The following is a 57,671-nucleotide window of genomic DNA, read 5'->3' on the forward strand; positions in this document are numbered from 1 at the left end:
ATCATTTGATCACATGACAAGATGCGCATCTACCTTAATTTGATGATTTTTATCTAAATCATCAGGGGATTCCTCAGTACCAAGCCCGAACAGAACTCAAGGTATACATTTTTGATAGAAATCCCGCTGCCGGACTTTTACCTTTGCCATTGGCTATGGACTCTGGCACGGCTAACGTATAGGTATTTACGTGACTATTTTCACCAAAGCGATCTAAACGCCCTAAACGCTGTAAGCAATCTTCAGCACTGGTGATTTCAGCCACCATATGATCACAACTGATATTAAGCGATGCTTGTACAATCGGCCCACTGCGTAGCACTTCATATTTACGCGTGCCTTTGCGCTTGTATGCCTCGTACACTTCACCAAACCATTTACGCTTATCACTTTTGATAAATTTTGAATGTAGTAATACTGCATTCTCGTTATGCTGATTTGCAATAAAACTGTTTTGTGCCGTTAGCGCCATGTTACTGATCACAAAAGTACAATCACTTTGCTGAGCAAACAGCGGGTTTATCTCGCTTAAATTTGTATCATCAAAGATTTTAAAATCAATCTGATACTGGCTTGGGTTGAACGAGGGCATGACTTTAATATCATCCGGGTGAATGCCGAGTAAATCTTCTACAAAAACATAATGTGGTGTTGCGGACACTAATAAGGTCTTAGCTTGAGCTTGTTGCATTTTTTTTGCGGCAATTAGTTCTGCAAATAGCAAATTAAACGCTGGTATGCTGACATATTCATGAAATTCATCAAACACCACGTGAACATTTAAAAAATCAATAAGCGTATTCGCTTTAGTGTGGCTTATTACTGAGCCAAGAATTTGATCTATGGTTGTGATAACAATATCGCCGGAAAAGTTTTTATCATCAGCAATAGGGTTATCCCATTGATTATGAAATTTAAATTCACCGGTATTTATTTCAATGATGCTATTAGGTAGGTACTGCTCAGAGGTCAACTCATAAAACAATCCTTGGCAGACTTGTACGCGTGGGCAAACCCAAATAATCCGTTTAGCACCCTGCAATTTTGCCCACTCTAAAGCGATTTTAGTTTTACCACTGCCTGCCGCCCCCGCAAGCACTGCAATATCTTCGGCTGAGGTAAGCTGCTTGGCGATATCGCGTTGCTTTTTACTGCGATCACTCGTTGGGAAAAAGGAGTTTAAGCAAGTATCAATATCAGAACTCAGTGTCGTTTCCACTTCAAATAGCTCGGCTACTATTTGATCTAACTGGCGCTCAAATATGGCAGTGTGTAACTCTGCTGCACTTAATGCCGATATTGCCCTATCCGAAGTGATCAAGCATGCGCGTGCAATGTTGTTTAGTGCATTGAATTTAACATTGGCGCTATTAGCCGATACTGTCTCTTCAAATTCATATTCTTTGTAGCTGGGTACATGTAAGGACGCGGGTATTTTATACTCCAGCTCGGTTATCTCCTCTTGCAAACATGACTTTTCTAATAATGAACTGTCTATAGATCGATATTTTTTATCAATACCTATAACCTGTTTAAGCAGTATTTGAGCTTGACCTACAATAGCAGATAGATCTGTCTCTTTTTGATTTGTCACCAGTTTTTTGCTGATGTCTTTATAGGTGTCAAAACTACTTTTTTCTTTACGAAATGGCTTAGCATGATGCCAATAAATTACATGTCTAAGTGTTTCTTTATTGGGTGTATTTATAATTTTTAGTTCTGGACTATCGAGTAATTGATAGAGTAATAGCGACACTTCATTATGCCTTGGATGTTTATCAAAGCTAAATTTTGCATCATCAATGTGTTGACCATCTTCGGCGATGAAATCCCTCTTTTTGGGATTGGACACCCACTCTTGAAACTTAGGGTCAATTTTCCCCAAATCATGTAAACAACCTGCAATAAAATTTGTAATAGAAAGCTGTGTATTGTCTGGAAATAACTGACGGTGTAGTTGTTCAGCAACATAGCCTACAGCAAATAAATGCTCACTCAGTGGTTGTAATTGGGTATTGGCATACAACACACCTTGCTTGGGTTTGTCTGTTACAACATCCATAATCACCTCTTTATCTGTACTATTCACAGGCACAATACCCTGCGCATTAAATTTCTTTTTATTCCCTACCACCCATAACAATTGGCTGCGTGATCGACTGCGAATCCAGTGACAGCTCACCGCCGTACTTCGGCTGGCCGTCTGTTTCAGCATCTTTTTCACCGTTTGTAAGCCGTCTTCGGTGATTAAGGTTTGCCAGGTGTTATTACCAATCCGATCTGCAAACGCATCTAACACTCGGCGGGTTTTCTTTAAGGCATTTTTCTCGCACTCAGAGACAAGCGTAACCATCATCGCGTGACGTCCTCTGGCTCGTTCGGTTCATTTAATGCAATCTGCTTAATGGTGTTAAACATAAACTCCATCGATTTATGTTCGATAAAGGCCTGTAGCACCTGTTGGCGAAATTCTTGCTCGCTGGCATTTTCTTTGGCGCAGACAAACGCCCACGGTAGCACCACGGCATCTTTAATGAGATCCGCCACGTCAAACACCAACGCGCCACGGCGGGTTTTGCCATGCATCACAGCAAAACCATGCGGGATGCCAAGTACCCACAAACAACTGGCCGCTAAGCCATAAGCCAAGTAGTTACCATGATTAAGAAAATCATTGGCTAAGGTGGTAGAATCGTGTTGACGGGTAAAATTCGCTAATCCGGTATTATTGGCGGCGTATTTGTAAAGCACTTTGGTGAGTTGCGCTTCGGTGAGCAGTAATTCAGCCGTTTTGCTGGCATTATCGGTGCGCTCATGGAAGGTGGCTAGCGCTTGTTGAATCACCTCATCATGAAAGACAAAGCCTTGGTTTTTTAATTCGCGGTCTTTCGCCCACACTGTTTGCAAGTAATCAATACGGGCGTTCTGAAATTGTTTGGCGACAGCTAAGCGCTTATCATCATCAAACCAAAAACTGAGCCAACCTTGCAGATATTCCGTCGGGCGATATTCGCTTTGTGGGGTGAACCATTCTACTTCCGTTGCCATATGCAATGGTGTACCACCACCGCCACAAAAACCTACCAATACACCGGCTTGAGAAAGCATTCTCATCGCCGCTTGCGTAATGGATGTGCCATTACCGAGTAATAACACCGTCGTATTGGCGATAGGAATGTTGTAGTACAGGTTTTCTTTCTTAGATTCCGTGAGATACAACACTCGACCGTCTTTTTGCATTACGCGGCAATATTCCAAGTAGTACATATTGGCACGCTTAGAGTGCAAAATGGTCTTCATATCTGAGGGGGAAAAGTCTTCCATTGCCGTATCCTTGGGTCACTATGTGGCTTAGCATTGCTTAACCATAACCTTCAAACAACACTGTAAAAATCCTCAGGTTAACTGAGTTTACCTCTTGTCAACGTGGTTGAAGCTAACCATTAAATAACCACTGTTTAATGTCATTTCGGTTAACTAGCACCAATTGTTGAGCCTCTGGCGAGCCATCAAGATATTTCGTGTTGATCTGTAGTTCCTTTAACAAGTAATCAGCTAGCGCGGCACGAGTGCTGAGCCGTAACTGCCCGTGTTGCATTTGAAAATCGTGACTGAGTACCGCTTGTTGCTCGGCGGTTAGCCGTGGATCAGGCGCGAGCACTAAAGTGATATAGCTTTGCCATGCCTCATCTCGTTCTGCGCCGTAAGCGGCTTTGCCTTCGATAACAGCTTCGCCACGAAATCGACTAAGCACTAAATCTCGATACCCTTGCGACTTTTCGCAGTAGCCGCGAACGTGCCAACGCCCACCTGCTTTGACAAAACAGTGTGGGCTGAAAATTCTTCCATCGGTTTCTGGATGAGTCAGTGACACATAGCCAACATCAACTCGTTGTTGCTGACGAATGGCGTGGGTTAAGGTGGCAATAATTTGAGGGGATACCACCCGAATAGGTGGGGTTAATGCATACGCGTGCGTGGTTTGCTTATTGCTGGAAAGGTTAAAATCGCTAGTTTGTAACCATGTGAGATAGCTATCTAAGCTGCCGTCGAAATAATGCCGTTTGGCATCACCAACCCACCGATAACTACCATTGGTTTGTTTGGTTAGCTGCTCAGGATAGAAGCACTGATAGGCGGCGATATCTTTGTAAACTTGCTGCCGTGTTATCTCAAACTGCCTAACAAGATCGCTGTTGCGAACATAACCTTGCCAGAGCGCGAGCATTTCAATGAAAGCAAACCGCTCATTTTGGGTGACTTGCGCCATTAACTGTCCGTGTTAGTGGAAATATAGCTGTAGTTGTAGCAGAGGAACGGTGACGATACTACGTGGTATATCGCTTTTTACGCATAAACTCTCATCGGTGTTTTAAACTGTGCGCAACGGCAACATGGCGGCTCGCAAGCGTCAATCGAGCCAACAAAAAGATAGGTGGCCGCATTATCTCGCGATGGTATTGTTCACTCAAACTTTTTGTTACGGTCATGGCGATAACTTTTAGTGGTATAGGTTGGTGTCATTATGCTTACCACTGATATCGATTCGCGTAGCTCGGTGAGCAGTGCGATTCATTCCCGCTAACGGCCCGCAGTCAAATTAACTCAATTCGCTGAACAGAATAACCTTAGCGTGCAATATTCAGTATTTTACATCAATAACTTTTTTATCCAATTCGTTACCTTTAATCTCATTTATTAAACTATTAGCAACATCAAACATAAATATCACACTATCAAAAAGAGGGATTATTAAAAATAATGAAACAGTGAGTAACCGTTAAATAAGTAGCAAAATATCAACCCTAATTTATTAATGCCAGACGCACTCCTCTCTACTTGCATTTATGAATTACACCCACATATAACGGGTAACATCAGTTTATTTGTACACGGACAACAATATAAGGATCGTTATTAAAGAATATATTTAAGGAGACTTAACATGTTGAACTATGGTTCATTACTCCGCGTCTTTTCCTTGGCGGCGGTACTGATATCTTCACTAGGTATCATCAATACCGCGCAAGCAGATTACGATACAGGCTTTGCCGTAAACTATGTCCACGGTGAAGGCGATCTCGACGGCGTTAAACTCGCCTACCAAGTGAACTTGGACTCGTTACATTCCATCAGCAAAGACCTTGATTTAACGTTAGAAACTAGCGTTAACTTTTGGCAATATGACGGCCATAACGATACCGATGTACTGGTGGCAGCATCTCCCATCTTGCGCTATCCGCTGTTTTATACCCATTTAGCCGATGTCTACTTGGAAGGTGGTATTGGTGTTTCGTTTATGAAAGACACTGTATTTGCGGGTAAAGACGTAGGTATTCACTTTCAATTTGAAGACCGTTTAGGTTTTGCGTTTAAATTTGGCGAGTCACGTAAAAATGTTATTTCACTGACATACTTACATTATTCCAATGCCGGATTAAGTGACCATAACCCAGGCATAGATTTATTAAACGTAGGTTATAGCTATCGTTTCTAATAACGATTTTATATAACCAATTCCACTAGGGGCTGTTATCTCGTATCATCTATATGATGAGCGATTGGCTATTGCTGCCACATCAGCAGTAGCGGCCTACCAATAAAAACCCCACGTCACGCGTGGGGGTTTTATTATATCGATGAACTTAATCATTCAGCAGGTGTTTAATACACCTCAACGGCGATAAGTCCTTATTGCCACTAACTGGCCGATTCTAATTGTTGGTTCACTTGTCGGCCTTGAATACGACTCACCAGCCACATGACAAATCCACCACCAAACAATAAGGCAGCAACATAGCCAGTATCATTAGCGGCGTAGCCGTTGATAAAGATATAACTGCCGGCGACAGGGCCAATAGCGTTAGCTGAGTTAAAGGCGCATTGCAGCAGCGCACCAATCACCGCATGGCCACCATTGGCTACGCGCATCAACATGGCTTGGATAATCGTGGTTAATCCTAAACTCGCGCCAAGCAGGAACACCACAACAAACAGGAACCAAACGTTGGTCGCCGCTTGCACATAAATAATGGCTAACGCGATGCAGTAGAGCAGCACAATCCCGGTCACCTTGGCGACAACGCGGTCACGCACATGCCCTAACATCCAGTTACCTACTGTCGAACCAACCCCAAAAATTACCATCGCAATCGAGATGTAATAATCAGGCACTTTAGTTACGGCCAGCATGGTATCTGCCAGATAGGTATATAAGCAGAACACACCGCCAAAACCGATAACGCCGATACCAACGATTGGCCAAATCAGCGGATTTTTGAGTACGGCGAGGTCTTTTTTTAAACCTTCACCTTCCGCTGGTAGCGACGGCAATACACGCCATAACAGCAAACACGCGATAAACGCTCCGGCTGATACCAATACCAACGCCCAACGCCAGCTAATGTTTTGCGCTAGTAAGGTAGCCAATGGCACACCAATAATGGTGGCAATGGTTAAGCCAGAAAACACCCGCGACATATAGAGTGTGCTGCGACCTTCGGGGGCGAGGCGTGCGCCAAACAGCAAAGCGGTACCAAAATACGCCCCATGTGGTAGGCCACTTAAAAAGCGGAACAGTACCATCTGCTCAAACGATGCGGCCAACGCACTCAGGCCGTTAAAAGCAAAAATCATTCCGGCGAACAGCACTAATGCGGAGCGACGGTTCATTTTTGGCGTCAGCATCATCAGTAATGGTGCGCCCACCACAACCCCAGCGGCGTAAGCACTGATCACATGGCCGACTTGGCCCGTAGAAACACTAAAAGTCTCGGCAATGAGTGGCAACATTGGCATGACTGAAAATTCGGTCAGCCCAAGTAAAAATGTGCCTATCGCTAGGGCAAACAGCGTAAGACCAATCGGTCGTTGGCTGATCACTTGCGTCGCGGTGGTACTCATGAACTCTCCTGCGGTTACAACCTAAAAATAACTCAGCCCACCGCTAAAAGAGGTAAGCGATCAAACCAATAGTGATGGAGCTGAAAACTGCGAATATAGCGGCGTAAAACTATGCAAAGCTGCCCATTCTACGCCATTATTTTTAATACTAAAGTCTTACCTGAGTTTTTTACTCAGGTGTTACATCACGCCGTCACACATGGCAGCACGGATGCTCAAAATTGAGGTGATCACCATATTTTTTACGCTAAGCGGCCTATAATGTGTCACGAGTCAACAGGTTAAGTACGTTAACCAAGATTGCGCAATAGATCTTAGCGACTACACAGCAAGTGATTGGTTAACTCGCATGATTACCGTTCCTCAGCAGAGTCAGGCACTCTCTCGCTAAGCACAGGCGAATGCTGCATCGTCGACGTTCTACGCCCCCCTTGTGGCGGCAGAACTTTGTTGCATGCAGCTTGCTTAGTTGGCTATGCGTCATAGGCTGCACCTCATGAATAACGCATTTGATTGGCACCAAAATCAAACGTGGAAGGTCAACACTGCCTTGGAGAGAACACGCCGTTGTTGTTTCTTAGGGAAGGTGCGAATAAGTCCCGTGCGTGCCCTGCGTGAGCATACAACTTTCAGATGCAAGGCGCAGTTTGCCGCGAATGGTGAGCCCTTTGCAAAAACTGCAACGTAGCTGGTGAAGCTGTAGAGCACGCCCTACGGGGATTTGTAAGCTCATGCATTTCTTCGTTAGCCAACTTTGCCATGCCCCAGCATGCCCGCAGTTAGCTGCCTTGAACTGCTATGGTTTACAAATCCAGAGCGTCGCGAAGATTTGTTCCCACCTTCCTTAGCTAAATGTACTAAATTTTAATTCGAAGTTAGTCAAAAAATTCATTAAGGGTAAGAGGATAACCGCTTCACCAGTAAGGGGATTATGGTTTAAACTACTCTAGTTTTGTTAACCTGATCACATTAACCAACGTTAACGTGCACAGAGACACATCTAGCTTCGCATCAAGGATAACGAAGCGACTTTTCGAAAAGGGGCATGGAGCTCGCTCCATCGTCTATAAAAATAACTTAATAAATTCATGAGGCAATGTGATATGAAACGCGGTTTATACAGCGTGCTCATCGCAGCTGTCGTCGTATTGGTAGGTTTTGGTATTTACGCCTACCACCCGACGATTGCTCCGATAACGCCACCAGCCAAGGATCAGTTTTCAGCAGACATGATTGCAAAAGGTGAGGTTTTAGCAGCGGCAGGTTACTGCAGTACTTGTCATACTGCGCCAGGGGGCAAACCTTTCGCTGGCAACTATGAAATGCATTCTGATTTCGGCACCATCTATTCCAGCAACATCACGCCGGACCAAGCCACTGGTATCGGTAACTGGTCTGAAGAAGCCTTTATCCGTGCTATGCGCACTGGTGTCAGCCGCGACGGTAGTCATCTATTACCGGCATTTCCGTTCGAACATTTCAACAAGATGACGGATGACGATATCAAAGCGATTTACGCTTACATCATGTCCTCTGTTGAGCCTGTCCAGCAAACCAAGAAAGAGAACGGTATTCCGTTCCCACTGAACCTGCGCTTCTTGCAAGCGGGTTGGAAACTGCTGTTTGCCGACACCAGCGATTTTACCCCTAACAGTGATAAATCAGCCGAGTGGAACCGCGGTGCTTATCTCGCTGAAGGTATCGCCCACTGCGGTGCATGTCATACACCACGCAACGCCTTAGGTGGTGAAAAGCGTGGTCAAATGTATAGCGGTGCCGCCATTGATGGCTGGATTGCGCCATCACTGACAGCATCAAGCACCTCGCCACTGAAATGGCGTGAACAAGATTTCTTTGAATATCTGACCACAGGTAACTCACCATTCCATGGCAGCGCTGGTGGCCCAATGGCTCCCGTAGTACATGACGGTGTGGCGACGTTATCTAAAGACGATATCAAAGCTATCGCCACTTACTTTGCCGATAAAGCAGGTAACGTGAACGAAGACCCAGCCCAAAGCCCTGCGCTGGCTACAGCGGTTGCGGCCCAACTATTGCCCGATCTGCGCACTCACGAAGGGGCGCGTCTGTACGCCGCGTCTTGCCAATCTTGCCACTACAGCAAGCAGCAACTGGTCAAAGGCCGCCCATTATTGGCCTTAGGTTCAGCGGTGCATTTGGATGATCCTACCAACCTCATAAACGTGATTTTGGATGGTTTCCGTGCCAATCAAGGTATCAAAGGCGTGGTGATGCCTGCCTTCCGTGATGCCCTGAGCGATGAAGACATCACCGCCATTGCCGCGTACCTGCGCCAAGCTGCAGGAGAACAACCTTGGCCAAACCTAGAACAGCGTGTGGGTGAGATCCGTAGTCAACCCCGTTTTGAGCAATAATCACGGGAGAAGTGAGTAACATGGCTAAATTTATTTTGAACGGCAAGCCAGTGGCTGTCGATGTAGACGGTGATACGCCACTGTTGTGGGTTATCCGTGACGAACTGAACATGACCGGCACCAAATTTGGTTGCGGTATTGGCACTTGTGGTGCGTGTACTGTGCATGTGGGTGGCCGTGCTACCCGTTCATGTACTACGCCGCTGTCAGCGGTAGAAGGGGCCGAGATCACCACCATTGAGGGCTTGTCTGAACAAGGCACCCACCCAGTGCAAGTGGCTTGGCAAAAACATCAAGTGCCGCAATGTGGTTACTGCCAATCAGGCCAAATCATGCAAGCGGCGGCGCTGCTGAAAGATATGCCAAATCCAAGCGATGAGGATATTGATGCAGTAATGAGCGGTAACTTGTGTCGCTGTATGACCTACGTGCGTATTCGTGAAGCGGTGCGCGAAGCGGCCAATACCATGAGCATGCAGGGAGGCAAAGATGAGCAGACTGCCTAATAAGGACAACGGCACCGGCATGACGCGTCGTGGCTTTTTGGTTGCGATGACGGCGGCTGGCGTGAGCTTTGGTTTTCCACGCGTTGCCATGGCAGCGATGAACCCAGCGACTGACAACGGCCAACCATTGCCAAATGCCGATGCCCTGTATGAACCGACCCTGTGGTACTCCATCGACAGCGCCGGCAAGGTCAAAGTCAACATTATCCGCGCGGAGATGGGCCAACATGTAGGCACCTCCATCGCGCGTATTTTGGCGGACGAATTGGAAGCTGATTGGGATGATGTCGAAATCATCCACGTCGACAGCGACAAGAAATGGGGTCTGATGGTCACCGGTGGTAGCTGGTCAGTATCGCAAAGCTGGCCGGTATATCGTCAAGCCGGTGCCGCTGGCCGTACCGCGTTGATTGAAGCCGCAGCTAAGCTGTGGGGCGTACCACAACGTTTGTGCCAAGCCAGCAAAGGCCAGATCATTTGCGGTAAAAAGTCGATCAGCTACGGCGAATTGATCGCCCAAGGCGTAAACCGTCAGTTTACCGAAGCAGAATTAAAAGCCCTGCCGTTGAAACCTAACCAAGACATGAAGCTGGTAGGTCAACAAGTACGCGGATTAGACATCAACAACAAAACCACCGGTCAAACCGTGTTTGGGATTGATGCCAACATTGAAGGCATGGTGTACGCCGCCCCTATCCTGCCGCCAACCCGTTACGGTTCCAAAGTATTATCGGTAGACGATAGCGCTGCTAAAGCGGTGAAAGGCTATCAACAAGCATTGACGCTGGAAGACCCAAGCAACACAGTACCGGGTTGGGTGGTGGTGTTGGCCAGCAGCTACTATGCCGCTAAAAAAGCCTCTGAGTTGGTAAAAGTGGAATGGCAAGTTGGCCCTGCGGCCAAAGTGTCTGAAGCCGACATCATCAGCCATGGTCGGGCCCTGCTGCAAGACGCTAGTAAAGGCGCGATTTTGGATACAGGCGACACCAACACTGAGCCAGTATTTGCTAAAGCGTCTTCCACTATCGAACACGAATACATCACCGATACCGTGCTGCACGCGCAGATGGAACCGTTGAATGCCACCGTGTTCAAAAACCAAGATGGCGTATGGGAAATTCATTCAGGCTGCCAATGGCAATCACTGACACTGCCAGTGGCTGCGGCTGCGTTGCAAGTACCGGAAGAGCAAGTAGTGATTCGCGCTTACATGCTCGGTGGCGGTTTTGGTCGCCGTCTGAATGGCGATTACACCATCCCTGCGGCGCTGGCGTCTAAAGCGCTCGGCGGCAAGCCGGTGAAGTTAGTGTTCACTCGCGAACAAGATCTACAGTTCGACAGCCCCCGCTCTGCATCACTGCAACAACTGCGAATGGCGTTCGATGGTGACAAGCACGTACTGGCGATGGAACACCACGCGACTGCTGGCTGGCCAACCGAAGTGATGATTCCGGTATTTATGCCGAAAGGCACTAACGGCGAGCCTTACGATCCGTTCTCCATCGCAGGGGCTGATCACTGGTACAACGTGGGTGCGCAAAAAGTACGTGCGGTATCTAACGATTTAGCCAACGACACTTTCCGTCCGGGCTGGTTACGTTCAGTAAGCCCAGGTTGGGTTGGCTGGGCAGTCGAAAGCTTTATGGATGAAGCGGCGCACCACGCGGGCGTTGATCCGTTAGCATTCCGTCTGGAGCATTTAACTGCTGAAGGCCGCAACGCAGGTTCTGGCCCTATCGCCTCAGGCGGTGCGAGCCGTCAAGCCGCGGTATTGAAAAAAGCGGCAGAGATGATTGGCTACGGTAAAGAGCTGCCAAAAGACAGTGGTATCGGCATCGCCTCCACCTTTGGCCAAGAACGTGATATGCCAACTTGGGTTGCGGTAGCTGTACAAGTGAAGGTTGAACGCGACACTGGCTTAGTGCATGTTGAAAAACTGCATGTTGCGGTGGATGCAGGCATTATCGTTGATCCAAATGGTGCAGAAGCCCAATGCCAAGGCGCCGCGTTGTGGGGACTATCTATGGCGCTGTATGAAGGTACGCAACTGGTGAACGGTAAGTTCAAAGACAGTAACTTTGATACCTACACGCCGCTGCGCATTGGTCAAACGCCAGAAGTCAAAGTCGAGTTTGTTAAAAACGACTATGCACCGGCAGGCTTGGGCGAACCGGCGGTAACGCCTGTTGCACCAGCGATTGCTAACGCTATCTATAATGCTGTTGGTGTGCGTTTGCGTAAAATCCCAATGACCCCGGCCGACGTTAAAACGGCTTTAAAAGCCTAGTGTTGTGGCTCGGTGTATCAACATCGAGCCACATCTAACGATGCGTGCTGGTAACAGCACGCAACTTAATTCAGGAGCTGTCTAATGTCCTATCTTTCACAACCACTCGATGCACGTGTATTGCAACAAGCCATCAACTGGGCGGAAACCGCCCCTGTTTGGCTATGTACGGTATTGCACACTTGGGGTTCATCTCCTCGTTCACCGGGCAGTTTATTGGTTGCGACGCAAGATGGACGCCAAGAGGGCTCGTTATCCGGCGGCTGTGTTGAAGAACACTTCATCAGACAGATTGCGGAAGGCCGCTGGCAACAAGCATCGCAAGTAGTGCGCTATGGTGATGGCGAACTCGCGCCAGAAGTCACCCTGCCATGCGGCGGTATTTTGGAGATTTTGGTGGAATATCTGCCTACGGGCGCGGCCACTGTGGATTATCTCCAGCAACAACTCAACGCAGTGCAAGGCTATCAAGCGATTCGTAAACAGCTCACCTTGCCAAACGCTTGCGAGCAAATTGTCGAAGATGACTTTGCTGGCACCACTGCAGCTATTACCTATCAAACTCCCAATATTGATATCCGTATTGCGGCCGCACCTCGGCTATTAGTGGCAGGTTACTCACCGGTAGCCCATTACTGCATGGCGTTTGGTCATTCACTCGGTTTTGAAGTGGTACTGCTAGAACCGCGAGCAAATGTTCTGCAAAATATCGAACAACTCCCTGCGGGCGTACGTTTAATTGAAACCTTTCCCGCCAAGTATTTAGAGCAGCAAAGTTGCCATGCCAATACCGCCATTGTGTCACTGACGCATGATCCGCGACTGGATGATTTGACCATGATGGAGGCGGTACACACACCAGCGTTTTATATCGGTGCGATGGGGTCTATCCGTAACAGCGCCAAGCGGCGCGAACGTTTAGAGCGGATTGGTGAGCTGACCGAGGCACAACTGTCACGCATTCATGCGCCAATTGGCTTAGCGATTGGCAGTAAAACACCAGCAGAAATTGGCCTCGCGATCATGGCCGATATTGTGCGGATTAAGAATTTGGGCCACATGAGTGCAAAACCCGTGGTACAAGGTACGCTGAATCAACTCGCACCGTTGGGTGAACAAGATGGCGCCAGTTGCGCCATCTAAGCGATTAGCTATCAGCAGGCAGATCTGCGTCTTTAATCACGCCTTGATGGCCTGCCAGTTTGACTAACTTAGCAGCATCCAATAACTGGCGAGCGCCATGGTCGCCAGTGAGCTGGCTCAGCGCTGCACCATAGCTTTTACCAAATCCCACCGGATGCCCAGGAGTTTCGGCAAACATCATGCGCGCTTGCGCATCGTCTGTGGTTAACGCCGCCGCAACTTGCTGATAATCATCACTACGCAGCCAGCCCATATCGGCTGGCGCAATCAACCATCCATCCCAGTGAGCACTATCGCGTACACCTGCGGCGATAGTTTCGCCAGAACCTGCGCTTTCGACTAAGGTAATTGCCGCCCCAAACTGCTCGGCCATGGCGATCACTGCCGCTTCCGTCGGGCGCGTGACCACACGCACAGGTAAGCCAGAAGCCACCGCTTGCGATAACGAGAACGCTAACAGTGGCACTTGATCACCATTAGCGTTGGGGTACATTGCCAGCAACTTATTCCCCGTGCCGCTAGCCGCCGCAAAACGGGTGCCTTTGCCTGCCGCTAACAATAAAATCCCCATACTGTGCGTCGATGTCGTCACATCCGCTCCTAAGTTCACTGTAAAAAATGCCAACGCCTATTATGCAAGCCACGCCAGCAAATGCCAGGGAAGCGTTTCGTCATTCATTCCTTAGCCGTTGAATAACTGGCGTTATGGGTGAATACACGCTTTAGCTGTGCCCACAAAAAAGCCACCTGCATAACAGGTGGCTTTGGTTATATGCTGTTTAACGCTGCAGCGTCTTACATCGACGTCACTCTAGGGGACTTTAAAGCCCCAACGTGGGTGACAGCTTACACAAGCATTTTCAGATGTTTGGTGCACATGGTGGCAGCTCAAACAGTTGCTTTCAGTACCAAAGTGACGGTTGTTATGCACGTTGGTTGGTTGCATATCTTTGGTTTTCTTAGCCAATTTTTCAGTGTTGTGGCATTGCACACACTTCATCATAGTCACGGCTTCACGCGGTTGCGCATTACCGTGGCAGCTGGCGCACTTAATGCCTTTTTCAAAGTGTGTTTGATCCAGCAGTTGATTACCTTTGGCCATTGCTGAGCCTGCAATAATACTCATTGCTAGGGAAAGCATGATTACAGTTAATTTTTTCATTGTATTCGTCCATTCTCTCATTGGGTTAAGAATACCGAGCAGCGGCATTCACTCTTGATGACCTTAGGCTTTCTGGCTGGCAACATATTTGCCTACCAAGTAGCCAAAGGTGTAGCAACGTCCTAGAGACAAACCGAATACAGTCAATGGATAGTCAACACCACCGTAGAAGCCACCACCAAGGTTACCGACAATGAACAAGCCTGGAATTTCTTTACCGTCTGCATCCAATACTTGATGGTTTTCGTTCACTAAAATACCTGAACAGATAGTAGAGATACGCATGCGACGGTGAATACCATAGAAAGGTGGTTTCAACACGGGTACCATGCGGCTTGAAGTTTTACCGAAATCTTCGTCTTTACCTTTTTTGCACAGCTCGTTGTAACGCTTAACGGTAGCGACAAAGTTTTTAGGATCGCATTCCAGTTTTTTCGCCAGCTCTTCCAAAGTGTCTGCTTTGTAGGTATTAGCGATAGATGGGAATACGCCTTTTTTCTCGCCTGGTTCTTCAGGCATGTAGTTTTTCAACTCTTCAGGGCTATACAGGTGCCCCGGCCAATCTTTGGCTTGAGTCATATAGTCTGCATCGAATACTTGAGAGTAATGACCCGCATTGTGAGCATCTTTCAAGTAGTTGTTCATCAATGACATTTCAACAGTTTCGTTGACGAAACGTTTACCGTCACGGTTAACGACCAAGAATGGCATATCACACATTGATGCAGGACCTGCGTCAAAATCGTGCAGCATTTTGGTGTGGCCAACAGGTTCAATCACGCCGCCTGCCCAGTACGCCATAGCAAAACCATCACCTGTACGCTCTTGCTGTTTACGTTCGAAGTTTTTCAGATCAGGGATGAAGAAATCGCACATGGCTTTGTTGTTTTGGTAATCACCTGAAGACAGGATCACCCCTTTTTTAGCCATGAATTTGTGATATTTGCCATCACGAGTTTGGGCAATCACACCAACAACTTTGCCTGATTTTTCTTGGATCAACTGTCTAGCTGGCGTGTTGTAGAAGAACTTAACCCCGGCTTTTTCGGCAGTTTTTGCCATCGCGCGCATACCATCACCAGTGGTGTATGGTTTAGGGCCGCAGAAAGAGGTAACAAAGTTCAAGCGGTCGCCTTTGTCAGCAATACCGTGAATACCATGTTGTGGGCCGGTGCCTTGGTCTTCAACTTGGCCGCCACCTTGTTTGATGCGGTTAATCGTCCACGATACGGCTTCACCAGAGTTGTAAGCCCATTTACGGATCAAACCAGGATGAGAACGGTGTTGGTTATCAGCCATCAAACGGTTAACTAATGCTTCAACCGCTGATTTATCGCTGGTTTTCAGGTCGATACCTGAACCCGTATTACCTTGAGACACTGCAAATGCTTGTTTTTGCAAACAAGCAACTGAAGCACCAGCTTCACGAGCAGACAAAGCGGCAGGCACACCTGATGCACCAGCACCAACCACAATCACATCAAAGGTTTGAGTTGATGCAATATCTGCATCAGCAATTTCAATCGGTTTTGGCAAAAAGCTAACTGTAGCACCGCCGACTTCGCCAAACTGTTCACCCACTACAACTGGTGCAGTGCTGGCAGCGGCAGAGCCCGCGCCCAGCCCAGCGACTGCTAACCCGCCAGTACCGATAGCTGCGCGAGTTAAAAAGCTACGACGAGAGATGCCGTTTTGCAGCACACTCGCGGTGTATTGATCGAGCTCTTGCGATTTCGATGAATTATCTTTACTCATTTTATTTTTACTCCATTGCTCATTCTTTTACTCCCTAGCCCCAGCCGCTAACGGTAAAAGTGCCATTAACACCGCTGACTTTGGTAATTGCGCTAATTAAATTAGGTGTGACCATAAGTGCAGGTGAGATTACGCGATGGTCATTTTTAACAACTGACCAAGAACGGATTTAAATATATGACATATGACGTTTTACCAAAAGAATGGTTATTTATGTCTTTGCAGTGCTTCTCAAAACCTATTTGATTTGCGAGCGAGTGTTCAAAAAAGAGGTTTTTATTTTCCTAACGCGGGAAAAAACACTGTTAGGTCACAGATCTAATCGATATTTTACATTTAGGGAAGAATGATGATTTAGCAAAATTAAATTAAGCTAACGCTAAATAATAAGACAGTAATTCCGTAACACATAAAAATAACTAATTAATAAATTATTTAATATAGAAATAATGACAAGACAACAGTAACTTTGGCGAAAATTTTTTTTGATGGAAAACTTTATATTACCTGCCGTAAAATATTAATCCCCACACTTATCTTTACCACATTAATACTAAAATGCTCAATCTCGTGCTACTCACCATAGCTACAGCAGGAATTTACCCCCTGCTTTATTTGTATAAAAAATATGCACTCATCGAGAAAGTCACCAACAGTAAAATTGCTGACAATGTCTTTACTATTTGGTTGGCTGTTTATGTTGGATTAAGTGGCGCATTTAGTAGCTCAGGGGATCTTGATATCGGGTATTATTGCAGCAATTTTAACCATCACCGATAGCGCATTGTATATTATTTGGGCACCTAAGGCGAAAAGAGCACTACAAGAGTACGCTCTTAATGAACATAGAATTGACCTAAGAATGAACCCTTTCTACACCTTCATTTTTCTCTGTATTATATCAACTACTGTATCAATGAGTTGCCAGAAGCCAAGCGTAAACTGAAGATCCTTGCCAGTCATATTGCTACAGGAGAAGCCTCGGTTTAATCTCGACTAATAGTCATCGTTAGCAGATAGTATGTTGCTATTCAGCTATCTGCTTACTCGATATCCTGCCTTTAAACTGCAATAGATAACCTAATAGATATCTACATATATAAAAAATATTATTAAGTGAGAACCATCGTTCACTTGTTTATTAAGCACGCTGCTACTGGCCAAGAAATTATCAATCATCGGATTAATAAATTCATCAAATCTTTATCAAACTCTCTCAAAAACAATGTTAGGTATAAAAAACCTCTGCAAGATAATATAAATAACCACACCAATTAACGACGAACAATAAATAGCGTAAACCACACCGCATAATATTTACCGCAAAAGTCATATCACCGTAATACATCATTACGCCCACTAAAAAACCCAACACGCCGCTTATCGGCGAATTGGCCCTATTAGCTCTATCATTTAATGAATTGTGCTAAGGAAGGCGCTAATAAGTGTTCACATGCTGTATCGGTAAGCTATAGCAGCGCCAGGCTGCTAACGAGCATGTGGTGCATGCAACAGTGGCTAACGCAGAACGCGGTGGCGACATGTTCACGAATACTCAGGTAACAACGATGTTGCGATGGTTTATCCATTCAGTAACTAGGCTGTTTTTTCGACAATAGCAAGAGTACCCTGATAGGGTCACTTATGCAGCAGACGCTGCTTCGCATCAACCGCAAGGAGCATAAAGCATGGCTAAGATATTGATTATTGCTGGCGATTTTGTCGAAGACTACGAACTGATGGTGCCATTTCAAGCATTGCAGATGGTTGGCCACAAAGTGGATGTAGTTTGCCCTGACAAAAGCGCAGGCGACACCGTAAAAACTGCCATTCACGATTTTGAAGGCGACCAAACCTACACCGAGAAGCCCGGCCATCTATTCAGCCTCAATGCCGATTTTACCCACGTTAGTGCCGATAAGTATGACGCGCTGCTGATCCCCGGTGGCCGCGCGCCTGAGTATTTGCGCCTAAACCAGCAAGTGATCGCGCTGGTACAGGCATTTGCCCAACAACAGAAACCGATTGCCGCCGTCTGTCATGGCGCACAGCTGTTGGCTGCCGCCAAGGTGATTGAAGGCAAAACCATTTCAGCATATCCAGCATGCGCACCCGAGGTCGCGTTAGCGGGCGCAAATTACGCCGACATTCCAGTCACTGATGCGGTTACTGATGGTTTGTTTGTTACTGCACCAGCATGGCCGGCACATCCAAACTGGCTCGCACAGTTCAATAAACTGCTCGACTGATCTCAGTGTTGTTGTTTGCCAAAGCCATCGTTAACGGTGGCTTTGATTTTTGATGGCCTCAACATTTGTGCATTAGGAAAAACGTCAGCGCTTCACAAATTGCTAATGGTTGATTACATATGAGTAACAGTGCAGAGTAGGTTGTAATTAAATATACAGCAAAAACAAAGGACTACTCATGCGACTATCTTCGCCCCTACTACTCCTGACCAGTGTATTACTGAGCACAACGGTCACCGCCGATCCGCGAAGCGACTGCGTACAAGATCTACAATCCATTCCTGATTTTCTGCTAAAAAATGATACGGGTGCCACGGCGCATCTAGCGCAAAAGGGGCAAGCCTATTTCGATGCGGCGTTGTCTACAGCCTTAGCCGACGCCAATAAGATCGATGACTTAACGCAGTGCCAAGCGGTCATTCAAAGTTACCTCCGCGCATGGCGCCATGGCCATCTCGCGATAGTTGCGGTAAAGCAACCCACTGAGCAGCAAACAGCAGCAACCACTGACAAGCCCAAAGAGCCTCAAGCCAATCCCAATGAGCCAGTGTTTAAACAACTTTGCGAACACACAGCATTATTACGCATTGCAAGTTTCGGCCCCCGCTACAAACAGCCGCTGGAGATGCTGCTAAAACAGCATCATGACCAACTGGCCAACAGCGACTATTGGATTATCGATATCAGAGAAAATGGTGGCGGCGCTGATAGCACCTATGCACCGTTGCTACCTTGGATAATGGCGGATGGATGGCAAGAAATCGGTACTGAGTGGTTGGTCACGCCAAGCAATATCCAAGCACAACAAGCCATTTGCGAACGGTACATGCCAGGCGATCAATCTTGTGTGCAACAGATGGAGCCGATCATCAAAGCTATGCAATCGGCACCTGTAGGCAGCTACGTACAGGGTGAAGATGCAGCCATCAGTTTTCAAACTGTCGATAAACTTGAGCCTAAACGCCCACAAAAAATTGTGGTATTGACGGGGAGAAAATGTGGCAGCTCATGTGAACAGTTTCTGTTGACGGTACGCCAAAGTTTCAATGTGAAGTTAGTCGGCCAGCGGAGTTATGGCTCGCTGGATTACTCCAACTTACGACCACACCTGCTGCCCTCGCAACAGTTCGAAGTCTATTATGCCACCTCACGTAGCTTGCGTTTACCTGAGATGCCGGTGGATATTCAAGGTGTCATCCCTGACATCTATTTAGCGCAGCCAAAGGATGCGCAACAAGCACAAGCGCAACTTGAGCACGTACTTGGTTAGAAGGCGGAACGCTGTAGGTAAGCGCGGTTGTAAACCTGGCAAGGTTCCTTGAACTGCTATTGCTTACAAATCCAGAGTGTCGCGATCGAAGCTTATCTAGTTCAACGCGGCCTCACTGACCACTTGATCGCGCCCTTGTGCCTTAGCTTGATACAGTGCTTTATCAGCGCGTTGGAGGATGGTGGCGGCATTATCGCTCGCACGGTAGGTTGCCACTCCAGCGCTGACAGTCACTGAAGGTAACTCAGGGGCATGGGTTTGCGCGATCGCCACACGTACTTTCTCAGCAATGGTAGTGGTTCTGGCAAGATCCTGCATCGGGCAGATAATGACAAATTCCTCACCACCGATACGAAATACCGTATCAATATCGCGAGTATCATTTTGCAGTACACTCGCCACCAGCTTGAGTAATTTATCGCCGACACCATGGCCATGCTGGTCATTCACCTTTTTAAAGAAATCGATGTCTAACAAGATCAACCCAAACGGGTAACCCCGCTCCGCCAAACCAAGGCTTTGCTGGATCTGCTCATCCCATTTATGGCGGTTAAACACGCCGGTAAGCTTGTCACGCGTGGCAAGTTGTAACAGCTTTTGCTCCACTTGCTCCCGCGAAGCGATCTCGCGGCTCAGTTGCCGCATCAACACGCCAACATCATGCTCCAACTCGGCTAACTCATCGCGATTATTGGGTAAATTACTGCGCAGCGGCGCGTTATTTTCGACCGTAAGAGAATCACCAAAGCGTTTGATTTTCGATTGAATACGGTTCACACGACGCACAATGATCTGGGTGATATAGATGGTCAACATTAACCCTATGACCAAGGCACCCACACCAAGTATGACATTGATAATAAAGAAATCTTGCTCTTGTTTTTCGGTAAAATTAGCGTCTTTACTGGTCATCTGACTGATGCGTTGCAACAAGGCTTTTTGCACAGTTTCCAACTGAGCCGCTAGCGCCTCAGTTTGCGTTAGCGCAGATTCCTCCACCTCAGCATACTGGTAGATTTGGCTTAAATGCTGCTCAAACGCCTCACTCAGTTGCTGATAGCGCAATAACTGCTGTTCAACCTGTTGATGCTCAGCCACATTAAACGCAACGTGATGCTGCTGTAAGCTATCTGCTAACAACTGCACCGCACGGTCTTGTAGGGCCTTCAATTTGCGCTTTTGAAATACTAGCTGTTGATGGGGCTTTAACGTTTGGTGCTGCTGTTGCTGCAGTTGATACTCTTCGAGCTGCAGATGCTGCTCCAGTTCGATAAATTCAAGCTGTGTGACCAGTTTACTGAGCGGAATATCCACATACGCGACTTCCCGCATATCTTGATTGAGCTGCTGGAGTTTAAACACCGAATAGACAATCACACACAGCAAGAATGACAGCAATACCAGAAACAGGCTGCTCACTTTTTGCCGAATTGAAGCGTGTTGAAAATCGATAAAACCCATGAAGTCACCCGCCAAAAATCAAACAAAGGAGCCTATTGTAGTGGTTGCCGCCACATCGGCAACCACCGCTGACCCGTTATTCGTCCTCTTGGGCGTCGATTAATGACTCGAAGTCGTCGAACGACGGCATGGGCGTGCCGACAGATTTCAGATGTGTTGCCAATTTCCGCGCAAATTCTGACGGAAAGACTAGCCGTTCTGCCGTGGGGCGTTTGTCATCGGTACGCGTGTGCAACTGTACCTGTTGCAGCCAGCCATCGGGTTGCCATTGATAATATACAGGCTCTTCAAATCCGCCCGTTTCCATTTCAAAATCTTGCTGCAGTGCGAGTAACTGCTCGCCCAAAGTAGTGGACTGTAAGCGCCAAGTAAAATGACGACCATCGTTAAGGGTAAACTCGCCGCGGGAGCCATGATAGCCATCGGGATAAAATTCACGGAATAGGCTATTAACGATAATGCTGTTGTCGAGTTTTTCGATACTGCTGCGGTCACCACGGATGGGATATTTAATGGTGTCGGTGTCGCGACACATCACATCCCGCGTTTGCACGGTCTTAACCTTATAAACATGCGCAGGCCATTTAACCTGCTGGAATTTTAGTCCTTGTGGGTATTGCTGTAACTGCTGCTGCCATGCCGCGCTTTGGGTATCAAACGGGGTAACGGTTAACACAATGGGGACATTGGTACCGGTATAATGGGTATGGATTTTGTTGTGTTCGATACGGATATCTCTATCCATTCTATCGTCTTGATCGATCCACTTTTTAGTTTGCTCATTCCAACATTGCGTTGGAATTGTCTCGCCTTCTGGCATGTCATCAATCGACCAACTGTTCCCCATGGAATAGCCAGTTAACTGATTACTTTCATCACCGTAACGCAAGCCAAAAAAGCCGAAGCTATCTTGTTGCAAGATATCGATATAGTAGCCTTTACCGTTATCCTCTAACAGCCCTTCTTTCACAGTGCGCCAATCGGCTGGGGTCATTTTCAGCTCTTCGGCTATCACGCACTGACTCAGAGCCAAACCACACAACACCGCCACGATTCCCTGTGGGTAACCTCGCATAAACACTCCTTATTTATGTGTTTTACGGTAGCTAACCTCGCGCTTTATACCAAAGCCAAGCTCAGCCACCGATAAATTATCTTAACAACGCAAATTGATTCTGCCGCGGATCATCGCTCAAACATTTTTGTGCAATGGTTGGCAGCAAGCGTTGTGCTAGTTTGTCACTATCTAGTGCTTTGAGCCAAGTGTCGTAGGTCGCAATACGGGCATCTGGCTGCTGTTTGACGATATTGCGGTAAGCTTTCAGCATGCTGGTTATGCCCGCAAGTTGCAGCTTAAGTTGGTCATCTTTACTGCCCGGATACTGGAGTTGGTAGGCCGCATTGCCAAAAAATGATTGGACTAACAGTTCCTTAGCGTATGGTAACGCTTCATCACTGGGGATAGGTCCAAGCACATCGCACACAGTGATCATCACCGCATCGCTTTCGGTAGTCCATTCATAAAGTTGCTGCCGTAAACTGTCGGCTTCCGGCGCGAGCGGCCGTTGTTCCAGTTGCTGCGTCATGGCGATAACATCTTCATCAGCCAACTCCCAAGCGTTGGCATTCGCAGACATTGATGCCAGCACTGCCCAACTCAGCAGCACCATCATATTTTTCAGTAAACGGTTCAAAATCATCTCCTCATCTCCACGACTAAGATCACCACGCGGCGGCCAATAACGCCCACATATGTGCCCACGCGTTACTGGCCATTCACCGCGATTACGCACCAGCGGTTAAGTAGTGATGTGATGGCCAAATGAGCTACATCATAACGCCAATATTGGCTGTTTCCGCTAAGTTAAACCGATTTAATGAAGCCGCCGCACAAACAGTCTGTTTAAGCATGAGCCACATGGCAACGGACTTGTCGCGCCACCATAGTGGCTCCCCTCGCTATTTCCCCAGCAAGCTGTGCGGTTAGCAACAAAACCACACATCACATTTGATAATAATTCTCATTAACGTATATTTTAGGGTAACGCTAACGACGAGCAAGGGTGCCACATGACCAAGAATATCAATCTCGCTATCAGTGAAGAGACACTGGCTAAGTTGATCTTAGCAGGCGAATTATGTGCGGCAGATATCAAATGCTTGGACAAGGAATCGAAACAAGCGGTGTGGCGTTTATGCCTATGGTGCTGCGCTAAACGTGCCAGCTGCCAGCATTGTCAGACACCATGTGATTTACGAGATGAGACGTTATTTACTATCGATATGCCCAATACCAAGCGTGACATCTCTTAATTTGTATCGCCGTGAGCCAGTAACTTTTGCTGTAACGCCATAAACTGAGTGGCATTACCACCAGCAGGCCACCCACTAAAGCCTCGCCACTGCTCAGCAATATGAAAATAAAAGCTAGGAGTTCCCCAGCGCTTAATTTGCGGCCACTCGTTGCTTTTATAGGCAATTGCGAGTGGCAACCAAGGATATTGCCATTGCATCTGGCGCACGCTTTCTAGGTCGTTACTCATACTCGGCGGTAACAAAAATAACGCATTGCTCGCTAGCCACCGCTTTAGTTGAGGTTGCTCATCTGCCCAAGCTAAAAAATTTTGTGAGAAATGGCACTTAGGCGCCGCGATAATAATCATGCGATGCTCAGCGGTATCTCCCGAGAGCACAAGCTGATCTGCAGATAAACGCAGTAGACCTCTTCCCTGATAAGCGGCCACGGCATACTCAGGCAAAGGCATTAGCTTAAACTCTTGACGAATTGCCTGTGCTTGGGGCAATGCGCGAGCCACAAGGTAACGTTCATAAAGATTTTGTGCGAGGTGTGCGACATATAATCCACGCCGCTGCTGCTCTCGTAACACCAACAGCATCGCGGCGATATGCCGTTCATCTAATGTGAAAAAGCTGATGGTATTGAGATCTAAGAACAACTTATGCAGTGCCACATTATCTATTTGAGTCAACTCAGTTACCAACTGTGCCAATTGGCATTGCTCAAACACCTCTGCGTATTGCGAAGAGTGGTCAGCAGTAGCGTCCACGCTCTGCGGCATATGCCTTATCTGTTGCAATGCGCGGTATACCCCGTCTTCATTGTTGCTCGCTTGGCAAAATGGTTGGGCACTGAGCGACCCGCTTAACAACAACGAAAGCGCAAAACCCCATGCTCGCATCATTTTTCTGCTCCATAGGTCAGTAGGTAAATATCCAACGGTGTTTGAACCCGAGCGAGCTGACTACAGAACTGCGTATATTCACCCGCGCCGAGCAGTAATAGCACCTGATAGATCTCGGTGGGCGTAAGCTCCCGCGTTAGCAACTCCATATCAAAGTCGCTCAGTTGCTGCTGCCGAAACTGAACACTGGCAATAAACTGCTGTTTTTGTGATGGAGGGAAAGCATCTAATGGCGAATCTTGTTGAGCCAATTGCATCAATTTGGCCACACTATCGATCTTCGGAAAAGAGGTTAATGTCTGTTGTGCTAGTTGCTGTTGCTGCTCTCGCGCCTGAACAAGCTCTGCAGGTAACAACTTAGGCTCGGCAGCATGTGCCGTCATAGACATCACAGCGCCAATAAGTAACATCCTGTAATAGTGCATAACCTCTCCTTGTTATGGCTGTAACCTACGAGCATAACGGCCTGAGTCTCATCAGTAAAATAAATGAATTGCTCGCTTATTATGCACCTTATCATTAACATTAAACCCAGCAACTATACTATTGATAAGTTGTCGCCGAGTGCTTAACCACACTTTGGCGTAGCCGACGACTGTCGATGACATTAACTTAGCCAAAACACCCACATACCATGGATCAGCACCTGAAGCAGTTACAACGACTTGAGCAAGAAGTTGCGCGCTTACAGCGTGAAAATGCACGCCTCAATGAAAAACTCACCGCCGCGTTGGATGGCACAGGCTTGTGCCTGTGGGAACAACATGTGCCAAGCGGCCAGCTGACCATTTTTAATATGGAATGGGGCAAGATGCTTGGCTTTCAGCCACAAGAGCTGGCCGCTACCGTCAACACGTGGAAAAGCAAAATACACCCAGAGGATTATGATTATGTGGTGGGTGCGCTGGAAGATCATTTAGCCGGTAAAACCGAGTGCTACCAAGTGGTGCATCGTATGCTACATAAGAGCGGGCGCCATAATTGGGTCACCGATCGCGGTCGCGTGGTGGAGTATGACAGTCAAGGTCGGCCGCTGCGGATGATGGGCACACATATCGATATCACCCAAGAAAAACGCTATGAGCAACAGCTAGCACAACTGGCGAGCAGCGATCCGCTCACGGGCACATTGAACCGACATAAATTTGAGTTTGAATTTGAGCAACTCAACCAGCAGCACAAACCACTACAGTCGGCCTTGGTATTTATTGATATCGACAACTTTAAGCTAGTCAATGATCAGTTCGGTCATCAATGCGGTGATAAGGTGTTGATTAAAGTAGCGGACTGGTTATCAGAACTAGCACCACCCGCGACACACATTGGCAGAATGGGCGGCGATGAGTTTGTGATGTTGGTGAGCCATATCAACAAGCGCCAGTTGAACGACTTTACCAGCGCGTTACTAGCGCGAACGGAACAGCTCATTCAGTTAGAAGGCGCTGCCCTGCAGTTGGGGTTGAGTATCGGCGTTTGCCAATTTGTCACCCCTTGTGATGACTTTAGTGCGCTATATCAGCTAGCGGATAACGCCATGTACCAAGTGAAAAAACAGGGTAAAAATGGCGTAGCCTTTGTACAAGCCAATATCACGATGCGGCCGCCCCGCCGCTGAGCTAACTAGCGCAGATTAGCGCCATCATAGACACAGCGGCCAGCCACATAAGTGGCGGCGACATTGCGGTCGTCACCCAACATCATCAGCGCAAACAGTCGCTCCTCCAGCGCATTAGCCTTATCCATTCGCAGCTTTTGCACCGCGGTTGCCGCCCAATCGAGCACCACCAAATCGGCCTCACTGCCCACGGCCAGCGTCCCAATTTTATCACTGAGGCTAAGTGCCTTGGCGCCACCAAGCGTCGCCAAATAAAAGCCATCTAATGCGGATAATTTCTGTCCTTGCAGTTGCATCACTTTATACGCATCACACAAGGTTTGCAGCGGCGAAAAACTGGTGCCGGCGCCCACATCGGTGCCTAAGCCAACTCGGACGTTTTCACGGCTGGCACGTTGGAGTGGAAATAAGCCACTGCCGAGAAACATGTTTGAGGTAGGACAGAAGGCAATAACCGAGTCAGTCTCGCTGAACACTTGCCACTCTTCATCGGTCAAATGAATCGCATGGGAGAAAATCGATTTTGGCCCAGTTAAACCAAAATGCTGATAGATATCAAAGTAACCGCGACATTCAGGGAACAGCGACTTGGCCCACTCAATCTCATTTTTGTTTTCAGAGACATGAGTTTGTACATAGGTGTCAGGATATTCAGCACGCAACTCACCCGCGAGTTTAAGCTGTGCCGCACTCGAGGTCGGCGCAAAACGAGGGGTAATGGCGTACTGCAAACGGCCGCAGTTATGCCACTTTTCAATCAACGCTTTGCTATCACGGTAACCCGATTCTGGGGTGTCGAGCAGGTAATCTGGCGCATGACGATCCATCATCACTTTGCCGGCGATCAGGCGCATATCATGCGTGGCAGCCTGTTCAAAAATCGCATCCACTGATTGTGGATGTACAGTCCCAAACACTAATGCTGAGGTGGTGCCGTTTTTCAGCAGTTCATTGATCACAAACTGTGCAATCTTAGTGGCATAAGCTTTATCGGCAAACTGCTGCTCAGTGGGGAACGTGTAGGTCTCCAACCACTCCAACAGCTGTTCACCATAGGCGGCGATCATTTCGGTCTGGGCGTAATGGATATGGGTATCGATAAACCCAGGCATGATCAGCTGACCAGAACGATCTTCCAGCTCAGGATAAAGGATCGCATCCTCTGGGTGATATTCGCGTAACTCAACAATCAGCCCATGCTCAATCCGTAACAAGCCATCAGCGAAGTACTGATAACTCTCTGTGGCGACAGCCACATCGGCAGGGTTAGCAATAAAGTGCAGCAAACTGCCACGAATGGCGCATTTTTGTGCAGTGGGGCGAATACTGGCGACAGCAGGCTCTATCGACGGGATCGACATAACAAGACTCCATTGAATACTTAATATTAAATACCAATGGTTTTTGACTTAGCAGACAGCATGCTAGCGATGCCTTTGCACTAAGCCCTTGTTAATCGATGTTTGTATAACAACCGAAAACCATAAAAAGCGACGGTATATTAGCGATATTTGTGCCAATAATTAACTGGTTATTTTTATGGATATTTTTAAAAAGCCGCGGCGACTAATTGATGCATAAGAGTGCAAATCGGCGGACAACGAACCAAATAGGTGCACAAATGCTTACCGCACAGACAAGGCAAAGCACGCAGGCACCGACCAGCGAACGCGATACCAGCAGACACGCGGCGTGCTTTTTCCTTGCCATGCTGCCAATCATTAATGGCTCAAATTAAACTTATCGAAGTTGAGCTTATTCTCCTTCGGTGAGCTGTTAATCAAACTCACTGAGCGCAATTTCTTATGCAGAATATAAGCAAGGCAGCAGTAAAATAGCCCGATGACTAACGCCCCCACCCACTGGATTTTGATGAAATCGGCCTTGAACAGTAGTGTTAATGCCACCAACCCCGCAAAGTTAAGCAGCAAATAGTTGCGTCGTCCTAACCGCTGCGGCGACAGCTTTAAGTTGTCGGTGTACAAACGGATTAGCGAGTCGAGCGAGTTCACCACAAACAGAATCCCTACAACCACCATCATGAGATTACGGATACCAGCGGTGGGTATCTGCGCTTGGTGATAGTGCCACAGCACACCAAACCACAAGGCGATGGGAATTGACGGAAACACCAGCATCGCCAGTAGCAGTTGCCAGGTACGTAATCCGCCAGCAAACCGCGCGGTAAATTGGCCGATCATCACACTCCATGCCAACCACCAAAACAGATAAAACGCATGGTATTTGTTGATAGGAAATAGAAAGTGCTGAATGTTTTCAAAGTAGCCTGACAGCAGCAATTCCTCCGCAAAATACTGGCTGATATGGCTATCGCCCCACACAAAGGCGCTGCCCCACATGAAGGCAATCAACGCGAGAAACATCACCGTCGATGACAAACTCAGCAACCGCACATATTTCAACTCGGTACTGCTGTATACCGCCAAGGCAATTGCGGCAAACACGATCAGATAAAAAATCGGTTCAATGGTTTTGCTATCACTCAACGATGGCAGATACCACGGCAAGTTTTTCAACAATAGAAACGCGGTAAAGGCACAGGTACCAATAATCACCACGTTGTTGAGTAACTGCACCCAGCGGATCTCAAAGAACTTCACTTTTGGCTCAATAATGCAAAAGTAAAAACAGGTAAGAAAGTAAAACGCCCAGATGAAAAAGCCCCAAAAACCAAACTCAATCGCCAACGGATTGGTAAAGCCGTAATCTGCTTGGCTGCTGTAACGATTGAACTCGGTTAGCGGAAACATGATCAATCCGACATCAAGCCCAGAGGTAAATAAAATTGCAATAAAAGTGAAGGTTTTGACCGGTGTAACGCCAATCATTTTTAAGTTGCCCCATTTCCAGAGAATGAAAATAATCGCAACCAGTGCTAGGCAGATACCAGCACTTAACCAAATTAACACGGGAAGTCTCCTGTTTATCTATTCATTTTATAGGTGGTTTTACATAGGGTTAGTTGTCGCCAATAGCGACCAATATAGGATTGTCTAATCATCTGTTTTACGGGGTATACATGTTCGAAAGGTCGTGTCGTCACGAGAAGAGCGGGCGCGGCCTGCCTAGTCTGCGGGCAGACATGAGCATGCAAATAGCCATTAACTATGGGAAAGAAAATAGATGGGAACGACAATCGTCGTGCTGTCCTTACCAACTGCTTGGCAAAGAAGAGGAACAAGGTCGGGTGGTCACGCCCGCCATTTTTGTCATAACAAGGCGGGGATAACCTGAAAAGACTCACCGGTCGGGGTTGAGTTAAGGTAGTCACGGGTAAACTTACGCAAGCGTTGAGTTTAATATCAGCGAGTTAGCTAACCCTGTGGTGGAAAACAGCATGAGCCATTATGGATGGATGACTGCTAGCAATAACACTAACGCGGAGAATAGCGCCCTGCTTAGTGCTGGCGGCGAATAATAAGTTAAACGGTCTAGCGGGCATGTGATTGCCTTATGTTGAACGAAAAATGTGAAAATACAGCGGGTTACCGCTAACCACTTGCGGCTAGCGATATTGCAGTGCCGTATAACACCAGCTTACACCCACAATTTTTGTGACACACATCACACCCTCAAGGATGCGGCCAACGTTTTTTTAGCAGCACGCCGTTGTCCTCTCGCTCAGCGGCAACAGCAAGGCCAGCTATCGAAGCTGGTCTACCAACAGCCAAATGGCCTCGGCACACTGAACTAAGCAGACTGATACACGTTGGGCTGCCACAACTCCATGAAAGTATTGGCACGATTGAGCGGGGTAAAACCAAACTGCTGGTATAGGCCGTGAGCATCGCTGGTCGCCAGCGCCATCCGCCGTAACCCTTGCAGATCCGCATGCGCTACTATCTCACTCATCAGCAACTTGCTTAACCCGAGGCCGCGATGTGCAGGCAAAACAAATACATCCGCCAGATACACAAAAGTGGCGCGATCGGTAATCATCCGCGCAAAGCCTACCTGCTCGCCGCTCGCTGCATACACGCCAAAACACAACGAGTTGTCGATGGCGCGTTGCAGCGTTGCCAGTGGAATTCCCTTAGCCCAATAACTCTGCGATAAAAAGCCGTGGACGACATCGATATCCAACAAGCGAGCATCGCTACTAACATAATATCCTGCTACCACATTGGCTCCTTGCACTGTATGGCGTTATAGATGCAACTGCGCGGTAAATGTTACAGCGCAAACGGGTTATCAATGCTGTGGCTAGGTTCAGTAAACCATTCTGGGCCAGTGTCGCCCATATAGAAATGGTCTTCTAAACGCACACCAAATTGCTCTGGCACCACAATCATCGGTTCGTTGGAGAACACCATGCCAGTTTCCAGCGGGATTGAATTACCACGCACCAAATATGGCGCTTCATGAATGTCCATCCCCAATCCGTGACCAGTACGATGTGGGCAGCCCGGTACGTTATAGTCTGGGCCTAATCCATCGGCTTGCAGAGATGCTCGCGCCGCATCATCAACACTGCCGCAAGGCTCACCCAACTTCGCCGCCGCAAATGCCGCCAGCTGTGCATTTTTCTCTGCTTGCCAGATCTGTTGTTGTTTAGCAGTCGCATCACCAAACACATAGCTGCGGGTGATATCGGAGTGATAGCCATGCAGCTTGCAGCCAGTATCAATTAACACCATATCGCCGGTTTGCAGCGTTTGCACATACTCTACCCCATGCGGATAAGAGGTCGCCTTGCCAAACAACACAATGCAAAAATAAGAGCCGCTAGCGCCCACTCGACGGTGTGCTTGTTCTATAAAGGCTTCCACTTCGGCGGTGGTGATGCCTTCATGCAAAATACTAGCAGCCGCTTTATGCACTTCCAGCGTCATTCGCATCGCTTGCTTGATCAACGCGATCTCTTTGGTGGTTTTGTGCATACGGCAATGCGCCGTCACCTTAAAACCGTTGATAATCTGCAGCTCGCCTGCCAATTGCTGAATGCCATCCACCATAAAAAACTGGGTCGACTCATCCAACGCCAATTTGCCTGTGCTAATGCCGCGCTCATGCAGTGAATTCAGCAGCAGGGCATATGGGCTTTCATGTTCATGCCAGCCGAGGATCTCCCCTTCCACCAGCAAACGTTGTTTGATGGTATCAATCTCAAATGCTGGCGACAGGTAGTAAATCTCCCCACTCGCCAGCAACACAGCCCCCATCAAACGCTCACTTACACCCCATTTGATGCCAGTGAAATAGCTCAGATTAGTGCCCGAGTTAACATACAGCGCAGCAATGCCGTGAGCGCGCATATAAGCCTGCGCTTTGGCGATGCGGGCTTGGAAATCGCCCAGTTCAATGTTAGCTGCGCCGCCGGTCATATCACTCAGGCGTGCCAACGCTTGTTCCGGCGTACTGCCGCCGATACCTTTGGTGCTCATATTTTCTCTCTATTGTTATCGCGCTCAGCTCAACACGAGTGAGGCAAACGTAGCCGCTATCTTAGCGCTACACACATTTGCTTACTATCGGCTGCTGACTAGCACTTGCACTAAAAACCCCTGCTGGCAGCATGAGTTCAACGGTATAGTCATGTGATAGTTGGCTGCAGCTCATAGCTCACCACTGGCTTAGCGATTGACGTAAAAAAGGTTTCATGTTCTTTTTATAACGTATACGAAATAACAATACTAATACAACAAGGAGAAAGCAGTGCCGAGCAAACCCGTTTTTCCACGCATGTTGCTGTTAGCATCAATTCTGGCTCTACAACCACTCTCTCATGCGATGGCAAGCGATGCCGACCAAGCATTTGAAAGTATTTATAAAACTGAGTGGCAATGGCGTCAGGATCAAAACGGCGTTAACGAAGATAGTGTGGTCACTAGCGTGCCCGCATCACTGCCGGATGTCAGCTTAGCGAAGCAACAAGCCAACCTCAGTTACTGGCAAAATGTGCAACAAAAGTTGTCCACCATTGATAGCCGTCAACTCACGCCCGAAAATCAGATGAACCTGCTGGTGTACCAGCAACAGATCGGCTCACTGATCTCCGACATCACCAACAAAGTGTATGAACGACCGCTGTCTGGCGACACCTCATTTTGGGGCGATCTGACTTACATGGCTGACGACGGTTTCCACACCGAGCAAGACTATCGCAACTACCTCAAATGGTTGGCCGATATGCCACGCTACTTTGCGCAGAACATTGATAACATGCGGGCAGGCATGAAACGTGGTTTTGTGTTGCCGAAGATCAGCCTGCAAGGCCGCGATGCCACTGCGGCTTCTGTGGTCGACGCCAAAGGCGTTGACAATATCTTTTATCGTCCATTCAATAAGATGCCCGCTAACCTGCCAGCCAAGGTACAAGCCGAGTTAAAACAGGCTGGCCTAAAAGCGATTAAAGACGCGGTGATCCCGGCCCATAAACAGGTACTCAACTTCCTGCGTGATGAATATATTCCGCACGGTAGCGACTCACTGGCGGCCTATGACCTACCGGATGGTAAAGCGTTTTATCAATCACAAATCAAAACCTATACCACACTCGATCTGACTGCTGAGCAGATCCACCAGATCGGCTTAGACGAAGTGGCCCGCATCAAGCAGCGCATGTTTGATGTGATGCAACAGGTGAAGTTTGACGGCAGCTTAAAAGAGTTTCTCGACTTTCTGCGTACCGATCCGCAGTTCTACGTCAAAACCCCGCAAGCATTGCTCGACCGCGCCGCATGGATTGCGAAAGAATTTGATGGTAAAGCGGCACAGTATTTTGGGCGGCTACCACGTAGTCGCTTTGCGGTGATCCCCGTGCCGGATGACATCGCCCCTTACTACACCGCTGGTCGCGGTGGCCCAGGCGTGTACTTAGTCAATACCTATAACCTGCCTGCACGGCCACTGTATTCGCTGCCCGCGCTGACCTTGCATGAATCCGCTCCCGGTCACGCGTTTCAGATGCCATTGGCCGCAGAAAATAAAGCGTTGCCGGAGTTTCGCCGTAACTATTACATCTCAGCCTTTGGTGAAGGCTGGGCACTGTACAGTGAAAAACTTGGTGAAGAGATGGGCATGTACCACACGCCGTATGAAGTCTTTGGCATGCTGAGCTATCAAATGTGGCGCGCCGCCCGCTTAGTGGTGGATACCGGTATCCACGCCAAGCATTGGACGCGTAAACAAGCGCAAGAGTATATGCTGGATAACACCGCATTATCGACCCATGAAGTCACTACCGAAGTGGATCGCTACATCGCTTGGCCGGGGCAAGCGCTGTCTTACTATCTGGGTGAGATGAGCATTGTGAAAAATCGCCAAAAAGCGGAAAAGGCGTTAGGTGAGAAGTTCGATATTCGCGCCTTCCACGATACCGTATTGCAGATGGGCTCAGTACCGCTATCGGTGCTAGATGCCCGCATCGATCAGTTTATAGCGGAGGGTGGCAAGTCACCTTACCAAGATTAACTGACGGATTAAGTAACAAGATGCCACGCAATTGCGTGGCATCTTTTATATGGAGCTGATGCCGCTTAACTTCAAAATATCAACCAGTTCAGCGCCCCAGCACTGAACCACATAAACAGCAGATAACGCCAGTTGTCACGCAAAATACCGAGGCTGTTGGCCTGATAACGACTGACCATTGCCAAGCCCACACCAGACAATGGGCTTACGGCCGTAGCGGTACCCCATACAGACAGATACAAAAATGCCAGCTGATTCAAATCCTGAGCGATAGGCAGCAACAACGGACTGGCCAACGACACACTCACCAGTGGATGTATCCCAATCAAGCCCACCAAAATCATGATTAAGCTCGCGCCCCAGAACACCCACGGCGAGACGTGCTCAATGTTGAACTGAAACAATGCTGGGTAACTAGCGAGCAGCGCCGCCACCCCGCTAGAGAACACCCCTGCCGCTAAAAACAGCGCAAACTGACTAGCCACCCCCGCCAAACGGCGCTCCACATAATTCACTAACACTTGTTTACGTGGGCGCCCTTTCAAAAATACCAACGCCGCCACCGGTGCGGCCACGCTGATGATGGTCAAAATATGCACCTCTGGGTACAGGGTATGCAGCAGCAACACGCAGACAGCGAGAATAATGGGCATCACCAGACTGTCGCGCTTAAGTGGATAACCGCGAAAACCGTTCAACCGATAGCGACGCATTTCATAATAGGTAAATACCGCCATCAACAATGCCAGTAATAAGCCCGGCACAATGGTATGAGTCAACTGCGCGCCTTGGGCGTAAGTCATCGCCACCCCAAACGCGATGAAAAATGGCGACCAGTATGCGCCGGAGCAGAAACCGCGCATCAACACCACGATTTGACCTCGGGTCAGCGGCGCTTTACGTTGTAGACGATCGCCCACCACAAAAATGATGGATAAGTTGATCACCGCCCCGAGCAGATGACAGGAGAGAATCGTCGACCAGAAACCACGTTTACCCATTGGCTGTGAGGTGTCTTCCGCCTCGGGATTGGTGAGTGCCAGAAACGACACTGCGACAAACATGGTTAACAAAGGTAGATTACGTGACACCGCATCAAACAGCCCAAGTTCCACCTGTTTAATCGCGCCCCATAGCAACATCAGCACGCCACAGCCAAACAAAATCGCCGCCTGTTTGTGCGCCGATTGACCTAACGATGGCCAACAAAAGGCTACTGCAAGCCAAGCAATAATGGTAGGAATGAACAACGAGATATTCAGCGCAATGGCTAGCAGATAACTCATAGCAGTAACGCAGACAAGCCAGCCTGCGATGCGGGTACGTTGTTCAGAAGAGATGGAGATCACAGATAACATCATCAAATTCTACAGACCAAACAGCAATGCGGAGAAGATAGCCGCGAGTTACGCTATGTTAACAGGGACAACCAACTGCTTATAGCCGATTTAACGATAAATTATTCTGTTGTAACCACCTAGTTAAGTAATACTTAATTAATTATCCACAAAATCTGGTTTGAGTTTTTTAAACAACGCAGCTACCCTACCGCGAATGCTAATAATTATCATTTGTGATTTTAACGGGAGCGAAAAATGATCCGGTCAGTCCCCACTACGGTTTCGGTAGTGAGCGCTTTAACCCTCGCCTTAGCGGCAGGCATGGCACACGCGAATAATAACGACACCGAAAGCCCTAATGCCAATGCAGCACAGGCCGCTGATACCACCTCAATTATTGGCCAACGCCAAGGCAAAAAACGTCAGATGGACGAAAAAATTACTGTGGTGGGTACGGCTGAGCAACAGATCAAACAATCGCTGGGCGTGTCATTTATCACATCAGAAGATTTAGCCCGTCGGCCTCCTGCAAATGATCTAGCCGATATTATTCGTAAAATGCCCGGTGTAAACCTCACAGGTAACAGTGCTTCCGGTCAATATGGTAACAACCGCCAAATCGACTTGCGCGGTATGGGGCCAGAAAACACCCTGATTTTGATCGATGGTAAACCGGTATCTTCACGTAACTCAGTACGTATGGGGCGCTCAGGTGAACGCAACAGCCGCGGTGATACTAACTGGGTACCAGTTGATGCGGTGGAAAGTATTGAAATTCTGCGTGGTCCAGCGGCAGCACGTTATGGCTCAGGCGCATCTGGTGGTGTCGTCAACATCATCACCAAGGCACCATCTAAAGACCTGCATGGCAGTGTGTCACTGTTTACCAATCAGCCTAAAGATAGCCTAGAAGGCGCTGGCGAACGTGCTGGTTTTAACCTGTCAGGCGGTTTGACCGATGAGTTGTCGTTCCGCTTGTACGGTAACATCAACAAGACCGATGCGGATGATCCTCGCCTGAACAGTGATTTTGCTAGCAGCGAAACAGCAACTCCGCCCGCAGGCCGTGAAGGGGTGCGTAATAAAGATATCAACGGCTTAGTACGTTGGGATGCATCGAAACATCAAGTATTTGAATTTGAAGCAGGTTATAGCCGCCAAGGTAACATCTACGCTGGTGACCGCGCTGTTAGCCAGAACGGCTCAGAGTTGATCAATGAATTGGCCAATGCGGGCATTGAAACCAACGTCATGTACCGCCAGAGCGCGTCTATCGCCCACCGCGGCAGTTGGGACTGGGGTGATACTAATCTGTCATTCTCCTACGAAAATAGCCGTAACCACCGCATGAACGAAGGGCTAGCTGGTGGTCGTGAAGGTAGCATCACCTCTGACACCGAATGGTCAACTTCAAGCTACGAAACCTATGAACTCGCGGGTAGCGCTAGCGTTCCGTTCAAACTGTGGGACATGGCGCACAACGGCACAGTGGGGTTCGAAATCGGCCAAGACAAATTGGATGATCCGTATTCGGTGTCACAAGGTACAGGTGGCGGCGCAATCGATGGTCTGAGCGATGAACGTACTGGTAAATCTGACAGCAAATACCAAGCCTTATACGCCGAAGATAACATTGAGCTGACCCAAGCATGGATGTTCACTGCAGGCTTACGTATGGACCATTACGACAAGTTCGGCAGCAACTTTAGTCCTTATGTCAGCAGCTCTTATGAACTGACTCGAGATCTGACCTTCCGTGTGGGGATCGCCAAGGCGTTTAAGGCACCCAACTTATACCAATCAAACCCAGATTATTTGTACTACACCCGTGGTAACGGTTGCCCGAACCAATATCCAAGCCAAGGTTCCGGTTGTTATATCCTCGGTAATGATGACCTTGACCAAGAGACCAGCGTTAACAAAGAGGTGGGCTTGCAATACCAACACGATGGTTGGAATGCCAGTGTGACCTACTTCCGTAACGACTATGACGGCAAAATCGTATCCGGTTTAGTCCCTTACGGCGAAAACGACAATGGTGCCTATCTACTGCAATGGACCAATGCTGATAAAGCCATTGTTGAAGGTGTTGAAGGTAACATCAAAGTCCCTGTTATTGGTGAATACGGTGAAGTGCTAAACTGGAACACCAACATCACTTACATGGATAAGAACCGTAACGAAACTACAGGCCAACCACTGTCAGTGATCCCACGTTACACCATCAACTCCATGCTCGATTGGCAAGTGATTGATGACCTGTCGCTATCCTTCACATGGACACGCTATGGCACCCAACGGCCACAAACCATGACATTAACTGGTGCCGATGCTGATGGCGATGCGTTACGTGAACGCGAACCCTACAGCTTGTTCAGCCTTGGCGGTATCTACCACCTCAATGATTCATTGCGTTTCAGCTTCGGCGTAACCAACTTAACTGACCGTCGTATGTACCGTGAATCAACCAACTCAGGTGAAGGTGCTAACACCTACAACGAGCCTGGACGCGCTTACTATGCGCAAGCAACCTACTCGTTCTAACCAGTTTAATCCCCGCAAAATGCCGTGCTCCATGAGCGCGGTTTTTGCCGTTATATCAGTCTATTTGATGAGGACATCATCATGATTTCGGTTAACCCCATTTATACGCCACTGGATCGCATAGGTTGGCTCAACACCAGCATCCGCTGTGTGCTGGCATTACTTGGCAGTTATGCCATTGCCATTTTGATGGGTTCAGCAATCGCCATTACTTTAGCCATGCCAGCAAAAGACGCCACCATGAGCGCGATTATGCTCGGCTTCGTGGCGCAATTATTGGCCGTACTTTGGGTATTTCATGCCCGCACCATCATTGGTGCCTTTATCGGCTTAGCCGTGCCAGCCGCCATAGCGTCAGGCATTCTCTACTGGCTGACAGGAGCAATAGTGTGAAGTTTGATAAGCAACGTTCATTTCGCAAGTCGATGACTTGGGTACATACATGGAGTGGCTTACCTGTTGGCTGGCTATTATTTGCCATTTTTGTCACAGGCACTTTGTCGTTCTACCGTTTAGAGATCACCCAATGGATGCAGCCCGAAACGCAGCAGGCCACCATTTATGACCATGGCCGAGGGCTTGAGCATGCCACCGCCTTACTGGATCAATATGGCCGCGATGCAGAGCAATGGACCATTGACTTCCCAACGGCGCGTTCGCCAGTTTATCAAGTCCGCTGGCGGGTGCCGGAACCTGCAGAAGGCCGAGGAAATGGCAAAGCTGACAATCATCATGCGCCCAAGGCGGAACAGCAGCGTCCCGCAAACGCCGAGCAACACCATGATTCAGCAGCAGCGGCTAACGCCACCAGCAGCAGTCAACTCAAGCCGCTAGACGGCTTCCGTGGCATAAAGTATTTCGTGATGGACCCTGCCACTGGGCAAGTGATCACCCCACGGGAAACGGCCGGTGGTGAATTCCTTTATCGGTTCCACTTCCAACTCTACGGCATGCATTGGAGCATTGGCCGTACCTTAGTGGTCATCGCGACCTTCTTTATGTTTGTTGCGATCATTACTGGGGTGATCATCCACCGTAATATCTTTAAAGACTTCTTCTCGTTTCGCCCGCGTAAAGGACAACGCTCTTGGCTGGATGCCCACGCGGCCACCAGCGTCATTGCGCTGCCGTTTCACCTGATCCTCACCTTCTCCGGCTTACTCTTTTTAGCTGGGCAGTTACTGCCGGTGGTGGCTGGCGCCGCATACAATGGCGATCCGCGCGGCTTCTTACGTGACTATCGTGGCTTTAACAATGGCGAACGCAGTGCACCCAACCCCAACAGTGCCAAGCTGTATGACATCAACAGCATTGCTGCCGATGCATTGCAGCGTGCCCCTTCCGGCATAGACACCATCAATATTAAGCGCCCCGGCAAAGCCGATGCGGAGATCACGGTCACTACCTTAGATGCCTCACTCTTTACCGGTAAATCGAGTTTGGCGAACTTGCAATACAACGGTGTTACGGGGCAGTTTATGCCACCAGCAGAGCGCGGCCACTCCGCGGCTGAAACCATCTGGAAATTTATGCTGGCCACCCATATGGGCTTGTTTGCCACACCACTCACGCGCGCCTTGCTGTTTTTATCTGGCGTATTGGGTTCGGTGATGATCGCCTCCGGCTTGGTGATGTGGTTAGTCGCCCGTGAAAAAGAGCGGCAAAAGCTCGGTACATCGCCGAAAGGCCATCGCTTAGTCGAGCGCCTCAACGTAGCCGCCATTGCTGGGTTAATGTGTGCCGTGGCTGGCTTTTTCTGGGCCAACCGCTTAGTACCTGCGACGCAAGCCAATCGCGCCGAATGGGAGATCAATGGCTTCTTTATCGTCTGGGGGGTGTGCCTCATTCACGCCATCTTGCGGCCGCATCTCGCCGCATGGCGTGATCAACTGCTGTTGGCCGCGCTGGGCTTAATATCGCTGCCGCTATTAAACGGCCTGTCTGGTGGTAACTTTATTTGGCAAAACCTGCAGCAAGGTCAGTTTGCGGTGGTTGGCTTTGATCTCACTGCGCTGGCGTTAGGCTTGTCGCTGCTGTATGCCGCTCGCCAAGTGCAGTTGAAATTGACCGCCGCCAAGGCGACTGCTCCGACACCCGCTCAGCAGCCTTATTCCAGCCCCCAAGCCGACACCTTACAGGAGCAGTAACATGTCTTTACTTGGATTTATCTTGGCCTTTATTGGTTTTAATCTGCTGTGTGTCAACACTGGCCGTAACGCCAATAAAATTGTGGATGTCACCCTGTCGCAGACGCAACAACGTCTGCTCACCTTAATGGGTTGGGTAGCGTTAATCATGTCGCTGTGGCCGATGCTGACTATCGACAGCATCGCCATCGGTTTAGTCAATTGGGCGATGTTACTCACCTTAGCCGCGTCCAGTGTCGTGCTGCTGCTGACTTATCGACCTAAGTTATTAGCTTGGCTGGCAAAACCGGTCACTCACTGGCTGGCGTAACACCACTTTGGCGGCCGCTGCTTCTCCCCGCAGCGGCCGTTATAACCTATCTACTAACGAGAGAAAAATCTCGCATCTGCCAGTTCAATTTCAGTTACCCCTTGTTTTTTCGATGCATTCAATGGCATATTATGTCAACTTTCAGAGCTAAGCCGTGGCTTAGGTCGCTTCTGAATACACTCGATTTTTGTTCGTAAACTTGCGAGCAAGGTGAATAACTAAAAGGATTTTTCATGAAGAAACTATTGCTCGTAGGCGCGGTTGTAATTGCGGGTGCCGTGGTTGCCACACCTAAATATGCTAGTTCACGTTTTGAGCAGCAGATGCAAGATGTGATTGCCCAGCTCAACAGCACACCAGGCTATAAAGTGACCATTCTTAGCAATGAACAAGGTTGGTTCAGCGCTAAGACTCAGCTTGCGTTAGAACTTGATATGGCTTCGCTGCCACAATTCGCCAATGACCCTATTGCGGAGAGCTTGCCGCAGCTGCATACCGATGTCACGCTCAACACTACATTTGGTCCATTGCTATTTGATGAAAATGCCCTGCTGGGACTTTACAGCTCAAGCGCAGAAATCGCCGCGGAGCCACTGCGCCAATACCTCACTTGGGATGCAGATAAGCCGCTGGCGAAACTCGTCGTCACCTCATCTTTGACCAACAGTTTATATGTGCATGATGAACTGGCCGCCGCCAGCTTTAGCGATGACACCGGCAGAGTTACCTTTAAATTTAGCGGCTATGAGGGCAATGGCTCTTGGGCTGGCAAAACGCTCAACTATTCAGGCTCTTCGGATTCGCTCACCAGTGAAGGTGAATTTGATGCGGCTATCAAAGACATCAAGCTCGAACTCACGGCCGAGACCGACTTAGCTGGCGCTCTGGCTGGGGACCTGTACGCCTCGTCAACCACCGTCACAGTAGGCAGCTTTACCTCAGATTACTTCAACGCTGCCAAGTTGCTAATCAAAGCTGCAAATACGATTGATACCGCTAAAGACACCAGCAGTATTCAAATGCGTTATGAGCTGGGCGAAGCGCATTACCAAGATATCACCCTCAACAATATGATGCTGTCGATGGGTATCGATGATATCGACAACGGTTTCCTGCGTGACTTTCAACAACTCATCGAAGACGGCTATCGTGCCGGACATGATACCGACGAAGTGCAGATGCAGATGTTTAGTCTGATTGAGAACAAGCTGCCGGAGTTACTGAAAAAGTCACCACAGATGAATGTAGAGCTGGGTGCTGAAATCCCTGAAGGTAAATTGACCGCCAAACTCGATAGCAGCATCGCCGAGATTAACCAACCGCTGACACAACAGCAGCTGGGTGATAAGTTCTTCTGGTTGCAACACTTGAAAGCGCATCTTAATGCTGAGGCCGATAAAGGCATGGCAACTTTTATTAGCAACATGGTACTGAAAGAGCAGTTAGCTTATTCAGCGCAATTTGCCCAAATGTCACCAGATGAACAAAAGCAGATGTTGGATAGTCAATCTAGCACCGTGCTGGAGCAACTAGTGCAAACCGGTATGTTGCAGGAGAAAGATGGCAAGCTAGTGTTGGAAGCGGCGTTAGATCAGGGTAATGCTACCCTCAATGGCAACGCTATCCCGCTGTAACGCATCACCATTTTGCGGCTGCACTAAGCCGTCCGCATGGATAATGCCGATCGCTTTAAGTTATTGAACGATCCTGAGCAGACGTCATAATCGGTCTCAACATTGTTGAGGCCGATTTTTTATACCAATGATCTACAGAGTTAAAGACTTGCGCCGAGTTTTTTGCCAGAAATATCGCCTCAATGCGTTTGCTAAACAGACATATCCATCACGCTCTAGAGATAAAAATGCCACTCGCTCTTAAGCGAGTGGCATTCTCCGCATGGACAGCTTATTAATGTCAATCATCGCCGTTAAGCTTGTGCTTTATAGCGCTCCGCCATCGCATTGGCCGCCACCATGGCTTGGTAAACATCATCTTCGCTCAGCGCCATGGTCATATTGCCCATGGTATCGCCTTCGGCACAGGCAATTTTGGCAACGGTACGCCACTCTGCTTCCACAAAGTTTTGTAGTCCCATATCGGCCAAGGTCAGTGGCAAACCGGCAGTTTTAATAATACGCACCACTTCATCCACTTCAGCTTTCGGCGCATTTTCCAACACAAGTTGAGTCAGTAAACCAAACACCACTTTTTCACCATGTTGTGCGCGGTGCAGATCGGGCACGGCAGACATGCCATTGTTCACCGCATGCGCTGCTGCTAAGCCACCAGCTTCTGCACCAACACCACTGAGGTAGATGGTTGCTTCAATAGTTTGCTCCAATGCGGGGGTGACAATTTTGTTTTTCACCGCATCCATCGCAGCAGCAACGTTTTCACGCAGCAGTTGATAACACAACTCTGCTAAACCTAAGCCCGTACGCGATGGTTTTTTCAGTACCAAGTTGATGCCATCGGCCGCATAACAAGTGCGTGCTTCAAAATAGGTTGCCAAAGCATCACCAACACCCGCGGCAAAAAACCGTTGCGGTGCAGCACACAAAATCGAGGTATCGGCAATCACCGCATCTGGGTTTTGTGGCAGATACAGATAGCGTTCAAACTCGCCTTCGGAGGTATAAATCACCGCCAGTGCGGTACATGGTGCATCGGTAGAAGCGATGGTTGGATAAAGCACCACGGGCAGTTTGTGGTAATAAGCAACCGCTTTAGCCGAGTCGAGCGTTTTGCCGCCACCGACACCAACGATCACATTAGCGCGTTGTTGTTCGGCCAGCGCACCGAGGCGTTTGATTTCGGCTTCACTACATTCGTAGTTAAATTTCTCGGCCTTCGCTTCGATTTTTGCGGCTTGTAGTGCAGATACGGCTTCTTCCTGCACTCGATTGAGAATGAATTCATCACTGATGATAAATGCGTTGTCACCAAAATCTTTAACGTAGTCATGCATTTGGCCGAGAAGACCTTTCCCAATAATAAACTTTTTGGGAGATGTTACGGTACGTGGAACAATAGACATATACCCTCCTGAGTATTGCAATTAACGAGGCAAGCAGCGAATCATTCTGGCGGTCAACGACAACCGTTAACTCACCCAAAGCGCCTTTGGCGCTATTCACCACATGCCAACCTCAATCCTTCGAACTGACGCCAGCATATGCCTCGGATAATCGAATAACAAAGGGTTTATATCGATAGATTCAACGCAATAAATAGATGGAAATATAAGCTTTGCTTAAGCCAATGAGTGCAAGTGACTATCAATTTGCTGTTGCAGCGCTTTGCTCAAGGCTTGCACGGTTGGATCATGACGGCTGCTATCATCGCGCACAAAATACAGGGGAGTTGAGCGGCTGTTCATGCCAATGCTAGCCAATGTTCCATCAGCCAATAACGGCGCTACTTGCTGCTGCGGCAACCAGCCAAAACCGAGTTGATTTACCACGGCCCCGATCGCTGCATCAATCGACGTGAAATACCAAGATTCCTGCGCAGCCGGATACTGTTGGCTAAGCTGCTGACTCTGCTTATCCACCACTTGGATCATTGGATAACTCGCTAATTGCGAACGACGCAGCTCCTGCGCGACTTGCAGCAACGGATGTTGACTATGCGCCACACAGATAAACTGCACATCCATCACAAACTGTTTCTCTAGCGCACTGGTTGGCGGCAAGCTGATCAAATACAAATCACCCGCTTGCTGCTGTAGCTGCAAGATCCCTTCATCTTTGACCGATTCCTTCACGTGCACTTGGGTCTGCTTATATTGCTGGTGAAACGCCTTCAGCCCAGCAAATAACCACGTTTGTGGAAACATACTGTCCACCACCAGATTAACCACGGCTCGCCGCCCTGCATGAATCGCTTCAGCGCGCTGCTCCAGATCACGAAAGCTGTTAAGCAGTAACTGCGCCTGTGCCAGCAGCGCCGAGCCCGCCTCGGTCAATACCAAACGGCGCCCCTGTAGTTGCAACAGCTCAACGCCCAAACGCTGCTGTAACTGATTTAGCTGATAACTCACCGCAGGTTGGCTGCGGTGATGGTGCTGGGCGGCACTGGCGATACTGCCGTGCTCTATCACTGCTGCAAGTAACTGCCATTGCTCAATACTGGTCTTAAACATATAAAAATTCTTGATGTATTTTATTTAAAAATTACGTTTTTTATAAAAATACGAAATGATTAAGCTAAGCACAAGTTAAATGAACAGCACATAAGAGGTAATGAACATGTTTGATAAAAATGATGTAAGCGGTCTAGTAGGCAAACATCTGGTGTATACCTATGACAATGGCTGGAACTACGAAATTTATGTGAAAAATGCCACCACCATGGACTACCGCATTCACAGTGGCATTGTTGGTAATCGTTGGGTCAGAGACCAAAAAATCTATCTGGTACGCGTTGCCAGCGATGTTTATAAAATCTCTTGGACTGAGCCAACTGGCACCGATGTTAGCTTAATCGTCAATTTGGCAGACAAAGTATTCCACGGTACGATCTTCTTCCCCCGTTGGATCATCAACGATCCACAAAAAACCGTGTGTTTCCAAAACGACCACATTGCGCAGATGAATGCCTACCGCGATGCGGGGCCTGCGTACCCAACGGAAGTGATTGACGAATTCGCCACCATCACCTTTGTCCGTGACTGCGGCGAAAACAATGAAGACGTGATTAACTGCGCCGCCAGTGAATTACCAAAGGATTTCCCTAATAACCTGAAATAACAGGATATTAGGAAATAATATCATTCCGGTGAATGATAACCCAGCAAGCAAAAACGCCTTCCCAGAGGCGTTTTTTTTGCGGCAAAATGGAGCTACGGGCTTAGCCCCACACTTGCTCAGCGACTTGTTTCACCAGCGCAATCTTAGCCCACTGCTCCGCTTCCGTCAGGCTGTTGCCCTCTTCGGTTGAGGCAAAACCGCATTGGGTGCTGAGATACAGGTTGTCTAGTGGTACATATTGCGCCGCTTCATGAATGCGTGCCACCAGTTCGTCGGCACTTTCGAGTGCGGCAGATTTTGAGGTAATCAGCCCCAACACCACTTTCTTACCCGCTGCCAACTTGGCTAGCGGCGCAAAGTCACCGGCGCGGTCGGTATCATATTCCAGATAAAACGCATCAACGTCTTGCTTAGCAAACAAGGTATCAGCCACTGGTGCATAGCCGCCACTGGCACTCCACGTTGAGCGATAGTTGCCGCGACACACGTGGGTTGTCAGCACTAGGTCTGCTGGAGCATCAGCAAAGGCGGCGTTGTTCACTTGCAGCAGCGTTTTCAGCAAGCCATCGAGTTGTTCTTCATACGCTTGATGATCACTACCACAGCCGCAACCTGTCGTGTGCGCGCCAATGTTCGGGTCGGTCAAAATGCCCCACGTACAATCATCTAACTGCAAGTTACGGCAACCCGCGGCGTACACTTCTGCAATCACGGTTTGATACGCCTTGGCGATATCGGCAATCAGTTGCTGTAGATCTGGATAGATACGCTGCGTCTGCTCAAGGTTTACTGGACGTTGTAGCTCACGCAAAAACTGCGCTGGAGCAGGAATCGTCAGGCGCGGTAGATACCCCTCGCCCGCCAGTTGGACAATAAATTTAAAATGCTCAATAAACGGATGATTGTCGCCGCTAATTTTGCCGGTCAATTGGCAGCTTTCTGGCCGAGTCTGAATACCGTTGAAGGTGTAACCCTGATCAATGGTGGTTTTCTCCACCCCGTTAAGACCCCACATGAAATCGAGATGCCACCAACTACGACGAAACTCGCCATCGGTAATCACTTGCAACCCCGCCGCCTTTTGTTGCGCCACCAACTCAGTGATCGCTTTATCTTCTACAGCAGTTAACTCAGCTTGGGTAATGTCACCCGCAGCGAACTGACGACGCGCGTGTTGGAGATACTCAGGACGCAGATAGCTGCCAACAACATCGGCACGGAAAGGCGCAATTAACGGATTAGCCATAACGGGAACTCAACTCAGTCAAATAATCTATGCCGACAAAGATAGACATCTAGACGTCTACTGTTAAGCGAGTTTTATTCAACACCATAATGAGTCAATTTCATGTTGCAGCATGAAACGCTAATTTGCTTGCTACACTTAGAGTGAACCTGAACAGAATGTTCTCAACCTTGGAGTACACACGGACGTCATTCATTCGCATACCACTGTCAGCGGGCAGTCATTTCACGCCAAGCGAGGGCAAGATGAGTCAAAACAGACGCGATGAAAACTTGACGTTTAATATTGCCGTAGGCTTTGTTGTGGGCTTCCTCTTCGGTATTGCGATTAAGCACATTCCATTAGGAATTAGCCTAGGTATGCTATTAGGCGTGGGGATCGGCTCACTGCCATGGAGCCAAAAATCGGCCGATGATGACGATTAATCATCATCGCCGGAACGGGCTTGAATTATGCTGTTTGAAGCCAGATGATGGCAGCTCAGCCTCAAGGAAGAATGTCAGTTATGAGCAAAGATTTTTTTCAGCATAAAGCGGGAAGTTACGAGCAAGACCCTCACCGCATCGACAACGTTGGCAATATCGCCGCGGCGATTATGGCGCAATGTGAGCTAACGTCCGACATGCGTTTAATGGACTTTGGCTCTGGTACTGGGCTACTGCTGGAACGCATTGCGCCGCGGGTCAGTCATATCACCGCAGTGGATGTGTCCGCGTCGATGAATCAGCAACTGGCCGCTAAGCAGGCGCAACTCGCCTGCGATGTCACCATTAAACCTATCAATCTGGAGACCGATGATTTGCCGATGCAGTTTGATGGCATCATCTCCTCGATGACCCTGCATCATATTCAAGATATTGATGCCATGCTGGCTAAACTGCGCCAATTACTGCACGACGGCGGCTTTATCGCCATTGCCGATCTGGATAGTGAAGATGGCAGTTTTCATGAAGATGATACTGGCGTACACCACCTCGGTTTTGACCGCGAACAACTCGCCCAACGCGCCCGCCTAGCAGGCTTTGTTGATATTCAGCTCATCGACGCCAGCATCGTACTCAAACATCAACGCCATTATTCGGTGTTTCTAATGACAGCAAAGCGCTAACAGCGCCCAAGTCGGCTAATGTGAAGCGTGAGCATCAATCGTCAGCAGGTTCATTCGGAATTTGCTGGCATAAGTCAGCCAACGTATTGGCATTATGCTCAAACAGCAACGCTTTGACCGCGGTCGCATCTGCCGCCATCCACGCTTCATAGATCTGTAAATGGGCGTTGTAGGCGCTTTGCTCGCGCTGCGGCGGCTCTAGGTGCATACGCACATAGCGTTCCGACAGGAAATGCAGCTTTTCAATCATCCTCAAACTCACTTCGCGTTTGAGCGGGCGGATCATGGCGAGATGGAATTCACGGTTAATCGTCACCGCTTGTGCTCCTTGAGTCACCGATAACCCGTCAAACTGCTGGAATATGCGGGTCACATTGGCGCGTTCTTCGCTGCTGGCTTGTAGGCAAGCCGTGGCGGCGGCTTCCGGTTCCAATAAGCCGCGCAAGTGGAACACATCTTCGGCTTCGGCAATCGTCAACGGCCGCACCATAAAGCCCCGATTAGGATGAGAGCTGAGTAAACCATCTTGCTCTAAACGGGTTAGCGCTTCGCGCAGCGGAATCTTGCTCACGCCTAAATCTTGTGACAGCGCATCCTGCCTAAGCGGTTTCGACGGCAAAATCTCATGCGTTAAAATCCGTTCGCGGATAATTTCATAAGCTTGTTCGGACAGGGTTTTGACCACGATAGACATGGCTGACTCCTCAGATGAATGGCTCACCGCACCACGCATTGTCACTGAGTAAATCACCCCCAAGCTGCGTAGAGCAAAAATGTAAACGGTATACTATTCACATTTTTGCACAGCTAACTCAATAAAAATATTACTAATAAGTGGAAAAAGCGGGAACACCGCCAACAGATAACCGCCGTAACGACGGCAGATTAGACGACCAACACAGTAACCACTAAATAGCTGCCAAACACCGCGATAGCACTGCCAGTGTAGCGCAGCCAGCGATGATGCTGATCAAAATGCACAATGGCACGGCCAATAAACACGCCCAACAGTAACAGCAAAATGGTGCCCACCACGAAACCCATGCTGTAGAGGACAACGTTGTCTAAATTAACTAGCTGAGAACCGTTTTCATAGCCATGGAACAGCGCCAATAAGCCAACAAATGCCATGACAAAGGATACTGGGAAGTCGCGATTCAACGCGATCAAACTGCCGACAGCAACCACCGAAGCGGCCACCACTAAACTCACCATGGGAAAAGCCATATGCAGTAAGCCCGCAATACCGCCCAAGCTCAAAAAGAACAGAAAACCAATAGGGATCAGGTAAATAAAACGTTTTGTCGACATCGCACACATCATGCCGACACTGAGGGCAACTAACAGGTGGTCGATACCGAAAAGTGGGTGCAACAAGCCCGCGCCGAAACTATCATCTCCGGACAAAGGACCTGCCAACACAGGTAGGGTCATTAACGCTGACAGCAACACGAGCAAACGCAAAATCACTAACGCTCCCTCACAAACGTTATTTAAGAGTTAAATTATAACTCCATTTGTTATAGGAATGATAATACTCATTTCGTATACAAAATAACAGCAAAGGATTACAAGAAGTTGTAACTTTAATTTTTGTTAACAACTGAGGGAAAAACGTCGCGCTAATGCGGTTATTAACCTAGAGGCTGTTGACCTTTTCTGGTTGTTTTTGCAGTAGATAGAGCGTGATTGAGGCAAGGCTGATGGTGCGCCGTGTAGTTATTCTCAACCCACAGCACCTAGCAATAAAGGATGTAATTGACCAATTTGGCTGATGCGCCAGTGAGGTAAGCGTTGTCCACTGATCACCGCCGTTGCTCGGCCATAAGCAGGAGTAAGCCACACAGCTTGCGCACCAGCACGGCGAGCACCGTCAACATCTGTCACCGGGTTATCGCCCACATGCAGTAACTGTGACAGCGGAATATTGAGTTGTTCTGCCGCCATATCAAACATATCGCGATAGGGTTTCATCCGTACACCATGCCCCGGATGAATCACCCGTTCAAACACGCCAGCTAAACCTATTTGCTGATGGTCAACATTACCGTTGGTGATGCCAATCAATGGATAACGTTGTTGCAGTGCCAGCAGCAGTTCGATGACCTCAGGCGCCACACTAAAACGACTACGCTCGCGATAAAACACCGCCAAGCCTTGCTGTGCGCCATTGGTCGCACTTGTGACATCATAGCCACACGCTAATAGGCCCGCGGTTAACGTCGCCAGACGCGCCGCTGAGGTGTCGTGTATCAATGTAGGCTGCAGCCGTAACTGTTCAAGCTTACAGGCACGCCATTGCACTTGGCGCCACTGCGCGGTGCGCGGGAAATGCTCCAGTAGCCACGCTTGCAATACTTGCTCGGCCGTCAGCAGTACTGGGTGGTTATCGTAGAGGGTGTCATCTAAATCAAAACTGATGGCGGCAACATGACGCAACTTCTGGAAACACTGCATTAATTTTTCCTTTTGCGGGCGCGCGGATGGGCTCCATCATACACTTTGGCCAGATGTTGAAAGTCGAGACTGGTATAGATTTGTGTCGTTGCCAAATTGGCATGTCCTAGCAGTTCTTGGACAGCACGTAGATCACCACTGGCCTCTAATAGATGGGTCGCAAATGAGTGCCGCAGTTTATGGGGATGTACTTTCGCAGCCAACAGCTGCTGTTGTCCCCAGTAACTCAAGCGCGCTTGAATGCCACGATGGGACAAACGTCCGCCACGTTGGCTAATAAATAAGGCTTCATCATGCTGCGGCATAGTGGCACGATAGTTAAGCCACTGTTCGATGGCGGCAATCGCCACTGAGCCGACCGGTAACAGCCGTTCTTTACTGCCCTTACCCACCACTTTTAACTCAGCCGCTTTTAAATCGATATCATTCACATTCAGTGACGCCAGCTCGGCGAGACGCAACCCAGAGGAGTAAAACAGCTCCATCAATGCCTTATCTCGTGCAGAGATGGGATCAGTCACGTCAATATCAAGCAGGTGGTCGATGCTGTCAGCATCGAGATTTTTTGGCAGCGGTTTACCTTGCTTTGGCGCCGATAACTGCACCGCTGGATTAGCGGCTATTTGCTGCTCGCGCAGTAAGTATTCAAAAAATTGCTTTTGTGCTGATAAACACAGCGACAAACTGCGCGGGCTTAGCCCTTGGCGGTGCAGTTTAGCGAGTGCCGCCTTAAGCTGCTCGTGGCTAACGCTTTGCCAATTGGCCGCGGGCAACAAAGCGCCCACTCGGTGCAGCTCATTGAGATAGTTGCGCACGGTATAACGGGACAACTGGCGCTCGGCACTGAGGAAGCGCGCGAATTTATCTAGCCAAGGTGATGCCGTTAACTCTGTCATGCGTTACAACTTAGGGATCATATGGTCCAACAACTGGCGGATCTGCTCTAGTAACATGCAGTCCATCTCTGGATGGAAGTGCGTGGCATCGCCGCTAGCAATAGCAAAAATGACTTGGCCGGCCTCGTCTGACAAACGAGCCAGCGACACTGAGCCAACATCGGCGCCGAACAGACGCATCGATTCATGATGGGTGAGTCGTCCGAAATAGTAGCCATCAGCCAAACGATTACGCCAAATTACCGAGAGATCAGAGTCGATATCATGCACGGTAATCAAGCGCACATGGCTAAAGCCAAATTCCTGTTTTAGCTCATGGGTCAAACTTTGGCGCAGCTCACCAATGTCTTCACAGTCGAGCAATTTTTGGCACAGTTGCAAGTTAAAGCGGAATATCCGTTCGTTTTGCGTGGCCATGGTCATCAATGCAGTGATCTCTTCTTCCAACTGCCCAACACGTTGACGGAGCAACTCTTGGCGGCGCTCCACCAAAGACACGGCACCCCGTTCAACATGTGGCACTTTCATCGCCAGTAACAGCTCTGGAAAGCGGTTGAAGAAATCGGGATTATCGAGCAGATATTCGCGAATAATCTGCTCATCAAATGGCGGGTTGAGTCGAGTATTGGCTTCTGTCATAACTGTATTTGACCGTCGTAAACATGTTCTGCTGGCCCCGTCATATACAACGGACGCCCTTCTCCTTCCCACGCTATCGTCAGCGAACCACCGGGTAGATCGACCTGTACGGTTTTACCGAGTTTGCCTTGCAACTGCCCAACCGCGGCAGCGGCGCAAGCACCACTACCACATGCTAAGGTTTCAGCGGCACCGCGTTCATACACCCGCAACTTAATGTGTTCAGGGTTCATCACCTGCATAAAACCCACGTTGACCCCCTTAGGAAAGCGCTCGTGGTTTGTTAGCTCGGCACCAATGGTATCAACATCTGTAGTAGCCACATCATCCACTTCAATCACGCAGTGGGGATTGCCCATCGACACAACACCGCAAAGAAATGTCTGGCTTTGTGACGGCAGCAAGTAGGTTTTTTCCACCTTTTTGGCTTTAAATGGCACGGCGTTTGGCTCAAGGATCGGCACGCCCATATTCACCGTGACACTGCCGTTTTTTTCCAGTTTCAGCAACATCTTACCAGCTGAGGTACTCACGCGAATTTTGTACTTTTGCGTCAGGCCTTTGTTTTTCACAAACCGGGCGAAACAGCGCGCGCCGTTGCCACACTGTTCCACTTCACTACCATCAGCATTGAAGATGCGGTAATGAAAATCGAGGTCTGGATCATAAGGCGGCTCAACCAATAATAGTTGATCAAAACCGATACCGAAGTTGCGATCCGCCAAGCGACGGATCTGCTCAGGTGAGAAAAATACATTCTGCGTGACAGCATCGACGACCATAAAATCGTTGCCTAGCCCATGCATTTTGGTGAACTGAATCAAGATAACTCCTTGAACGCCACAAACAAAAATTGAGTTTACGCCAGTTTATGGCAGTAAGGTCTCACCTTGCCACAGCTGCGCGAGTTTTTCTCGCTCACGCACCAGATAGTGCAGTGCACCATCAACCATCACTTCCGCCGCACGAGGTCGGGTATTGTAGTTGGACGACATAGCAAAACCGTAAGCACCGCTAGAGCGCACCGCCAGTAAATCTCCCGCTCGTACGGTCAATTCACGCGACTTACCGAGGAAATCACCAGTTTCGCACACGGGGCCAACCACATCATACATCGCGGGGGCACGGCTGTGCTTACGTACCGGAATAATTTGTTGGTACGCGCTATACAGTGATGGGCGGATCAAGTCGTTCATCGCGCCATCAACAACAGCAAAGTTCTTATCGGCGTTTTCTTTGAGGAATAGCACTTCGGTGACAAAAATACCGGCGTTGGCAGCAATGGCACGGCCAGGTTCAAAAATCAGCGTCAGTTTACGGTCGCCTAAGCGTTCTAACAACGCGCTGGCATAAGCACTTGGCTCTGGTGGTGTTTCGCCGTTGTATGGCACACCAAGACCACCGCCAACATCGAGATGCGAAATCTCAATCCCGCGCTCGGCCAAACGGTCAATCAACGCCAGCATACGGTCCATCGCATCGAGGAACGGTTTGAGTTCGGTCAACTGTGAACCAATATGGCAATCCGCGCCTTTAACTTGCAAATACGGTAGTTCCATCGCACGTACGTAGGCCGCTTCCGCATCATCCATGGCGATACCGAATTTGTTTTCTTTCAGTCCGGTAGAGATATAAGGATGAGTACCAGCATCAACGTCAGGGTTGATACGCAGAGACACCGGCGCAATAGTGCCAAGACCGGCGGCCACATCGTTAAGAATTTCTAACTCAGGTAAAGATTCAACGTTAAAGCAGTAAATTCCCAGCTCCAGCGCCATCTTCATCTCAGCTGGCGTTTTACCTACACCGGAAAACACCACTTTAGCAGGGTCACCACCGGCGGCGATCACTCGTGCCAACTCACCGCCAGACACGATATCAAAGCCGCTGCCCATACGCGCCAGCAAATTAAGTACAGCTAAGTTGGAGTTGGCCTTTACTGCGTAACAGATCATGTGTGGATGCTCTGCTACCGCAGAGTCAAAAGCATGCCAGTGGCGCTCAAGCGTGGCGCGTGAATAAACATATAACGGCGTGCCATACTGGGCGGCTAACTCCGCCACGCTACACTCCTCTGCAAAGAGTTGCTTTTCCTGATACTGAAAGTGATCCACGTTACTCTCCTTGAGCTGTCGGCTGCGGTGCAGTGTTTCCTGAGGCTTGCACCTTAGTGGGTGTTTTAGTCGGCGTTTTATATAACGGTCCTTTTTGGCCGCAGCCCACAAGTAACAAGGACAACATCATGAGGGATAAAAGTCGTTTCATTTCACTCAACATCTGTGCATAGAAAATACATTGGCCTTATAATCGCATTCATCTTGATGAAAGCAAAGGACAGATATTGCATGGCTATGACAGATACGCAATATCATCAACTCGCTGATGATATGTTTGAAAAGATTGAAGCAGCCATTGAACAGGCCATTGATGAGCAAGAGGCAGATATTGATATCGACGCCTCAGGCAATGTACTGCAACTAGAATTTGGTGACAGCGCTAAGCTGGTCATTAACAAGCAAGAACCACTGCATGAGCTTTGGGTAGCCTCACGCTTTGGTGGTTTTCACTTTGCTTATGTTGATGGCAAATGGTTGGATCAACGTAATGGCGGCGAATTTATGCCGTTCGTACGTGATACCATTACCAAACTCAGTGGCTTAACACTGGATATCTAACCGCCGTTAGAATTGTGATTGTGCCATTGAGGATGACATGCCAAATGGCACAATATGCGGCGCATGTTGCTCGCCCGTGACTAAGAAAAACTGTGGAAAATTAAAGCGTTGCTTAAGGTCGTGCACATCGTCAAACGCAAAGTGTTGTGACACCTGATTGACCAGTTCATTCACATCTTTTGCCGCCTGCACATAGTGGCGCAACTCATTGACCTCATCTAATACCAGTACATTGACCTGCTCTCCATTGGGCTGCAAGAAGTATTGCACCACGCCTTTGACAGCCACGTTTTGGATCCCTATCGGCAGAGTATTAAGCGACAGTTGTCCGCCGTCTTGGCTGGCAACAATATCTAAACTGCCCCGCACCACTTGTTGATAGAGCGAGGTCACATCGCTGAGATCGCGATAGCATACGCTCTTATCATCCACAAAAATGCCAAAACGCTTATTACGGATCTGTAGTGGTTGCACTAACGAGTAGCCCTTCTGCGCCCGATGGATCAGCTTGAGCAACTGACGAAACAGTTGCGTAAGCGAACTGGCTAACTGGGTGCGCGCTTTCACTGAACCACTGAACACTTCAATGTTGAGATTCGCCGCCGAGCGTTTTAACCCTGGCGCTAAAAACTGGATCAGCTCCAACAATCCCAGTTCCTGATTGAAGGCGTAACTGTGCCATTCACCCCATGAATTTTGCGTCAGCAGTTGGATGCTTCCCAGCAAACATTGTTGTCGGCGTCCAACCGATAATGGATTTATGCCTAACAGATCCACCATGATCTCCTGCCCTAACCACTGCGGTGTCGGGTCATGCTCCAGATTCACTAACAGAATGACTTGGCGGTAACACCATGGCTGACATAAATCGAGCTTGGCAACGCGCCACTCGCTGTCGGTTAAGCGTGGCACTAACTGCCGCGCCACATAAGATAAGCAACGGCTACGACGGGCGGAATCGGCATACAGATGCCAACGGGTATTTTTATCGGCCACACCATTTAAGCACGCCCAAGCAATCAACGAGGCGATGTTATCGGCCTGATAGATAACCGACTCCCCCACAAACAGTTTAGGCGTTGGCTTCACTCGATAGAGTGAACACGGCTGCGGTGACTCACTCTTCACAATGGTGAGATGCGGCTCAACAATCGACTGGCTCCACAACGGGTTAAGCTTCAACAATTGCTGTGTGTCTTCACTGAAGTAGGTATGTAATTTCCGTGTCAGCAAGCTCAAGTCTTCAATTTTGAAACTCTTGCTCAACTGGTGCGTAGAGGCAAACCGCAACAAGGTTTGATAGCTCACCAACATCAGTTGGTTTAATTGTTCGTTAAACCACTGCAACTCACCACTATGCCACTGATGACAATTATCTAATGTTGCTACCAAGCTGTAAGGCCATTCCCAATCCCGCACCAATTTGCGTAAGTCATGAAAGCGCCAATCCTGGTGAGTATGCGGATCAGTAAGGCGAATACCGCACTTTAGATAGAAACAGCGGCGAGCAATCTCCAAGCGACGAAAATCGCCGAGACGAGTGAGATGGCGCTCAATGGTGAAATAGAGTTGCAGATACGGGTCATTATCGGTGGAAAAATTGCCCTCATCAGTCAGATTCCACACCACTTCCGACACCAAGCGAGTTCGCGGATACTCGCTGGCATAGGCCTCCAACAACAAGACTTTAAGCAACGCCTTATGCGGTTTATCCAAGCCTTTATAAAGTTGCCACAGTGAGGCACCAAAATATTCGCTGGCAGGCAGCTCGCGCATATCGCCCAAATACAGCAACTGCTTAGGATCTGGCACGCCTTCAGGCCACCACACCACGGGCTTACCAGCGAGGCGAATATGACTGCGGTAAAACTCATCCAACAATAACCAGTGTTGCGCGCTGCCACAGTTTTCTTGGCCGAGCACTTCCCATTCGGCCGATGAGGATTGCTGTACCTGCTGCTGACGCCATTTAAAATGCTCCGGCTGCAACAGATAGAAGTTCACTTCAAAATCAAAATCATCAAACCACTGGTGCAGCAATTCAGTTTTCTGGCGCAGTAACTCCTGCTCTTGGCAAGAGATATCCGTAGAGTGCACCAACCACACATCAACATCACTTTTAGGGTTTTGCCCAAAGCTGGCGGTACTGCCCATTACATACACGCCTTCAAGCTGTGGTTTGACTGCCGTGGCTGCGTTACACGTTAACTTGAGTTTAGTAAGGGCGTCGGAGTGCTGCTGTTGCAACTCAAATTGGCTAATGCCACGGGGAGTATGAGGATTGTTATAACCAGGCAGTCTTGCATCATGATAATGCAATAGCACAGGAATAAGCGTGAAAAGCTGCTGTTGCAGTGGAGAAAATAACGCTTGTGCGCGTGCGAGACGTACTCGATTGAGTCGCTCGGCAGAGGCAAAAAATTGCTGCTGGCGCTGTATCATTCGTACTAATCACTTCCTTGCTTAAGTAACGACTAATCCTAACACGTTTGTCACATTCAGCAAGCGTTTGCGACACACATCACATTTTTACCGTAGGAGTTATCCGCTTAAATGCAAAGATTGCGGGTTGGCTCGTGCTAATAGGTTGCTGGCAATGTTAGCATTGCCGCAATTACTTACATTACATTACTTACGGAACATTTCGGGCATGTCAGACAATCTTATTCGCATTGCAACTCGTAAAAGTCCGCTCGCCATGTGGCAAGCAGAATTTGTCAAAGCAGAATTGGAACGCATTCATCCTGGGCTGCAGGTTGAGCTGCTGCCGATGAGCACTAAAGGTGACATCATTCTGGATACGCCGCTGGCTAAAGTAGGCGGCAAAGGCTTATTTGTGAAAGAGCTGGAAGTTGCCATGCTCGAAGGTCAAGCGGATATCGCAGTGCACTCGATGAAAGATGTGCCAGTGGAATTTCCAGAAGGCTTAGGTTTGGAAGTGATCTGCAAACGGGAAGATCCACGTGATGCGTTTGTCTCTAATACATACAAAACCCTGGCCGACCTGCCACAAGGCGCCGTTGTTGGTACGTCAAGCCTACGTCGTCAATGCCAACTACGTGAAAGCCGTCCTGACTTAGTGATTAAAGATTTACGCGGTAACGTGGGAACCCGTCTGAGTAAACTGGATGCGGGCGAATACGATGCCATTATCCTCGCCGCTGCGGGCCTTATCCGTTTAGAGCTAAAAGAACGCATCACCAGCTTCATTGAAACGACTGAATCACTGCCAGCTAACGGCCAAGGCGCGGTGGGTATTGAATGCCGTAGCGATGATGCCCGCGTTAAAGCACTCTTAGCACCGCTGGAACACAAAGAAACCCGCTACCGTGTGCTGGCCGAGCGCGCCATGAACACCCGTTTGGAAGGCGGTTGCCAAGTACCAATTGGCGCATTTGCTGAAATCACTGGTGACGACATGTTACTGCGCGGCTTGGTGGGTAACCCTGACGGTTCAGAAGTGATCCGCGGTGAAATCAACGGCAAAGTCAGCGAAGCTGAAGCATTGGGTATCGCCTTGGCAGACGAACTGCTGGGCAAAGGTGCTAAAGCGATTTTGCAGGCGGTTTACGGTAACTAATTCCGTTTATGAAGCTACTGCTAACTCGGCCTGCGGGCCGAAATGACACCATGATAGGATCTCTCAAGCAACGAGAGATCCCGTTTATGGAAACGCCGCTACTGCAGGTTGCTGCCATCGCTGCGCCGCAGCTTAATCAGCAACTCGCCGCGGCCGATATCGTTATTTTTATCAGCACCAATGCGGTCACTTTCGCGCAGACCAGTGTGCCAGTTTGGCCAACATCACCACAGTATTACGCCGTAGGCCAAGCCACAACCCAAGCCCTGCGCGCGTTAGGCATCAACGCCTACAGCACCCCAGAAGATAACCAGCAAACCGAAGGGCTCCTTAGCCTAGACGGCTTGCAACCTGCGGTGGTTGCTGGCAAACGGGTGGTGATTGTACGTGGTGTCGGTGGTCGCGAAACCTTAGCGCAACAGCTGCAAGATTTCGGCGCACATGTCGAATACTGCGAAGTGTACCAACGCCAATGCCCCGCGTACGATAATCAAGCTTTAATCCAAGCATGGCGAGATTTCGGTGTTGATACTATTGTGATCACCAGTGGTGAAGCACTTGTTAACCTAATCAACCTCGTCACTAAAGAAAATT

The 57,671-nt window shown here is 48.7% G+C and carries 49 protein-coding genes and 1 pseudogene (1 of these 50 running past the window's edge); 21 read left to right on the forward strand and 29 right to left on the reverse strand.

Annotated elements, in window-relative coordinates; all coding sequences use genetic code 11:
- Nucleotides 1-76: 76 nt before the first annotated feature.
- The 3 genes and pseudogenes from ACN0TT_RS14715 to ACN0TT_RS14725 all read right to left on the reverse strand — a co-directional run.
- Nucleotides 77-2,356 (reverse strand): annotated as a pseudogene (locus tag ACN0TT_RS14715) (CRISPR-associated endonuclease Cas3''); the annotation flags it as partial.
- Entirely contained in the window at nt 2,353-3,324 is a 972-nt protein-coding gene (gene cas1f / locus ACN0TT_RS14720) for a type I-F CRISPR-associated endonuclease Cas1f (RefSeq protein ID WP_417762904.1), read from the reverse strand. The pseudogene ACN0TT_RS14715 and the gene cas1f, both read right to left, overlap by 4 nt.
- Before the next feature lie 112 nt (nt 3,325-3,436).
- Nucleotides 3,437-4,270 (reverse strand): helix-turn-helix transcriptional regulator, encoded by an 834-nt coding sequence (locus tag ACN0TT_RS14725; protein ID WP_417762905.1) that lies wholly within the window; start codon nt 4,268-4,270, stop codon nt 3,437-3,439.
- Between the two features lie 675 nt (nt 4,271-4,945).
- On the opposite strand from ACN0TT_RS14725, the gene ACN0TT_RS14730 reads away from it, so the two are divergent.
- Nucleotides 4,946-5,497 carry an acyloxyacyl hydrolase gene (locus ACN0TT_RS14730; RefSeq protein ID WP_417762906.1) on the forward strand — a complete coding sequence of 184 codons (552 nt, stop codon included), beginning with the start codon at nt 4,946-4,948 and terminating at the stop codon, nt 5,495-5,497.
- Nucleotides 5,498-5,700: 203 nt separating this feature from the next.
- Here the strand turns inward: ACN0TT_RS14730 and ACN0TT_RS14735 are convergent, their stop codons facing one another.
- Nucleotides 5,701-6,903 (reverse strand): MFS transporter, encoded by a 1,203-nt coding sequence (locus ACN0TT_RS14735; RefSeq protein ID WP_417762907.1) that lies wholly within the window; start codon nt 6,901-6,903, stop codon nt 5,701-5,703.
- A gap of 1,103 nt (nt 6,904-8,006) precedes the next feature.
- Between ACN0TT_RS14735 and ACN0TT_RS14740 the strand changes: the two genes are divergently transcribed.
- From ACN0TT_RS14740 to ACN0TT_RS14755, 4 genes are all read left to right on the forward strand, one after another.
- A complete protein-coding gene (locus ACN0TT_RS14740; protein ID WP_417762908.1) occupies nt 8,007-9,299 on the forward strand; it encodes a cytochrome c in 1,293 nt (430 codons plus the stop codon).
- Nucleotides 9,300-9,319: 20 nt separating this feature from the next.
- The gene (locus ACN0TT_RS14745) at nt 9,320-9,805 is read left to right on the forward strand and encodes a (2Fe-2S)-binding protein (RefSeq protein ID WP_417762909.1); all 486 of its coding nucleotides are present in this window, start codon (nt 9,320-9,322) and stop codon (nt 9,803-9,805) included.
- Entirely contained in the window at nt 9,789-12,092 is a 2,304-nt protein-coding gene (locus tag ACN0TT_RS14750; protein ID WP_417762910.1) for a molybdopterin cofactor-binding domain-containing protein, read from the forward strand. Before ACN0TT_RS14745 ends, ACN0TT_RS14750 begins: the two co-directional genes overlap by 17 nt.
- Nucleotides 12,093-12,176: 84 nt before the next feature.
- On the forward strand, nt 12,177-13,235 hold the full coding sequence (locus ACN0TT_RS14755) for an XdhC family protein (RefSeq protein WP_417762911.1): 1,059 nt from the start codon (nt 12,177-12,179) through the stop codon (nt 13,233-13,235).
- Between the two features lie 4 nt (nt 13,236-13,239).
- On the opposite strand, the gene ACN0TT_RS14760 is transcribed toward ACN0TT_RS14755, so the two are convergent.
- The 3 genes from ACN0TT_RS14760 to ACN0TT_RS14770 all read right to left on the reverse strand — a co-directional run bounded on the left by ACN0TT_RS14760 (nt 13,240) and on the right by ACN0TT_RS14770 (nt 16,152).
- Entirely contained in the window at nt 13,240-13,827 is a 588-nt protein-coding gene (locus tag ACN0TT_RS14760; RefSeq protein WP_417762912.1) for a nucleotidyltransferase family protein, read from the reverse strand.
- A 219-nt stretch (nt 13,828-14,046) separates the two neighbouring features.
- On the reverse strand, nt 14,047-14,397 hold the full coding sequence (locus ACN0TT_RS14765) for a cytochrome c3 family protein (RefSeq protein WP_417762913.1): 351 nt from the start codon (nt 14,395-14,397) through the stop codon (nt 14,047-14,049).
- Nucleotides 14,398-14,460: 63 nt separating this feature from the next.
- Entirely contained in the window at nt 14,461-16,152 is a 1,692-nt protein-coding gene (locus tag ACN0TT_RS14770) for an FAD-binding protein (RefSeq protein ID WP_417762914.1), read from the reverse strand.
- 1,688 nt (nt 16,153-17,840) lie between these two features.
- Here ACN0TT_RS14770 and ACN0TT_RS14775 point away from each other — a divergent pair.
- Nucleotides 17,841-18,401, forward strand: coding sequence for a DJ-1/PfpI family protein (locus tag ACN0TT_RS14775; RefSeq protein ID WP_417762915.1), 561 nt, complete (start codon nt 17,841-17,843; stop codon nt 18,399-18,401).
- A 178-nt stretch (nt 18,402-18,579) separates the two neighbouring features.
- A complete protein-coding gene (locus ACN0TT_RS14780; protein ID WP_417762916.1) occupies nt 18,580-19,671 on the forward strand; it encodes a S41 family peptidase in 1,092 nt (363 codons plus the stop codon).
- Nucleotides 19,672-19,767: 96 nt separating this feature from the next.
- On the opposite strand, the gene ACN0TT_RS14785 is transcribed toward ACN0TT_RS14780, so the two are convergent.
- From ACN0TT_RS14785 to ACN0TT_RS14795, 3 genes are all read right to left on the reverse strand, one after another.
- Nucleotides 19,768-21,132, reverse strand: a complete 1,365-nt coding sequence (locus ACN0TT_RS14785; protein WP_417762917.1) for a diguanylate cyclase — start codon at nt 21,130-21,132, stop codon at nt 19,768-19,770.
- Between the two features lie 76 nt (nt 21,133-21,208).
- Nucleotides 21,209-22,207, reverse strand: coding sequence for a hypothetical protein (locus ACN0TT_RS14790; protein WP_417762918.1), 999 nt, complete (start codon nt 22,205-22,207; stop codon nt 21,209-21,211).
- 76 nt (nt 22,208-22,283) lie between these two features.
- Complete coding sequence (locus ACN0TT_RS14795) at nt 22,284-22,826, reverse strand: hypothetical protein (RefSeq protein WP_417762919.1); 543 nt, start codon at nt 22,824-22,826, stop codon at nt 22,284-22,286.
- Between the two features lie 376 nt (nt 22,827-23,202).
- Between ACN0TT_RS14795 and ACN0TT_RS14800 the strand changes: the two genes are divergently transcribed.
- A complete protein-coding gene (locus tag ACN0TT_RS14800; RefSeq protein WP_417762920.1) occupies nt 23,203-23,445 on the forward strand; it encodes a hypothetical protein in 243 nt (80 codons plus the stop codon).
- On the opposite strand, the gene ACN0TT_RS14805 is transcribed toward ACN0TT_RS14800, so the two are convergent.
- Together ACN0TT_RS14805 and ACN0TT_RS14810 are read right to left on the reverse strand one after the other, a co-directional pair.
- The gene (locus ACN0TT_RS14805; RefSeq protein WP_417762921.1) at nt 23,442-24,335 is read right to left on the reverse strand and encodes a hypothetical protein; all 894 of its coding nucleotides are present in this window, start codon (nt 24,333-24,335) and stop codon (nt 23,442-23,444) included. The genes ACN0TT_RS14800 and ACN0TT_RS14805 overlap by 4 nt on opposite strands.
- A complete protein-coding gene (locus tag ACN0TT_RS14810) occupies nt 24,332-24,760 on the reverse strand; it encodes a hypothetical protein (RefSeq protein ID WP_417762922.1) in 429 nt (142 codons plus the stop codon). The genes ACN0TT_RS14805 and ACN0TT_RS14810 overlap by 4 nt, the downstream gene beginning before the upstream one ends.
- Nucleotides 24,761-24,969: 209 nt before the next feature.
- Here ACN0TT_RS14810 and ACN0TT_RS14815 point away from each other — a divergent pair, with 209 nt between their 5' ends.
- Nucleotides 24,970-25,950 carry a diguanylate cyclase domain-containing protein gene (locus ACN0TT_RS14815; protein ID WP_417762923.1) on the forward strand — a complete coding sequence of 327 codons (981 nt, stop codon included), beginning with the start codon at nt 24,970-24,972 and terminating at the stop codon, nt 25,948-25,950.
- A gap of 5 nt (nt 25,951-25,955) precedes the next feature.
- Here the strand turns inward: ACN0TT_RS14815 and guaD are convergent, their stop codons facing one another.
- From guaD to ACN0TT_RS14835, 4 genes are all read right to left on the reverse strand, one after another.
- Nucleotides 25,956-27,311 (reverse strand): guanine deaminase, encoded by a 1,356-nt coding sequence (gene guaD, locus ACN0TT_RS14820; protein ID WP_417762924.1) that lies wholly within the window; start codon nt 27,309-27,311, stop codon nt 25,956-25,958.
- Between the two features lie 360 nt (nt 27,312-27,671).
- Nucleotides 27,672-28,880, reverse strand: coding sequence for a BCCT family transporter (locus ACN0TT_RS14825; protein WP_417762925.1), 1,209 nt, complete (start codon nt 28,878-28,880; stop codon nt 27,672-27,674).
- Between the two features lie 781 nt (nt 28,881-29,661).
- A complete protein-coding gene (locus ACN0TT_RS14830) occupies nt 29,662-30,093 on the reverse strand; it encodes a GNAT family N-acetyltransferase (protein ID WP_417762926.1) in 432 nt (143 codons plus the stop codon).
- Between the two features lie 50 nt (nt 30,094-30,143).
- Nucleotides 30,144-31,355: a M24 family metallopeptidase gene (locus ACN0TT_RS14835; protein WP_417762927.1), complete on the reverse strand. Its 1,212-nt coding sequence runs from the start codon at nt 31,353-31,355 to the stop codon at nt 30,144-30,146.
- 271 nt (nt 31,356-31,626) lie between these two features.
- Between ACN0TT_RS14835 and ACN0TT_RS14840 the strand changes: the two genes are divergently transcribed.
- Nucleotides 31,627-33,384 carry a DUF885 domain-containing protein gene (locus tag ACN0TT_RS14840; protein WP_417762928.1) on the forward strand — a complete coding sequence of 586 codons (1,758 nt, stop codon included), beginning with the start codon at nt 31,627-31,629 and terminating at the stop codon, nt 33,382-33,384.
- Nucleotides 33,385-33,455: 71 nt separating this feature from the next.
- On the opposite strand, the gene ACN0TT_RS14845 is transcribed toward ACN0TT_RS14840, so the two are convergent.
- Nucleotides 33,456-34,745 (reverse strand): hypothetical protein, encoded by a 1,290-nt coding sequence (locus ACN0TT_RS14845; protein WP_417762929.1) that lies wholly within the window; start codon nt 34,743-34,745, stop codon nt 33,456-33,458.
- Nucleotides 34,746-34,979: 234 nt separating this feature from the next.
- Here ACN0TT_RS14845 and ACN0TT_RS14850 point away from each other — a divergent pair, with 234 nt between their 5' ends.
- From ACN0TT_RS14850 to ACN0TT_RS14870, 5 genes are all read left to right on the forward strand, one after another.
- A complete protein-coding gene (locus tag ACN0TT_RS14850; RefSeq protein ID WP_417762930.1) occupies nt 34,980-37,268 on the forward strand; it encodes a FepA family TonB-dependent siderophore receptor in 2,289 nt (762 codons plus the stop codon).
- Between the two features lie 81 nt (nt 37,269-37,349).
- On the forward strand, nt 37,350-37,661 hold the full coding sequence (locus tag ACN0TT_RS14855; RefSeq protein ID WP_417762931.1) for a hypothetical protein: 312 nt from the start codon (nt 37,350-37,352) through the stop codon (nt 37,659-37,661).
- Nucleotides 37,658-39,415, forward strand: coding sequence for a PepSY-associated TM helix domain-containing protein (locus ACN0TT_RS14860; protein ID WP_417762932.1), 1,758 nt, complete (start codon nt 37,658-37,660; stop codon nt 39,413-39,415). The genes ACN0TT_RS14855 and ACN0TT_RS14860 overlap by 4 nt, the downstream gene beginning before the upstream one ends.
- A 1-nt stretch (nt 39,416) precedes the next feature.
- Nucleotides 39,417-39,725 (forward strand): DUF3325 domain-containing protein, encoded by a 309-nt coding sequence (locus ACN0TT_RS14865; protein WP_417762933.1) that lies wholly within the window; start codon nt 39,417-39,419, stop codon nt 39,723-39,725.
- Between the two features lie 233 nt (nt 39,726-39,958).
- The gene (locus tag ACN0TT_RS14870) at nt 39,959-41,359 is read left to right on the forward strand and encodes a DUF945 family protein (RefSeq protein ID WP_417762934.1); all 1,401 of its coding nucleotides are present in this window, start codon (nt 39,959-39,961) and stop codon (nt 41,357-41,359) included.
- A gap of 293 nt (nt 41,360-41,652) precedes the next feature.
- Here ACN0TT_RS14870 and ACN0TT_RS14875 read toward each other — a convergent pair whose 3' ends face one another.
- Both ACN0TT_RS14875 and ACN0TT_RS14880 read right to left on the reverse strand, forming a co-directional pair.
- Nucleotides 41,653-42,762, reverse strand: a complete 1,110-nt coding sequence (locus ACN0TT_RS14875) for a glycerol dehydrogenase (protein WP_417762935.1) — start codon at nt 42,760-42,762, stop codon at nt 41,653-41,655.
- A gap of 216 nt (nt 42,763-42,978) precedes the next feature.
- On the reverse strand, nt 42,979-43,869 hold the full coding sequence (locus ACN0TT_RS14880; RefSeq protein WP_417762936.1) for a LysR family transcriptional regulator: 891 nt from the start codon (nt 43,867-43,869) through the stop codon (nt 42,979-42,981).
- A gap of 106 nt (nt 43,870-43,975) precedes the next feature.
- On the opposite strand from ACN0TT_RS14880, the gene ACN0TT_RS14885 reads away from it, so the two are divergent.
- A complete protein-coding gene (locus ACN0TT_RS14885; RefSeq protein ID WP_417762937.1) occupies nt 43,976-44,476 on the forward strand; it encodes a phenolic acid decarboxylase in 501 nt (166 codons plus the stop codon).
- A gap of 100 nt (nt 44,477-44,576) precedes the next feature.
- Here the strand turns inward: ACN0TT_RS14885 and ACN0TT_RS14890 are convergent, their stop codons facing one another.
- The gene (locus tag ACN0TT_RS14890) at nt 44,577-45,722 is read right to left on the reverse strand and encodes a 5-methyltetrahydropteroyltriglutamate--homocysteine S-methyltransferase (protein ID WP_417762938.1); all 1,146 of its coding nucleotides are present in this window, start codon (nt 45,720-45,722) and stop codon (nt 44,577-44,579) included.
- A 245-nt stretch (nt 45,723-45,967) separates the two neighbouring features.
- Here ACN0TT_RS14890 and ACN0TT_RS14895 point away from each other — a divergent pair, with 245 nt between their 5' ends.
- Both ACN0TT_RS14895 and ACN0TT_RS14900 read left to right on the forward strand, forming a co-directional pair.
- Complete coding sequence (locus tag ACN0TT_RS14895; RefSeq protein WP_417762939.1) at nt 45,968-46,147, forward strand: hypothetical protein; 180 nt, start codon at nt 45,968-45,970, stop codon at nt 46,145-46,147.
- Between the two features lie 80 nt (nt 46,148-46,227).
- Entirely contained in the window at nt 46,228-46,830 is a 603-nt protein-coding gene (locus ACN0TT_RS14900) for a class I SAM-dependent DNA methyltransferase (RefSeq protein ID WP_417762940.1), read from the forward strand.
- A 34-nt stretch (nt 46,831-46,864) separates the two neighbouring features.
- Here ACN0TT_RS14900 and ACN0TT_RS14905 read toward each other — a convergent pair whose 3' ends face one another.
- From ACN0TT_RS14905 to lptM, 8 genes are all read right to left on the reverse strand, one after another.
- Nucleotides 46,865-47,524 (reverse strand): GntR family transcriptional regulator, encoded by a 660-nt coding sequence (locus ACN0TT_RS14905; RefSeq protein ID WP_417762941.1) that lies wholly within the window; start codon nt 47,522-47,524, stop codon nt 46,865-46,867.
- A 191-nt stretch (nt 47,525-47,715) separates the two neighbouring features.
- Nucleotides 47,716-48,300 carry a HupE/UreJ family protein gene (locus ACN0TT_RS14910; protein WP_417762942.1) on the reverse strand — a complete coding sequence of 195 codons (585 nt, stop codon included), beginning with the start codon at nt 48,298-48,300 and terminating at the stop codon, nt 47,716-47,718.
- Nucleotides 48,301-48,555: 255 nt separating this feature from the next.
- Nucleotides 48,556-49,287: an HAD-IA family hydrolase gene (locus ACN0TT_RS14915; RefSeq protein ID WP_417762943.1), complete on the reverse strand. Its 732-nt coding sequence runs from the start codon at nt 49,285-49,287 to the stop codon at nt 48,556-48,558.
- Nucleotides 49,287-50,183 carry a tyrosine recombinase XerC gene (gene xerC, locus ACN0TT_RS14920; protein WP_417762944.1) on the reverse strand — a complete coding sequence of 299 codons (897 nt, stop codon included), beginning with the start codon at nt 50,181-50,183 and terminating at the stop codon, nt 49,287-49,289. The genes ACN0TT_RS14915 and xerC overlap by 1 nt, the downstream gene beginning before the upstream one ends.
- 3 nt (nt 50,184-50,186) lie before the next feature.
- Nucleotides 50,187-50,822: a DUF484 family protein gene (locus ACN0TT_RS14925; RefSeq protein ID WP_417762945.1), complete on the reverse strand. Its 636-nt coding sequence runs from the start codon at nt 50,820-50,822 to the stop codon at nt 50,187-50,189.
- Entirely contained in the window at nt 50,819-51,646 is an 828-nt protein-coding gene (gene dapF / locus ACN0TT_RS14930; RefSeq protein ID WP_417762946.1) for a diaminopimelate epimerase, read from the reverse strand. Before dapF ends, ACN0TT_RS14925 begins: the two co-directional genes overlap by 4 nt.
- Before the next feature lie 45 nt (nt 51,647-51,691).
- Nucleotides 51,692-52,936 (reverse strand): diaminopimelate decarboxylase, encoded by a 1,245-nt coding sequence (lysA, locus tag ACN0TT_RS14935; protein ID WP_417762947.1) that lies wholly within the window; start codon nt 52,934-52,936, stop codon nt 51,692-51,694.
- A 1-nt stretch (nt 52,937) separates the two neighbouring features.
- Complete coding sequence (lptM, locus tag ACN0TT_RS14940; protein WP_417762948.1) at nt 52,938-53,099, reverse strand: LPS translocon maturation chaperone LptM; 162 nt, start codon at nt 53,097-53,099, stop codon at nt 52,938-52,940.
- A gap of 68 nt (nt 53,100-53,167) precedes the next feature.
- Between lptM and cyaY the strand changes: the two genes are divergently transcribed.
- Nucleotides 53,168-53,497: an iron donor protein CyaY gene (gene cyaY / locus ACN0TT_RS14945; protein WP_417762949.1), complete on the forward strand. Its 330-nt coding sequence runs from the start codon at nt 53,168-53,170 to the stop codon at nt 53,495-53,497.
- 6 nt (nt 53,498-53,503) lie between these two features.
- Here cyaY and ACN0TT_RS14950 read toward each other — a convergent pair whose 3' ends face one another.
- A complete protein-coding gene (locus ACN0TT_RS14950; RefSeq protein WP_417762950.1) occupies nt 53,504-55,939 on the reverse strand; it encodes a class I adenylate cyclase in 2,436 nt (811 codons plus the stop codon).
- Between the two features lie 208 nt (nt 55,940-56,147).
- Between ACN0TT_RS14950 and hemC the strand changes: the two genes are divergently transcribed.
- Together hemC and ACN0TT_RS14960 are read left to right on the forward strand one after the other, a co-directional pair.
- On the forward strand, nt 56,148-57,077 hold the full coding sequence (gene hemC, locus ACN0TT_RS14955) for a hydroxymethylbilane synthase (RefSeq protein ID WP_417762951.1): 930 nt from the start codon (nt 56,148-56,150) through the stop codon (nt 57,075-57,077).
- Between the two features lie 8 nt (nt 57,078-57,085).
- Nucleotides 57,086-57,671: the 5' portion of a uroporphyrinogen-III synthase gene (locus ACN0TT_RS14960; protein ID WP_417762952.1), read on the forward strand. Its footprint extends 137 nt past the window's final position; 586 of the gene's 723 nt are visible here — the first part of the coding sequence; its start codon is at nt 57,086-57,088; the stop codon falls past the right edge of the window.

It is taken from the genome of Shewanella sp., from assembly GCF_048265805.1.
In the GTDB taxonomy this organism is placed as follows: domain Bacteria; phylum Pseudomonadota; class Gammaproteobacteria; order Enterobacterales; family Shewanellaceae; genus Shewanella.

Coding starts and splice junctions, on each gene's coding strand:
- cas1f (WP_417762904.1), bottom strand. CDS start 3,324: ATGGAAGACTTTTCCCCCTCAGATATGAAGACCATTTTGCACTCTAAG.
- ACN0TT_RS14725 (WP_417762905.1), bottom strand. CDS start 4,270: ATGGCGCAAGTCACCCAAAATGAGCGGTTTGCTTTCATTGAAATGCTC.
- ACN0TT_RS14730 (WP_417762906.1), top strand. CDS start 4,946: ATGTTGAACTATGGTTCATTACTCCGCGTCTTTTCCTTGGCGGCGGTA.
- ACN0TT_RS14735 (WP_417762907.1), bottom strand. CDS start 6,903: ATGAGTACCACCGCGACGCAAGTGATCAGCCAACGACCGATTGGTCTT.
- ACN0TT_RS14740 (WP_417762908.1), top strand. CDS start 8,007: ATGAAACGCGGTTTATACAGCGTGCTCATCGCAGCTGTCGTCGTATTG.
- ACN0TT_RS14745 (WP_417762909.1), top strand. CDS start 9,320: ATGGCTAAATTTATTTTGAACGGCAAGCCAGTGGCTGTCGATGTAGAC.
- ACN0TT_RS14750 (WP_417762910.1), top strand. CDS start 9,789: ATGAGCAGACTGCCTAATAAGGACAACGGCACCGGCATGACGCGTCGT.
- ACN0TT_RS14755 (WP_417762911.1), top strand. CDS start 12,177: ATGTCCTATCTTTCACAACCACTCGATGCACGTGTATTGCAACAAGCC.
- ACN0TT_RS14765 (WP_417762913.1), bottom strand. CDS start 14,397: ATGAAAAAATTAACTGTAATCATGCTTTCCCTAGCAATGAGTATTATT.
- ACN0TT_RS14770 (WP_417762914.1), bottom strand. CDS start 16,152: ATGAGTAAAGATAATTCATCGAAATCGCAAGAGCTCGATCAATACACC.
- ACN0TT_RS14775 (WP_417762915.1), top strand. CDS start 17,841: ATGGCTAAGATATTGATTATTGCTGGCGATTTTGTCGAAGACTACGAA.
- ACN0TT_RS14780 (WP_417762916.1), top strand. CDS start 18,580: ATGCGACTATCTTCGCCCCTACTACTCCTGACCAGTGTATTACTGAGC.
- ACN0TT_RS14785 (WP_417762917.1), bottom strand. CDS start 21,132: ATGGGTTTTATCGATTTTCAACACGCTTCAATTCGGCAAAAAGTGAGC.
- ACN0TT_RS14790 (WP_417762918.1), bottom strand. CDS start 22,207: ATGCGAGGTTACCCACAGGGAATCGTGGCGGTGTTGTGTGGTTTGGCT.
- ACN0TT_RS14800 (WP_417762920.1), top strand. CDS start 23,203: ATGACCAAGAATATCAATCTCGCTATCAGTGAAGAGACACTGGCTAAG.
- ACN0TT_RS14805 (WP_417762921.1), bottom strand. CDS start 24,335: ATGATGCGAGCATGGGGTTTTGCGCTTTCGTTGTTGTTAAGCGGGTCG.
- ACN0TT_RS14810 (WP_417762922.1), bottom strand. CDS start 24,760: ATGCACTATTACAGGATGTTACTTATTGGCGCTGTGATGTCTATGACG.
- ACN0TT_RS14815 (WP_417762923.1), top strand. CDS start 24,970: ATGGATCAGCACCTGAAGCAGTTACAACGACTTGAGCAAGAAGTTGCG.
- guaD (WP_417762924.1), bottom strand. CDS start 27,311: ATGTCGATCCCGTCGATAGAGCCTGCTGTCGCCAGTATTCGCCCCACT.
- ACN0TT_RS14835 (WP_417762927.1), bottom strand. CDS start 31,355: ATGAGCACCAAAGGTATCGGCGGCAGTACGCCGGAACAAGCGTTGGCA.
- ACN0TT_RS14845 (WP_417762929.1), bottom strand. CDS start 34,745: ATGATGTTATCTGTGATCTCCATCTCTTCTGAACAACGTACCCGCATC.
- ACN0TT_RS14850 (WP_417762930.1), top strand. CDS start 34,980: ATGATCCGGTCAGTCCCCACTACGGTTTCGGTAGTGAGCGCTTTAACC.
- ACN0TT_RS14855 (WP_417762931.1), top strand. CDS start 37,350: ATGATTTCGGTTAACCCCATTTATACGCCACTGGATCGCATAGGTTGG.
- ACN0TT_RS14865 (WP_417762933.1), top strand. CDS start 39,417: ATGTCTTTACTTGGATTTATCTTGGCCTTTATTGGTTTTAATCTGCTG.
- ACN0TT_RS14870 (WP_417762934.1), top strand. CDS start 39,959: ATGAAGAAACTATTGCTCGTAGGCGCGGTTGTAATTGCGGGTGCCGTG.
- ACN0TT_RS14875 (WP_417762935.1), bottom strand. CDS start 42,762: ATGTCTATTGTTCCACGTACCGTAACATCTCCCAAAAAGTTTATTATT.
- ACN0TT_RS14880 (WP_417762936.1), bottom strand. CDS start 43,869: ATGTTTAAGACCAGTATTGAGCAATGGCAGTTACTTGCAGCAGTGATA.
- ACN0TT_RS14885 (WP_417762937.1), top strand. CDS start 43,976: ATGTTTGATAAAAATGATGTAAGCGGTCTAGTAGGCAAACATCTGGTG.
- ACN0TT_RS14890 (WP_417762938.1), bottom strand. CDS start 45,722: ATGGCTAATCCGTTAATTGCGCCTTTCCGTGCCGATGTTGTTGGCAGC.
- ACN0TT_RS14895 (WP_417762939.1), top strand. CDS start 45,968: ATGAGTCAAAACAGACGCGATGAAAACTTGACGTTTAATATTGCCGTA.
- ACN0TT_RS14900 (WP_417762940.1), top strand. CDS start 46,228: ATGAGCAAAGATTTTTTTCAGCATAAAGCGGGAAGTTACGAGCAAGAC.
- ACN0TT_RS14905 (WP_417762941.1), bottom strand. CDS start 47,524: ATGTCTATCGTGGTCAAAACCCTGTCCGAACAAGCTTATGAAATTATC.
- ACN0TT_RS14915 (WP_417762943.1), bottom strand. CDS start 49,287: ATGCAGTGTTTCCAGAAGTTGCGTCATGTTGCCGCCATCAGTTTTGAT.
- xerC (WP_417762944.1), bottom strand. CDS start 50,183: ATGACAGAGTTAACGGCATCACCTTGGCTAGATAAATTCGCGCGCTTC.
- ACN0TT_RS14925 (WP_417762945.1), bottom strand. CDS start 50,822: ATGACAGAAGCCAATACTCGACTCAACCCGCCATTTGATGAGCAGATT.
- lptM (WP_417762948.1), bottom strand. CDS start 53,099: ATGTTGAGTGAAATGAAACGACTTTTATCCCTCATGATGTTGTCCTTG.
- cyaY (WP_417762949.1), top strand. CDS start 53,168: ATGGCTATGACAGATACGCAATATCATCAACTCGCTGATGATATGTTT.
- ACN0TT_RS14950 (WP_417762950.1), bottom strand. CDS start 55,939: ATGATACAGCGCCAGCAGCAATTTTTTGCCTCTGCCGAGCGACTCAAT.
- hemC (WP_417762951.1), top strand. CDS start 56,148: ATGTCAGACAATCTTATTCGCATTGCAACTCGTAAAAGTCCGCTCGCC.